The 57,152-nt window shown below is 72.1% G+C and carries 49 protein-coding genes (1 of these 49 only partly in view); 26 read left to right on the plus strand and 23 right to left on the minus strand.

Translation table 11 applies throughout. The features are described from left to right. Positions 1-310, plus strand: the final stretch of a protein-coding gene (locus ACFZB3_RS00935) for a YhjD/YihY/BrkB family envelope integrity protein (RefSeq protein ID WP_391367617.1). 839 nt of this gene lie to the left of the window's left edge; 310 of the gene's 1,149 nt are visible here — the last part of the coding sequence; its start codon lies off the left edge, out of view; the stop codon is at positions 308-310. A gap of 73 nt (positions 311-383) precedes the next feature. Then, positions 384-1,058, plus strand: a complete 675-nt coding sequence (locus ACFZB3_RS00940; RefSeq protein ID WP_391367620.1) for a helix-turn-helix domain-containing protein — start codon at positions 384-386, stop codon at positions 1,056-1,058. Here ACFZB3_RS00940 and ACFZB3_RS00945 read toward each other — a convergent pair. Beyond that, entirely contained in the window at positions 1,044-1,442 is a 399-nt protein-coding gene (locus ACFZB3_RS00945) for a VOC family protein (RefSeq protein ID WP_391367623.1), read from the minus strand. The two genes, ACFZB3_RS00940 and ACFZB3_RS00945, sit on opposite strands and share 15 nt — an antisense overlap. Before the next feature lie 170 nt (positions 1,443-1,612). Here ACFZB3_RS00945 and ACFZB3_RS00950 point away from each other — a divergent pair, with 170 nt between their 5' ends. From ACFZB3_RS00950 to ACFZB3_RS00965, 4 genes are all read left to right on the plus strand, one after another. Then, complete coding sequence (locus tag ACFZB3_RS00950) at positions 1,613-2,152, plus strand: membrane lipoprotein (protein WP_391367626.1); 540 nt, start codon at positions 1,613-1,615, stop codon at positions 2,150-2,152. Between the two features lie 31 nt (positions 2,153-2,183). Beyond that, the gene (locus ACFZB3_RS00955) at positions 2,184-2,834 is read left to right on the plus strand and encodes a ThuA domain-containing protein (protein ID WP_391367629.1); all 651 of its coding nucleotides are present in this window, start codon (positions 2,184-2,186) and stop codon (positions 2,832-2,834) included. A gap of 156 nt (positions 2,835-2,990) precedes the next feature. Then, positions 2,991-3,857 carry an isocitrate lyase/phosphoenolpyruvate mutase family protein gene (locus tag ACFZB3_RS00960; RefSeq protein WP_391367631.1) on the plus strand — a complete coding sequence of 289 codons (867 nt, stop codon included), beginning with the start codon at positions 2,991-2,993 and terminating at the stop codon, positions 3,855-3,857. Next, entirely contained in the window at positions 3,854-4,111 is a 258-nt protein-coding gene (locus tag ACFZB3_RS00965; RefSeq protein ID WP_391367634.1) for a hypothetical protein, read from the plus strand. The genes ACFZB3_RS00960 and ACFZB3_RS00965 overlap by 4 nt, the downstream gene beginning before the upstream one ends. Positions 4,112-4,226: 115 nt before the next feature. Here the strand turns inward: ACFZB3_RS00965 and ACFZB3_RS00970 are convergent, their stop codons facing one another. The 6 genes from ACFZB3_RS00970 to ACFZB3_RS00995 all read right to left on the minus strand — a co-directional run bounded on the left by ACFZB3_RS00970 (position 4,227) and on the right by ACFZB3_RS00995 (position 10,490). Then, the gene (locus tag ACFZB3_RS00970) at positions 4,227-4,433 is read right to left on the minus strand and encodes a hypothetical protein (RefSeq protein WP_391367636.1); all 207 of its coding nucleotides are present in this window, start codon (positions 4,431-4,433) and stop codon (positions 4,227-4,229) included. A 30-nt stretch (positions 4,434-4,463) separates the two neighbouring features. Next, on the minus strand, positions 4,464-5,528 hold the full coding sequence (locus tag ACFZB3_RS00975; protein WP_391367638.1) for a substrate-binding domain-containing protein: 1,065 nt from the start codon (positions 5,526-5,528) through the stop codon (positions 4,464-4,466). 209 nt (positions 5,529-5,737) lie between these two features. Then, the gene (locus tag ACFZB3_RS00980; protein ID WP_391367641.1) at positions 5,738-7,363 is read right to left on the minus strand and encodes a family 43 glycosylhydrolase; all 1,626 of its coding nucleotides are present in this window, start codon (positions 7,361-7,363) and stop codon (positions 5,738-5,740) included. Next, a complete protein-coding gene (locus ACFZB3_RS00985; protein ID WP_391367644.1) occupies positions 7,360-8,265 on the minus strand; it encodes an ABC transporter permease subunit in 906 nt (301 codons plus the stop codon). The genes ACFZB3_RS00980 and ACFZB3_RS00985 overlap by 4 nt, the downstream gene beginning before the upstream one ends. Next, the gene (locus ACFZB3_RS00990; protein WP_391367647.1) at positions 8,265-9,149 is read right to left on the minus strand and encodes an ABC transporter permease subunit; all 885 of its coding nucleotides are present in this window, start codon (positions 9,147-9,149) and stop codon (positions 8,265-8,267) included. Before ACFZB3_RS00990 ends, ACFZB3_RS00985 begins: the two co-directional genes overlap by 1 nt. 12 nt (positions 9,150-9,161) lie before the next feature. Continuing rightward, positions 9,162-10,490 carry an extracellular solute-binding protein gene (locus ACFZB3_RS00995; protein ID WP_391367650.1) on the minus strand — a complete coding sequence of 443 codons (1,329 nt, stop codon included), beginning with the start codon at positions 10,488-10,490 and terminating at the stop codon, positions 9,162-9,164. A 331-nt stretch (positions 10,491-10,821) separates the two neighbouring features. Between ACFZB3_RS00995 and ACFZB3_RS01000 the strand changes: the two genes are divergently transcribed. The 7 genes from ACFZB3_RS01000 to ACFZB3_RS01030 all read left to right on the plus strand — a co-directional run bounded on the left by ACFZB3_RS01000 (position 10,822) and on the right by ACFZB3_RS01030 (position 21,995). After that, positions 10,822-12,165: an extracellular solute-binding protein gene (locus ACFZB3_RS01000; RefSeq protein WP_391367653.1), complete on the plus strand. Its 1,344-nt coding sequence runs from the start codon at positions 10,822-10,824 to the stop codon at positions 12,163-12,165. Further along, a complete protein-coding gene (locus tag ACFZB3_RS01005) occupies positions 12,162-13,154 on the plus strand; it encodes an ABC transporter permease subunit (protein ID WP_391367656.1) in 993 nt (330 codons plus the stop codon). Before ACFZB3_RS01000 ends, ACFZB3_RS01005 begins: the two co-directional genes overlap by 4 nt. Further along, positions 13,151-14,002 (plus strand): ABC transporter permease subunit, encoded by an 852-nt coding sequence (locus tag ACFZB3_RS01010; protein ID WP_391367659.1) that lies wholly within the window; start codon positions 13,151-13,153, stop codon positions 14,000-14,002. Before ACFZB3_RS01005 ends, ACFZB3_RS01010 begins: the two co-directional genes overlap by 4 nt. 52 nt (positions 14,003-14,054) lie before the next feature. Next, entirely contained in the window at positions 14,055-15,590 is a 1,536-nt protein-coding gene (locus ACFZB3_RS01015; RefSeq protein ID WP_391367662.1) for a glycosyl hydrolase family 28 protein, read from the plus strand. A 224-nt stretch (positions 15,591-15,814) separates the two neighbouring features. Next, the gene (locus ACFZB3_RS01020) at positions 15,815-19,057 is read left to right on the plus strand and encodes an alginate lyase family protein (protein ID WP_391367664.1); all 3,243 of its coding nucleotides are present in this window, start codon (positions 15,815-15,817) and stop codon (positions 19,055-19,057) included. Between the two features lie 29 nt (positions 19,058-19,086). Continuing rightward, the gene (locus tag ACFZB3_RS01025) at positions 19,087-20,325 is read left to right on the plus strand and encodes an alginate lyase family protein (protein WP_391367667.1); all 1,239 of its coding nucleotides are present in this window, start codon (positions 19,087-19,089) and stop codon (positions 20,323-20,325) included. A gap of 110 nt (positions 20,326-20,435) precedes the next feature. Next, positions 20,436-21,995 (plus strand): carboxylesterase family protein, encoded by a 1,560-nt coding sequence (locus ACFZB3_RS01030; protein ID WP_391367670.1) that lies wholly within the window; start codon positions 20,436-20,438, stop codon positions 21,993-21,995. Here ACFZB3_RS01030 and ACFZB3_RS01035 read toward each other — a convergent pair. The 4 genes from ACFZB3_RS01035 to ACFZB3_RS01050 form a co-directional block, all read right to left on the minus strand. Next, entirely contained in the window at positions 21,969-23,027 is a 1,059-nt protein-coding gene (locus ACFZB3_RS01035; protein WP_391367673.1) for a substrate-binding domain-containing protein, read from the minus strand. The two genes, ACFZB3_RS01030 and ACFZB3_RS01035, sit on opposite strands and share 27 nt — an antisense overlap. 130 nt (positions 23,028-23,157) lie before the next feature. Continuing rightward, on the minus strand, positions 23,158-24,075 hold the full coding sequence (gene mmuM, locus ACFZB3_RS01040) for a homocysteine S-methyltransferase (protein ID WP_391367675.1): 918 nt from the start codon (positions 24,073-24,075) through the stop codon (positions 23,158-23,160). After that, the gene (locus tag ACFZB3_RS01045) at positions 24,072-26,696 is read right to left on the minus strand and encodes a SpoIIE family protein phosphatase (protein ID WP_391367678.1); all 2,625 of its coding nucleotides are present in this window, start codon (positions 26,694-26,696) and stop codon (positions 24,072-24,074) included. The genes mmuM and ACFZB3_RS01045 overlap by 4 nt, the downstream gene beginning before the upstream one ends. Before the next feature lie 47 nt (positions 26,697-26,743). Beyond that, on the minus strand, positions 26,744-27,472 hold the full coding sequence (locus tag ACFZB3_RS01050; RefSeq protein ID WP_391367681.1) for a nitroreductase family protein: 729 nt from the start codon (positions 27,470-27,472) through the stop codon (positions 26,744-26,746). 154 nt (positions 27,473-27,626) lie between these two features. Here ACFZB3_RS01050 and ACFZB3_RS01055 point away from each other — a divergent pair, with 154 nt between their 5' ends. The 3 genes from ACFZB3_RS01055 to ACFZB3_RS01065 all read left to right on the plus strand — a co-directional run bounded on the left by ACFZB3_RS01055 (position 27,627) and on the right by ACFZB3_RS01065 (position 30,885). Further along, positions 27,627-28,358 (plus strand): NAD(P)H-binding protein, encoded by a 732-nt coding sequence (locus tag ACFZB3_RS01055; RefSeq protein WP_391367684.1) that lies wholly within the window; start codon positions 27,627-27,629, stop codon positions 28,356-28,358. Between the two features lie 60 nt (positions 28,359-28,418). Beyond that, positions 28,419-29,315 carry an RNA polymerase sigma-70 factor gene (locus ACFZB3_RS01060; protein WP_391367687.1) on the plus strand — a complete coding sequence of 299 codons (897 nt, stop codon included), beginning with the start codon at positions 28,419-28,421 and terminating at the stop codon, positions 29,313-29,315. A gap of 457 nt (positions 29,316-29,772) precedes the next feature. After that, positions 29,773-30,885, plus strand: coding sequence for a lysylphosphatidylglycerol synthase domain-containing protein (locus ACFZB3_RS01065; RefSeq protein WP_391367690.1), 1,113 nt, complete (start codon positions 29,773-29,775; stop codon positions 30,883-30,885). Here the strand turns inward: ACFZB3_RS01065 and ACFZB3_RS01070 are convergent. Next, positions 30,784-31,386 (minus strand): TetR family transcriptional regulator, encoded by a 603-nt coding sequence (locus ACFZB3_RS01070; RefSeq protein WP_391367693.1) that lies wholly within the window; start codon positions 31,384-31,386, stop codon positions 30,784-30,786. The genes ACFZB3_RS01065 and ACFZB3_RS01070 overlap by 102 nt on opposite strands. Before the next feature lie 182 nt (positions 31,387-31,568). Here ACFZB3_RS01070 and ACFZB3_RS01075 point away from each other — a divergent pair, with 182 nt between their 5' ends. Further along, positions 31,569-32,753: an ABC transporter permease gene (locus ACFZB3_RS01075; RefSeq protein WP_391367695.1), complete on the plus strand. Its 1,185-nt coding sequence runs from the start codon at positions 31,569-31,571 to the stop codon at positions 32,751-32,753. Between the two features lie 196 nt (positions 32,754-32,949). Here the strand turns inward: ACFZB3_RS01075 and ACFZB3_RS01080 are convergent, their stop codons facing one another. Beyond that, positions 32,950-35,055 (minus strand): autotransporter, encoded by a 2,106-nt coding sequence (locus tag ACFZB3_RS01080; protein ID WP_391367698.1) that lies wholly within the window; start codon positions 35,053-35,055, stop codon positions 32,950-32,952. A gap of 186 nt (positions 35,056-35,241) precedes the next feature. Here ACFZB3_RS01080 and ACFZB3_RS01085 point away from each other — a divergent pair, with 186 nt between their 5' ends. Then, positions 35,242-36,651, plus strand: a complete 1,410-nt coding sequence (locus tag ACFZB3_RS01085; protein ID WP_391367700.1) for an RICIN domain-containing protein — start codon at positions 35,242-35,244, stop codon at positions 36,649-36,651. Between the two features lie 9 nt (positions 36,652-36,660). Here the strand turns inward: ACFZB3_RS01085 and ACFZB3_RS01090 are convergent, their stop codons facing one another. Beyond that, entirely contained in the window at positions 36,661-38,340 is a 1,680-nt protein-coding gene (locus tag ACFZB3_RS01090) for a rhamnogalacturonan lyase B N-terminal domain-containing protein (protein ID WP_391367702.1), read from the minus strand. Between the two features lie 188 nt (positions 38,341-38,528). Here ACFZB3_RS01090 and ACFZB3_RS01095 point away from each other — a divergent pair, with 188 nt between their 5' ends. The 3 genes from ACFZB3_RS01095 to ACFZB3_RS01105 all read left to right on the plus strand — a co-directional run bounded on the left by ACFZB3_RS01095 (position 38,529) and on the right by ACFZB3_RS01105 (position 41,714). Next, positions 38,529-39,584, plus strand: a complete 1,056-nt coding sequence (locus ACFZB3_RS01095) for a GDSL-type esterase/lipase family protein (protein WP_391367705.1) — start codon at positions 38,529-38,531, stop codon at positions 39,582-39,584. Positions 39,585-39,666: 82 nt separating this feature from the next. Further along, complete coding sequence (locus ACFZB3_RS01100) at positions 39,667-41,364, plus strand: DUF2264 domain-containing protein (protein ID WP_391367708.1); 1,698 nt, start codon at positions 39,667-39,669, stop codon at positions 41,362-41,364. A 128-nt stretch (positions 41,365-41,492) separates the two neighbouring features. After that, on the plus strand, positions 41,493-41,714 hold the full coding sequence (locus ACFZB3_RS01105) for a hypothetical protein (RefSeq protein WP_391367711.1): 222 nt from the start codon (positions 41,493-41,495) through the stop codon (positions 41,712-41,714). Positions 41,715-41,819: 105 nt separating this feature from the next. On the opposite strand, the gene ACFZB3_RS01110 is transcribed toward ACFZB3_RS01105, so the two are convergent. From ACFZB3_RS01110 to ACFZB3_RS01125, 4 genes are all read right to left on the minus strand, one after another. Further along, a complete protein-coding gene (locus ACFZB3_RS01110; RefSeq protein ID WP_391367714.1) occupies positions 41,820-43,202 on the minus strand; it encodes a hypothetical protein in 1,383 nt (460 codons plus the stop codon). A 54-nt stretch (positions 43,203-43,256) separates the two neighbouring features. Continuing rightward, positions 43,257-44,225, minus strand: coding sequence for an alpha/beta hydrolase fold domain-containing protein (locus ACFZB3_RS01115; RefSeq protein WP_391367716.1), 969 nt, complete (start codon positions 44,223-44,225; stop codon positions 43,257-43,259). 234 nt (positions 44,226-44,459) lie between these two features. Next, on the minus strand, positions 44,460-45,140 hold the full coding sequence (locus ACFZB3_RS01120) for an alpha/beta fold hydrolase (RefSeq protein WP_391367719.1): 681 nt from the start codon (positions 45,138-45,140) through the stop codon (positions 44,460-44,462). Further along, positions 45,133-45,723 (minus strand): WHG domain-containing protein, encoded by a 591-nt coding sequence (locus ACFZB3_RS01125; RefSeq protein WP_391367722.1) that lies wholly within the window; start codon positions 45,721-45,723, stop codon positions 45,133-45,135. Before ACFZB3_RS01125 ends, ACFZB3_RS01120 begins: the two co-directional genes overlap by 8 nt. 126 nt (positions 45,724-45,849) lie before the next feature. Here ACFZB3_RS01125 and ACFZB3_RS01130 point away from each other — a divergent pair, with 126 nt between their 5' ends. Further along, positions 45,850-47,109, plus strand: coding sequence for an MFS transporter (locus tag ACFZB3_RS01130; protein WP_391367725.1), 1,260 nt, complete (start codon positions 45,850-45,852; stop codon positions 47,107-47,109). A 15-nt stretch (positions 47,110-47,124) separates the two neighbouring features. Here the strand turns inward: ACFZB3_RS01130 and ACFZB3_RS01135 are convergent, their stop codons facing one another. The 5 genes from ACFZB3_RS01135 to ACFZB3_RS01155 form a co-directional block, all read right to left on the minus strand. Further along, complete coding sequence (locus ACFZB3_RS01135; protein ID WP_391367728.1) at positions 47,125-47,925, minus strand: ABC-2 family transporter protein; 801 nt, start codon at positions 47,923-47,925, stop codon at positions 47,125-47,127. 5 nt (positions 47,926-47,930) lie between these two features. Beyond that, positions 47,931-48,737, minus strand: coding sequence for an ABC-2 family transporter protein (locus tag ACFZB3_RS01140; RefSeq protein WP_391367730.1), 807 nt, complete (start codon positions 48,735-48,737; stop codon positions 47,931-47,933). Continuing rightward, positions 48,737-49,744: an ATP-binding cassette domain-containing protein gene (locus tag ACFZB3_RS01145; protein WP_391367733.1), complete on the minus strand. Its 1,008-nt coding sequence runs from the start codon at positions 49,742-49,744 to the stop codon at positions 48,737-48,739. The genes ACFZB3_RS01140 and ACFZB3_RS01145 overlap by 1 nt, the downstream gene beginning before the upstream one ends. A 181-nt stretch (positions 49,745-49,925) precedes the next feature. Further along, positions 49,926-51,161, minus strand: a complete 1,236-nt coding sequence (locus tag ACFZB3_RS01150; RefSeq protein ID WP_391367735.1) for an ROK family protein — start codon at positions 51,159-51,161, stop codon at positions 49,926-49,928. A 68-nt stretch (positions 51,162-51,229) separates the two neighbouring features. Continuing rightward, positions 51,230-52,483 carry an FAD-binding protein gene (locus tag ACFZB3_RS01155; RefSeq protein ID WP_391367738.1) on the minus strand — a complete coding sequence of 418 codons (1,254 nt, stop codon included), beginning with the start codon at positions 52,481-52,483 and terminating at the stop codon, positions 51,230-51,232. 181 nt (positions 52,484-52,664) lie between these two features. On the opposite strand from ACFZB3_RS01155, the gene ACFZB3_RS01160 reads away from it, so the two are divergent. From ACFZB3_RS01160 to ACFZB3_RS01175, 4 genes are all read left to right on the plus strand, one after another. Next, positions 52,665-53,672 (plus strand): NAD(P)-dependent oxidoreductase, encoded by a 1,008-nt coding sequence (locus ACFZB3_RS01160; RefSeq protein WP_391367742.1) that lies wholly within the window; start codon positions 52,665-52,667, stop codon positions 53,670-53,672. Between the two features lie 71 nt (positions 53,673-53,743). Further along, complete coding sequence (locus ACFZB3_RS01165; RefSeq protein WP_391367745.1) at positions 53,744-54,811, plus strand: substrate-binding domain-containing protein; 1,068 nt, start codon at positions 53,744-53,746, stop codon at positions 54,809-54,811. A 103-nt stretch (positions 54,812-54,914) separates the two neighbouring features. Further along, positions 54,915-55,589 carry a pyridoxamine 5'-phosphate oxidase family protein gene (locus ACFZB3_RS01170; protein ID WP_391367753.1) on the plus strand — a complete coding sequence of 225 codons (675 nt, stop codon included), beginning with the start codon at positions 54,915-54,917 and terminating at the stop codon, positions 55,587-55,589. A gap of 58 nt (positions 55,590-55,647) precedes the next feature. After that, a complete protein-coding gene (locus ACFZB3_RS01175) occupies positions 55,648-56,967 on the plus strand; it encodes a radical SAM protein (RefSeq protein WP_391367755.1) in 1,320 nt (439 codons plus the stop codon). The last annotated feature ends 185 nt before the right edge of the window (positions 56,968-57,152 follow it).

The following is a 57,152-nucleotide window of genomic DNA, read 5'->3' on the forward strand; positions in this document are numbered from 1 at the left end:
CGGCGTGTCCGCCTTCGCCGTGCTGGTCGGGGCCGCCGTGAACGCCGCCATCGACCGGGTCTGGCCGGCCGCCGCGACGGCCGCGGCGCGCGCCGCCAACGAGCGGCTGCGGGAGGCCCAGGTCGCCGAGTACGTGGCCCGCGCGGCCGCGGCGGCCCGGGAGGCGGGTCCGGACGACCCCGACGACCCGGACATGCCGTCGGAGTTCCCGGAGCGCTGGTCCCGGTTCCTGCCGCCGGAGGACGTCACGTCACGGTTGCGGACGCATGTGAAGAGCAGCCATCCGCCGCCGCGCAAGCCGGAGGCCTGAGGGCGACGCCGGGTTCGATGCGGGGGACCGCGGTCCCGCACCCTTGAGGGGGCGCGCGTCTACGCTGGCGTGTGTGTACACGGAACGGGCGTCCCGGCTCTCGGGTGCCGTCGTCTGGGTGAACAGGCCGGACGTCGGCGGCACCGGGCGCGTGCTGCCCGACGGGTGCATGGACCTGCTCTGGAACGAGGGGCGGCTGCTGGTCGCCGGGCCCGATACACGTGCTCACGCCACCGAGGGGGCCCAGGGGGTGTGGGTCGGCCTCCGTTTCTACCCCGGGTCCGCGCCCGCCCTCCTCGGCGTGCCCGCCTACGAACTGCTGGATCAACGGGTCGAGCTGGGCGACCTGTGGCCGGCCGCGGACGTGCGGCGGCTGCGGGACCGGCTCGCAGGTGCGGGCGATCCGGCCGCCGCGCTGGAGGAGATCGCTCTGGAGCGCGCCGTCCCGCCCGACCCCTCCCTGCGGCGGCTCGTCGAAGCCCTGGACGCCGGGCGGCCCGTGGCGGCCGTCGCCGACGAACTCGGCCTCGGTGCGCGCAGTTTGCATCGCCGTAGCCGTGCCGCCTTCGGCTACGGGCCCAAGACGCTGGCCCGGGTACTGCGGATGCAACGGGCGCTCGGGCTCGCCCGGGCCGGGGTTCCGCTCGCGGAGACGGCGGTCCGGGCGGGGTACGCGGACCAGCCTCATCTCTCCCGCGACGTACGGGAGCTGGCGGGGCTGCCGTTGGGCGCGCTACTCGGCGGGTAGCGGGGCGAACAGGTCGACGCCGTTGCCGTCGGGGTCGTGCACCGTGGCGTACCGCTGGCCCCAGAACGCGTCCCAGGGCTTGAGCTCGCCGTGGTACCCGGCGCCGACCAGGTCGTCGTAGAGCGCGTCGACCTCGGCGGGCGAGTCGCAGCGGAAGGCGAGCCCCACCCGGCCGCCGCCGGCCGGCGGGCGCCAGGCCGGGTGGAAGGAGCGGATCGTCGCCTCGGTGTCCAGGGCCAGGGTGAGCCCGCCGGGCAACTCGGCCTCGACGTGCGGCTGTTCCTCGGCGCCGGGCGGGAACTCCAGGCCGAGGCGACGGTAGAAGGCGAGGGACGCGGCCAGATCGGAGGAGACGAGACCGAGAACGGCGAATCGTGGAGTCATGCCGTCACCGTAGGCGGCGGCCGGCGGCCGGTCTTGAAGGAATCGGACACGCGGTTCGGCGGAAGGCCTCCGGCCCGTGCGCGGAGCCGACGCCGGAGGGAGCGCCGCCGGGCGGGACACCGGAGAAAAACCGGTCCCGCTGTGGAACGCCTGTGCGGCACGATGGGCGCATGATCCGTGCCGTGCGCGTCCTGCCGACCCTGCTCCTCGCCGTCGCCCTGCTCACCGGGTGCGGTACCGAGAAGGCGGGCCCGGGAGACTCCGGCGCCCCGGCCGACCCGGCCGAACTGGCCTCCAAGGCGGCGGCGTTGGGAATCGCCCCGGAGATGGTCTACGTCACCGACGCCGCGGGCTTCACCCTCGCCCAGCAGTCCGTCGGCGTCCAGGGCGACGACGGCTTCTCCGCCTCGTACGCGGACGACTCCGGTGCCGTCATCCACCTCTACACCGACCACCTGCGCTACGCCGGGCAGCACAAGTACGAGGTGTCGGAGAAGGGCTGCGTGGTGTGGCTGGAGGGCGAGGGCGGGGTCTCCGGCGCGGTGCTGGGCAAGGCGCTGCGCGCCGTCCACCGTCCCACCGCCGCCGAGCTCGACACCCTGCTGCCCACCCCCGACCCGGCCTTCACCGACGACCAGCCCGTGCAGCGCGGCGACCTGCCGAGCGACGGCGGGGCTCCCGACAACAGCGTGCCGACGCCGGGCCTTTGAGCCGGACCCGACCGTGGGCGATCATGCGGGCATGGCCCCTCGACTGCTCGTCCACACCCGCACCACCGGCTACCGCCACGCCTCCATCCCCGACGCCCTCGCCGCGGTACGGGAGTTCGCGGGCGCGGACGTCGACGCCACCGAGGACCCGGCCGCCCTCGAACAGCCCCTGGACGGGTACGCGGCCGTCGTCTTCCTCTCCACCAGCGGCGAGATCCTGACCCCGGCCGGGCGGGCGCGGCTCGCCGCCTACGTGGCGGCCGGCGGCGGTTTCGCCGGTGTGCACGCGGCGGCCTGCACCGAGTACGACTGGCCGTCCTACGGCGAACTCCTCGGCGCCCGCTTCGACCGCCATCCGGAGTACCAGCCCGGCCGCGCGCTCGTCGAGGACCACGACCACCCCGCGACCCGGCACCTGCCCGCCGTCTGGGACTTCACCGACGAGTGGTACGACTTCCGCGACAACCCGCGCGGCCGGGTGCGGGTCCTGCTGCGCGCCGACGAGACGTCGTACGAAGGCGGTGGGATGGGGGACGACCATCCGCTGGCCTGGTGCCGCGAGCATGGGGCCGGACGGGTGTTCTACACCGCCCTCGGCCACGCGCCGGAGGCCTACCGGGATTCCGGCTTCCTGGCCCACCTGTACGGGGGTCTCGCCTGGGCCGCACGGCTGGTCCAGTGACGTTTCTCCGGTGAACCGGATCCGCCATTGGGGTGAGTAAAGGTCGCGCACGGAGATAGTCACGTGCGTATCTAGAGATGCTCTTGTCTTGGCAAAGGGCTGCAGGGACGCGGAGGCCGGTCGTGCCGCCGCGCCATCCACAGGAGGAGCCGGACCTTGACTTACGGGAAGAAGCTGCGCGAGCAGATCGCCGGGCCGGGGACCACCCCGCTGATCGGCGTGTACGACATGTACTCGGCGTCGATCGCGGCCAAACACTACGACGGGATGTTCGTATCGGGCTTCGGCTTCGCCGCCTCGTACTACGGCCTGCCCGACATCGGATTCATCGCCTGGCCCGACATGGTGGCCTTCGTCCAGCGGCTGCGGGGCGCGTTCCCGCACCACCATCTCCTCGTCGACATCGACGACGGCTACGTCGACCCCGAGGTCGCCTGCCACGTCGTGGAGGGCCTGGAGCGGATCGGCGCCTCCGGGGTGATCCTGGAGGACCAGAAGCGGCCCCGCCGCTGCGGCCACGCCGACGGCAAGCAGGTGCTGCCCCTGGAGGAGTACCTGGACAAGCTGGAGAAGGTCCTGGAGACCCGCCAGGACCTGGTCGTCGTGGCCCGTACGGACGCCACCGACGAGCACGACATCCTGCACCGCGCGGAGCGGCTCGCCGCGACCGACGCCGACGTGATCCTGGTCGACGGGGTGCGCAGCGAGGAGTGGATCCGCCGGATCCGCAAGGTCGTCGGCGACAAGCCGCTGCTCTTCAACCAGATCGCCGGCGGCAAGTCGCCCCGCCTCTCGCTGACCGAACTGGACGAACTCGGCGTCGACGTCGCGATCTACTCCACGCCCTGCCTGTTCGCCGCACACGAGGCGATGGACTCGGCGCTGAGCGAGCTGAGGTCCGCGGACGGCCGGCTGCCGTCGGTCGACGCGACCAGCGGCGTCGGCGTCAAGGCGTCCACCACCCTGCTGGAGCGCAACATCGCCCGGGAGCGGCTCGACGAGCCCGAGGGCGTGGGCGTGTGACGAACACGGGGGTGCGGCTGCGGGCGGCCGCGGTGGTCGCCGCAGCCCTGCTGGGAGGGGCCGCGGCACCGGCCTGGGCGGGCGGGAGCCTGATCACCGTGCTCGACAACTCCAACGCGGACTCCATCCTGGAGGTGGACCGCACGGCCAACATCCAGGCCGGGAGAGGGACGGCCGGCAGCGACCACGACGGCAGCGCCGTGGACGCGATCCAGGCGCTGCTCGGCGAGCCGCGCCAGAGCGACGACGACTGAGTCACCGGCCGGAGCGGACCGGCCGGTGGGGAACTGCGTGACCGCTGTGGGCGGGTCGCGCAGTTCCTCCCCCAGCCTTCGGCCGGGGGTACCCCCAACGCCCCTGCGGGGCGCCTCAGTCCTCGTTCAGGTCCGGCTGGCCGTTCTCGTCCAGTTCCACGTCCTCCTTCGGGTCGTGCTCGTCGGTCGGCGCGGCGGCCACCACGGCGTGGTGCTGGGCCGGGGTGACCGTCAGGGTCGTGGCCCGGGCGGTGCCCAGGGCCGTGGTCATGGCGGCTGCGGCCAGAGCGCAGGCCGCGGCGGTGCGCAGGGTGAGTTTCATGCCCTGGAAACGATCTTGGGAAGGATGCGGTCACCGTCGTACGGCCGAACGGGCCGCCGGCGCCGCCGTACTCGCCCGCTCCACCAGCCTGGTGGACAGCTCGGTCCGGGTGCCCTCCGGACGGTCCCCGTGCATCAGCCGTACCAGCAGCCGCAGCGCCGTTGCCGCCATCTCCGACAGGGGCTGCCGGACCGTGGTCAGCGGCGGGGTCCCCCAGCGCGCCTCGGGCAGATCGTCGAAACCGACCACGCTGACGTCCGCGGGCACCCGCAGCCCGCGTTCGGCCAGCGCCGCGTACACCCCGAGCGCCATCCGGTCCGAGCAGACGAACACGGCGGTCGGCGGCTCCGGCAGGTCCAGCAGTTCGTGCATCCGCTGCCGGGCCGTGGCCGCGTCGAAGCCCGCGTGCCGGACGTAGTCGGCGTGCGGGCGCAGCCCCGCCGAGGCGAGTGCCGAGCGGTAGCCGGACACCCGGGCGCCGCTGCACATCCGGCGCCGGTTGCCGGCGATCACCGCGATCCGCTCATGGCCGAGGGCGAGCAGGTGCTCGGTCGCGGTGACCCCGCCCTGCCAGTTCGCCGCCCCCACCGAGACCACGCCCGCCGGGGGCTCGTGGACCGGGTCGATCAGTACGTACGGGATGCGGTGGTGGTCCAGCCAGGCGTACTGCGCCTCGGTCAGCTCGGCCAGGTTGAACAGCACCCCGGAGGAACCGCGCGCCGTGAGCTTGTCCAGCCACCCGCGCTCCGGGCGGCCGGCCCGCGTCCGGGCCGGCCCCGCCGACACGACGACCTCCAGACCCGCCTCGTACGCCGCCTCCTCCACCCCGTGCAGCACCGCACCCGACCACGAACTGTCCAGCGCCTGCACGACCAGGTCGATCAGGGTGGGGGCCTTCGTCGCGTCGAACCGCGGTCTGCGGACGTAGCCGAGCCGTTCGAGGGCCTCGGTGACCCGGCGGCGGGTCTCGGGGGCCACGTCGTCGCGGCCGTTCACCACCTTCGACGCGGTCGGCACGGAGACGCCCGCCTCGCGGGCCACCACCGCCAGCGTCGGACCGGCCGCCGCCACACTCGTACCTCCGGCACGGACCATGGGGAACCCGCCTCTCCGGCCCGCCCTTGGGCCAACGAAAGTAACGAAAGTTGCGACCGACGCTGCTTCCGTGGTCTGCGTGCAAGCCGTGCAGTAAGCGCTTCCTACGATAGGTGCGCGTCAACACGGCGTGAAGGCCTGGGAATTCGCGTGATCCGTGACGGCGGGACTTTCGAAACTTCGAACAGGGCGGGCCGGAGTCGTGCGGGTCAGGCGGGCGTGCAGGTGACCCGGAAATCGGTGAAGTCGGCGGTGAAGGAGGCGTCGACGAGGTCCACGGCGTGGATCGCGGCCATGGCCCCGGTGAAGCGCAGGCGGGTGCCGTGGTCGTCGGAGAGGCGGGTGAAGTCGAGGGGCGGGCCGACGGGGTGGCGGGTGCCGCCGGTGAGGTGCCAGAACCGGGCCTCGGCGCGGTGCACGGTGACGCCGAGGGTGAGGGGGGCGGACGCGTCGACGTCCCGTACGGCTTCACGGCGGGTCTCGTGCTCGTCCCGGCTGGTCAGGGCGAGCACGGTGCGGCCCGTGCCGTGACACTGCTGGCCCTGCTGCGACTCGCCTTCGGGCTCCGCCCAGGTGAGGTCCAGGGCGTAGTAGGCCGAGGAGTTGTACCAGAGCAGCAGGCCGGCGGACTGGGTGAAGGCGGACGGGGATGCCTGGAGGGTTACCCGGGCTTCGGCGTGGTGTTCGGTGATGCGGTGGGCCAGGAGGTGGTGGGACCAGAGGGAGTCGGGGCCGTGGTGGCCGCGGAGGCGGAGCCAGCCGGGGCGGGTGGTGGGGTCTGTCCAGGAGGGGGCGGCTGGGGAGCGGAGGCTGTAGGGGGGTGAGTTGTCCGGTGCGTTGTCGGCTGCGGGCCGGTGGGGGCTTGTCGTGCAGTTCCCCGAGCCTCCGAGAGCAGGGTGTTCCCGGGCGGGTACCTTGATGGTGACCGCGGGACGGGTGCCCCCGTGCCGGAGTCTCGGCCAGCCCTCTCCGTCCCACGTCACCGCCTGGATCGCCGTCTCGCGGCCGAGGGGGCACTTGGGCCCCTCCGGCGTCTTCAGCGGGCGTGCCGTGAGGTGGCTCAGGAACCACTCGCCCTCCGGTGTTTCCACCAACTCCGCGTGTCCCGCCTTCTGCAGCGGCCAGTCGGGGGCGTCCCTCGACGTCAGCAGGGGGCGCTCGTCGAGTTCGTAAGGGCCGGTGAGGGTGCGGCTGCGGGCCACCCGCACCCCGTGTGCGAAGCCCGTGCCGCCCTCCGCCAGGACCAGGACGTACCAGCCGTCCCGCTTCAGCAGCTTCGGGCCCTCGATCAACCGGTCGTGCTGGAGGAGGAGGTGCGTGGTGCCCACGGGGGCGAGCGTCTCCCGGTCCAGTTGCGTGGCGACGATGCCCGCGAAGCGCCTGCCGCCCGGGCGGTGGTCGTTCTGGAGGTTGAGGAGCCAGATCCGGCCGCCCTCGTGGAAGAGCGCGGGGTCGAAGCCGTGGCTCGGGACGCGGCGTGGCCGGGCCCAGGGGCCGGACACGTCCGGGGCCGTACTGACGTACGTGTCCAGGTCGAAGTACGGGGTGCCCACCGAGCGGACGACGGAGTACGTCACCCAGAAGCGCTCCCCGTCCCAGCTCAGCGAAGGGGCCCAGATGCCGCCCGAGTCGGGGACGCCGGCCAGGGAGTCGCCGGGGACCGCGCCCTCGACATGGCCCGTGTACTCCCAGTGAGCCAGGTCGCGGGAGCGGTGGATCGGGATCGTCGGGAACCATTCGAAGGAGCTGTTGGCGAGGTAGTACCAGTCGCCGGCGCGGACCAGGGACGGGTCGGGGGCGAAGCCGCGGAGCACCGGGTTGTGCAGCTCGGTCACTTGAGGGCTCCCAGGGTGACGCCCGTCCGCCAGTAGCGGCGCATCGCGATCATCATGACGGCCATCGGGACGATGGAGAGCAGGGCGCCGGTGAGGACCAGGCCGGTCAGGTCGACACCCGATTCCAGGCGTTTGCCGGACCAGTTGTACAGGCCCAGGTTCAGGGTCCAGTTCTCTTCGCCGCGGAGCACCGTGAGGGGGAGGAAGAAGGCGTTCCAGGTGTTGACGAAGGCCAGGAGGAAGACCGTGGCGCCGCCGGTCGTCATCATCCGCAGGACGATCGAGAAGAAGATGCGCACCTCGCCGGCGCCGTCGATGCGGGCGGCTTCGAGGAGTTCGTACGGGACCGTGGCCTCGGTGTAGACCTTCGCCAGGTAGACGCTGAACGGGTTGATCAGGCAGGGGACCAGCATCGCCCACGGGGTGTCCACCAGGCCGATCTTCGAGAAGAGGAGGTAGAGCGGCAGGGTCAGCAGGGCGATCGGCACCAGGAAGGAACCGACCACGCAGGCGAACACCAGGCCGCGGCCCGGGAACTGGAAGCGGGCGAGGCCGTAGCCGGTGGCGAGGGCGATGAGCGTGCCGCCGAGGGAGCCGACTCCGGCGTAGAGGAAGGAGTTGGCGGTCCAGCGCAGGAAGATGCCGTTCTCGTAGGTGAAGAGCTGGTGCAGGTTGGCCCAGAGGTGCCAGCCGGAGAACCAGAGGCCGTTGCTCTGGTAGAGCGCGGTGCGGTCCTTCGTCGCGGCGACGACCAGCCACCAGACCGGGAACAGGCTGTACGCGCTCGCCAGGGCCAGGCCGGCCAGGAGGAAGCGCTGGCCGCCTCGCGAACGGGCCGCGGGATCGGGCTTGTTGATGCGGCGGACGGGACGGGTCCTGGTGCGCTCCTCGGTGAGTGCCATCAGTCGGCCTCCTTCGCGGTCAGCCGGTAGAAGAGGAAGGAGGCGACGCCCAGGATCAGGGCCAGCAGGACCGAAAGGGCGGCCGCGTAGTGGTAGTTGCCCGCGTTGAACGCCTGGTTGTAGATCACCATGATCGGGGTGAAGCTGTCGCTCACCGTCTGCGGTGTGACGTTCCGGAACAGGGCCGGCTCGTTGAAGATCTGGAGCATCTGGATGACCGACAGCATGCCGGTGAGGACCAGCGCGCCCCGGACGTAGGGGACTTTGATGCTCAGGGCGATGCGGCGCTCCGAGGCGCCGTCCAGCCGGGCCGCCTCGAAGAGTTCGCGCGGGACGCCCTGCAGCGCCGAGTAGATGATCACCATGTTGTAGCCGATGCCGTGCCAGGTCAGCAGGTTGCCGATGGACGGCCACACCATCGACGGCGCGAAGAAGTTCCAGTCCAGGCCGAACGCCTTGCCCAGAGGGGTGAGGGGGCCGACGTCCGGGCTGTAGAGGTTGATCCAGACGAGCGCGGCGACCACGCCCGGGATCATGTACGGGACCAGGAGCAGGATGCGGAAACGGCTTGCCGCCCGGGACGCCAGGGTGTCCAGGAAGAGCGCGAGGAGCAGGCTGACCAGCAGCATCACGGGGATCTGCACGCAGGCGAACAGCAGCACGCGCAGGACCGAGTCGAGGAACGCCGGGTCCGTCAGGCCCTGGTGGTAGTTGGCCAGGCCGGAGAACTCGTCGGTGGTGCCGCCGAGGCCGAGGCCGGAGGACTGCGACCGGTAGAGCGACTCGTAGACGGCGTACCCGATCGGGACCAGGTAGAGGAAGACGAAGCCGAGCTGGAAGGGCACCGTGAAGGCGGCGCCCTTCCAGCGCTGGGAGCGGACCATCCGGGCGCCGCCTCAGCCCTTGACGCTGATGCCGCGGGACTTGAGGTCGGCGACCGTCCACTGCTGCATGTGGGCGAGGAGGTCGGTGACCTTCTGCTGCTTGCTGACCACCTTCGCCCAGCCGCTCTGCAGCTCGGTGAACATGGCGGTCCAGTCGGGGCCGAAGGTCCAGTCGGTGGTGACCGTGTTCAGGCTGTCGGTGACGACCTTCTTCGCCGGGTCGTAGTTCGTGCCCAGGAGTTTCTGGGAGACCGCCTCGTCGACGTAGGCGCTGCTGTCGGCGAGGGCCGGCATCACGCCGTTGCCGGTGGTCGGGCTGGCCATCGTCTTCACCGCGCCGGAGTCGGTGGACATCCACAGCGCGGCCTCGGCGGCCTGCTGCTGGTGGGCGCACTGCTTGGTGACGAGGGTGACGCTGCCGGTGAGGTTGGTGCCGGCCGGGGTCTTCGCGGCCTCGCCGGTGAACGTCGGCCAGGGGGCCAGAGCCCACTTGCCGAAGGACTTGGTGAAGTTCTGCACCATGCCGGCCATCTGCCAGGTGGAGATCTGCCGGGTCGCGGTGCCGCCGTCGTCGTAGTTGCGCTGTACGGCCGCGTAGTCGGCGAAGGACAGCGTGGAGTCGAGGCCGTTGTCGATGATCTGCTGGATCACGTCGGCGGCCTTCAGGGTGCCCGCGTCCTGGAAGTCCACTTTCCAGGAGTCGCCGTCGATGGCGTACCAGTGGGCGCCGGCCTGCATGGCGAGCACTTCGAGGGTGCTGGGGTCCTCACCGGCGAAGTTGGTGATCTTGACGCCGTGCTTCTTGAGGACCTTGCCCGCCGCGATGAACTCGTCCCAGGTGGCAGGGGCCTTGAGGCCGTACTTCCGGAAGACGTCCGTGCGGTAGATGGTGAAGTTCGGCGCGGAGCTGGTCGGGACGCCGTACAGCCGGCCCTGGACCTGCGCGGCCGACCAGGAGCCGGAGTTGAACTTGTCCTCGGCCGACCCGACGTACTTCGTGATGTCGGCGAGGGCGCCCTGGGCGACCCAACTGGTCACGTACTCGGCGGTGTTCTGCACCAGGCACGGCGCGTTGCCGGCCTTCACCGCGTTGGTGAGCTGCTTCTGCATGGTCAGCTGGTCGGTGACCTTCGTGTACTTCAGCCGGACGTCCTTGTGGGCGGCGTTGAACGCCTTCACCACGGCCTCCTGGCCGTTCGCCCAGCCCCAGAAGGGCAGCGTGACCGGGCCGGAGGCCGAGTCGGAGCCGCCGGAGCCGGAGTCCGATCCGCCGCAGGCGGAGAGCAGACCTGTCAGCGCGAGGCCCGCGATCGCGGCGCGGACCAACCTGGTGGAGTTCATTGACCGTGTTCCTTCGGAGGTGGGCGCTCTCGGGGAGGAGGGCGGCGGCTCGGCAGTGCCTTAGAAACCGGTTTCCACGGGACAGTAGGACGGCGTTGCCGCTCCCAGCAAGGGGTATGAGTCGGATTCTTTCGATGTGCGGTCGGTCGAACGGCCCGTGAGCAGCAACCGGTACGCAAGGACAACCGGTTGCCGCTGAAGGGTTTTCGAAAGTTCGTCGCGCCTATTGACGACGCTGTCGTACGGGTTGAAGCTCCCCTCACCGCCCATAGCAACCGGTTGCCTAACCGGGCCGACGCCCCGTCACCCCCTTCCAGAGAGCGAGCAGTCCATGCAGACGCATGCCCGTGCCCCGGTCGGCCGGCGCCGTTTCCTCGCGCTCGGCGGCACCGCCGCCGCCACGGCCGCCCTCGGGGGCTGTGCTCTTCCGGTGTCCGGCAGTGTCGGCGGCGCGGGCGAGACCGTCACCGTGATGGTCAAGGCCGAGGACCTCGGCACGGACCTCGTCCGGCAGGCGCGGAAGGATCTCGGCATCCGCATCAACACCGTCCGGTACGACATCACCAAGCTGATCGCGATGATGACCAGCGGCAGCCCGCCCGACCTGGTGCGCGGCGTCGGCGCCGTCGACGCGCCGTATCTCGCGGCCCGCGGGGTGGCCGAGGAACTGGACCCGTACTTCGCCCGCAGCGCCGTCCTGCGGGCCGACGACCTCGACCCGGTCAACGACCTGTGGCGCTACGACGGCCGCACCCAGGGCAAGGGCCCGCGGTACGGCATGGCCAAGGACTTCTCCCAGGACTCCATGTACTGGTACGACACCGCCCTCTTCGACAGCGCGGGCGTCGCCCACCCCCCGGAGACCGAGCCGGTCACCTTCGACGAGTGGCTGGACAAGGCGAAGCGGCTCACCCGCACCAGCAAGGGCCAGACCACCGTCTTCGGCGGCAGCTACAACGGCCTCGGCGCCTCCGTCCTGCTGGCCGGGCTCACCGCCTCGGCCGGCGGCAGCCTCTTCAGCGCCGACTTCTCCCGGGTCGACTTCACCGCTCCCGAGGCCCGCACGGCGCTGGACTGGTACATCGGACTGTGCCGGGCCAAGGTCGGCCCCAGCCTGATCCAGCCCGACCCGAACGGCTGGGACGGCCCCACCTACCAGGCCCGCCGGATGGCCATGTCCAACTCGGGCTACTGGCTGGGCGGCCTGATCAACACCGACAGGAAGCTCGCCGCCGTCTCCCGGCTGGCACCGGCACCGGTCTTCGCGGGCGGCCCGCGGATCAGCTCCTGCCAGGGCGGCACCGGCCTGTGGATGCCGAAGAAGGCCCGCAACAAGGACGCGGCCTGGCGGGTCTTCGAGTGGTTCTTCGGCGAGGCCCCGGCGAAGGCACGCGCGTCCGGCGGCTGGGGGATACCCACCCTCAGATCGCTGCGCCCGCTGATGCCACGCCAGGAGAGCTACCAGAAGGAGGTGCTGAGGGTGCAGGAGGCCGAGCTGGATCACTTCTCGGTGATCTCGTTCACGCCGTACGCCCGGACGGACGCCCTCGACGCCCTCTTCAACCAGGCCGCCCCGGCCGCGATGCGCGGCGAGATGTCCGTCGACACCCTCGCCCGGCGCCTGAACTCGGCCATGAACGAGCAGCTCAAGCGCGGGAAGGAGCAGGTGGGATGAGCGTCGGGCAGATGTCCGCCGCGCGCGGTGCGGCCCGCACGGAGGCGGGCCGGGTACGGTCGCGGGAACGCCGCCGCTCCTCCGTGACCGCCCGCCGGCACCGGGCCTTCTACCTCTTCACCGCCCCCTGGATCGCCGGCTTCCTGCTGCTGACCGTCGCGCCCATGGCCTACGCCCTGTGGCTGAGCCTGACCACCTTCGACGGGCTCTCGCCCCGCTGGCGCTTCGTCGGACTCGCCAACTACCGCGAGCTGCTCGGAGACGCGGTCACCTGGCAGGCCCTCGGCCGCACCGGACTGTTCGCCGTCACCTCGGTCCCGCTCTCGATCCTCGCCGGACTCGCCCTCGCGGCCCTCGTCAACCGGCCCCTGAAGGCACGGGGGTTGTTCCGCACGCTGCTGTACCTGCCGGCCGTGGTGCCCCCGGTGGGAGCGGCCCTCGCCTTCAAGTGGCTCTTCGACCAGAACTCCGGTGCCGCGAACGGGGTGCTGACCGGTCTCGGCTTCGACGCCCTGAACTGGCTCGCCGACCCGTACGCCCGCTACGTCCTGCTGATGACCGTGCTGTGGGCCGCCGGAAACGTCATGATCATCTCGCTGGCGGGGCTCCAGGACATCCCCCGGGAACTCCTCGAAGCCGCCCGCATCGACGGGGCGAGCGCCTGGCGCAGCTTCCGCAGCGTCACCGTACCGCTGCTCTCCCCGGTCCTGCTCTTCCAGACCGTGACCGGGGTGATCGCCTCCGTGCAGACCATCATGCCGCTGCTGCTCACCCCCGACGGCACCACCGCGGGCGTCACCGCCATCCCGCAGTCCACCTACCTCTACATGATGCACGTCTTCGCGGAGTACTTCGCCCTCGGCCGCTACGGCTACGCGTCGGCGCTGCTGTGGGTGCTCTTCGTGCTGATCCTGCTGGTGACCGCGGCCGTCTTCAGGGCCACGTCCGGCGTGGTGTTCTACAACGTCGACCCGGAGGCGAAGAAGTGACCGCCACCCTCCCCACCCCGCAGCCCCGGACCCACGGCCGCCGCCTCGTCCTCTACACCGTCCTCGTGGTCGTCACCGGCCTGTTCCTCGGCCCCTTCGGCTGGCTGGTCCTCACCGCCCTCAAGACCCCCGCCGAACTCGCCGCGTCCCCGGTCCACTGGCTGCCCGCCCACCTCCGGTGGCACAACTTCGCCGACGCCTACCGGCTGATCGACTTCCTCGGCTACGCCCGCAACTCCCTGATCATCGCGACCGTCTACGCCACCCTGGTCACCCTCAGCTCCGCCTGGGTCGGCTTCGGCTTCGCCCGGCTGACCGCACCCGGCAGGAAGACGCTGTTCGGCATCCTGCTCGGCTCGATGATGCTGCCCCAGATGATCACCCTGCTGCCGACCTACCTGATCTTCGCCAGGCTGGGCATGGTCGACACCTACTGGCCCTGGGTGCTGTGGGGCCTGGCCGCCGCGCCCTACCTGGTCTTCCTCTTCCGGCAGTTCTTCGCCGGACTGCCCCGCGAGCTGGAGGAGGCCGCGATCGTCGACGGCTGCGGGTACGCCGGGATCTTCTGGCGGATCTTCCTGCCGCAGTCCTGGCCGGTCCTCACCGCGAGCTTCGTGATCGCCTTCACCTGGACCTGGGGCGACTACATCGCACCCCAGCTCCTGCTCTCCACCGACCGCACCACCCTCGCGGTCGCCGTCATGACCACCTACGTCACCGAGGCCGGACAGCCGGTGACCCATCTCCAGGCCGCCGCCTCCGTGATGTACGTCGTCCCCATCCTGCTGGTCTTCCTCGTCGCCCAGCGCGGCTTCGTCGCCGGCATGTCGACGTCCGGCCTCAAGTAACCAGTTTTGTCGCTCTGTTGACCCAGCCGACTCTGTCGCAAGGAGACAAGAGATGAACACGCCCTTCTCCCGACGCGCCGCCCTGCGGGCCGCCGGAGCCACCGCGCTCGCCGCCGGACTCTCCGGCGGCCCGACCGCCGGCTCCGCCCACGCCGACGCCGGGACCGCCGAGTCCGCGCCGAAGCTGGTCACCTACCCCCGCCCGTCCGCCGTACCGGGCAACACCAGTTTCCAGGTCCGGGTGCGCACCGCCCCCGACGGCGACTGGCAGACCCTGGACGTCTACCGGCCCCAGTTCGAGGAGATCAACCCGGCCACCGGCTCCGGCAAGGTCTACAACTCCTCCCTGGTGTACTTCGACTTCCGGTGCTCCGTCGAGGTCGAGGTGACCTACCTCAAGGGCGGCACCACCAAGGCCCGGGTGAGACCGGACTCCTACGGCATCACGCCCGAACTCCTCGGCGACACCCTGCGGTTCACCCTGGACGAGCCGAAGGACCTCGTCGTCCAGATCAACGACGAGATCTTCGACTGCCTGCACGTCGTCACCAACGGGATCGAGCACCGCCAACCGGCCGCGGACGACCCCGACGTCATCTACTTCGGCCCCGGCGTGCAGACCGTCACCGGCGGTGTCCTCACCGTCCCCAGCGGCAAGACCGTCTACCTCGCCGGCGGCGCCGTCCTCAAGGCCACCGTCTACTTCAAGGACGTGGAGAAGGCCGCCCTCAGGGGCCACGGCATGATCTGGGCCAGCTCCGGTCAGGGCGTGCTCTGCGAGGGCAGCAGGAACATCCGGGTCGAGGACGTCATCATCATGAACCCCGGCAACTACATCGCCACCCTCGGCGAGGCGAAGAACGTCCGTATCAGGAAGGTCCGCGGCTTCAGCTCCAGGGGCAACGGCGACGGCATCGACATCTTCTGCTCCAGCGACGTCCTCGTCGACGGCTGCTTCCTGCGCAACTCCGACGACTGCATCGCCATCTACGCCCACCGCTGGGACTACTACGGCGACACCCGGAACATCACCGTGCAGAACTGCTCCCTGTGGGCGGACGTCGCCCACCCGGTCAACATCGGCACGCACGGCAACAGCGACGCCCCGGAGACGATCGAGAACCTGGTCATCCGCAACATCGACATCCTCGACCACCGCGAACCCCAGATGAACTACCAGGGCTGCATCGCCCTCAACCCCGGCGACTCCAACCTGATCAGGAACGTCCGCATCGAGGACGTACGGATCGAGGACTTCCGCTGGGGCCAGGTCATCTACATGAAGGTCATGTACAACACGAAGTACAACACCTCGGTCGGCCGCGGCATCGACGGCGTCTACGTCAAGAACCTCAGCTACACGGGCACGCACGCCAACCCGTCCCTCTTCCTCGGCTACGACGCCGACCACGCCATCACCGACGTCACCTTCGAGAACCTGGTGATCAACGGGGTCGTCATCGCCGACTCCATGAAGAAGCCGAGCTGGTACTACACCACGGACGAGATCCAGTGGTTCTACAACGAGCACGTGACGAACCTGAAGTTCCTGACCACCGCCGAGGCCGAAGCGGCTGCCGCGTCATGACATCACGCTCCGCTGGGAGGGCCGGGAGGGGTTGTCGGTCGGCTGCGGGTCCGTTCGGGCCGGTCGCGCCCCGCGGCGGAGCCGCTGACGCATACAGCCCCGCGCCCCTTCGGGGCGCTGTCGCCGCCGATTCACAGACGAGTGCGCCGGGTCCGCTCGGCCGCCGGGGCTTCCTCGGCGGCACCGCGGCCCTGCTGCTGGCGACGGGCGCGAGCGGACTGCTCGTGCCCGGCCGGGCGGCGGCCCAGGGCGACACCGCCGCCGGTTTCACCCACCCCGGACTGCTGCACTCCGCCGCCGACCTCGCCCGGATGAAGGCCGCGGTCGCCGCCAGGCAGTCACCGGTCTACGACGGCTACCTGGCGCTCGCGGCCCACGCCCGCTCCTCGGCCGCCTACACCGTGCAGAACACGGGCCAGATCACCACCTGGGGCCGCGGCCCCGCCAACTACCAGAACCAGGCGGTCGCCGACTCGGCCGCCGCCTACCAGAACGCCCTCGTCTGGTCCGTCACCGGAGACACCGCGCACGCCGACAAGGCCCGCGACATCCTCAACGCCTGGTCCGCCTCCCTCGCCGCCGTCACCGGAGCCGACGGCCCGCTCGGCGCCGGACTCCAGGCCTTCAAGTTCGCCAACGCGGCCGAACTCCTGCGCCACACCGGCTACGACGGCTGGAGCGACGCCGACATCGCGCGCTGCGAGGAGTCCTTCCTGCGCGTCTGGTATCCCGCCCTGTCCTGCTACACGCTCTACGCCAACGGCAACTGGGACCTGGCATCCCTCCAGTCCCTGCTGGCCATCGGCGTGTTCTGCGACGAGCCCGCCCTCTTCCAGGACGCACTGCGCTTCGCCGCGGCCGGCGCCGGCAACGGCAGCGTCCCGCACCGCGTCGTCACCGACGCGGGCCAGGGCCAGGAGAGCGGCCGGGACCAGGGCCACGAACAGCTCGCGGTCGGCCTGCTCGCCGACGCCGCACAGGTCGCCTGGAACCAGGGCGTCGACCTGTGGGGCTTCGACGGCAACCGCATCCTCGCCAACGTCGAGTACGCCGCCCGCTACAACCTCGGCGGCGACGTCCCCTTCGTCCCCGATCTCGACCGCACCGGCAAGTACCTCAAGCTCGCCGTCTCGGCCACCTCGCGCGGCACCCTGCCGCCGATCTACGAGATGGCGTACGCCCACTACGCGGGCGTGCGCGGCCTCGACGCCCCGTACACGAGGAACGCCGTCTTCCGCGGCGCCGGCGGCGCCCGGGTCGTCGAGGGCAGCAACGACGACCTGCCGAGCTGGGGCACCTTCGCCTACGCCGGCGCGACGGCGACCGCGCCGAGCGTGCCGACGGCGCCGGCCGGCGTCACGGCGGCGGGGGAGGACCGGTCGGTCACCGTGACCTGGCTGCCGTCGGCGGGAGCCGACTCCTACACGGTGCTGCGGGCGGGCGCCGTCGACGGCCGGTACGAGGAGATCGCGTCCGGGGTCGCACAACCGGCGTACGCCGACCGGCGCGTGCAGGCCGGACGGACCTACTACTACACGGTCTCGGCCGTCAACTCCCTCGGAGAGAGCGGGAGTTCCACGTGGGCGGCGGCCTCCGCGGGGCTCCCCGGACCCTGGGCGTCCCAGGACGTCGGGCAGGTGAAGGTGCCCGGCTCCGCGGTCTTCGACGGCGAGCGCTTCGTCCTGGAGGCGAGCGGCACCGACGACACCTACCGCCTCGTCCACCTGCCCCTGCGCGGCGACGGCACGGTCACCGCGCGGATCGTGTGGCCGCTCAGCTCGCAGTACTCGAAGATCGGCGTGACGGTCCGGGCCTCGCCCGACGCGGCCGCGGCCCACGCCTCCATGCTGGTCCAGGGGCTGCCGCTGCACACCTGGAGCGGGGTGTGGACGGTACGGCCGGCCGCCGGTGCGGCGGTCTCCGCGACCGGCAGCACCCCGGTGCCGCCCTCCCAGCAGCAGGCGATCACGGTGAACGCGGCCTTCCCGCTCTCCGGCCTCGGCGCGCTGCCCGAATCGGCGACACCCCTGGAGGCGCCCTGCGTCGAGGGCGCGGGCGACGGCTACCGGCTGCGGGCGCCCTACTGGGTGCGGGTGGCCCGGAAGGGCTCGCGGTGCACGGGCGCCATCTCACCGGACGGCGTCCACTGGACCGAAGTCGGTTCCACCGACGTCGAGTTGGGGCGGATCGCGTATGCGGGTCTCGCGCTCACCTCCTGTCTCGGTGTCGACGAGGACTACGCCGGGACCGGTACCGGCGCCTTCGACAACGTCAGCGTGACCTCGCCGTCCGGCACGGTGTGGTGCGTGCCGCGCCCCGCCCGCGCCGTCACCGGCCTGCGGGCCGGCACCGGCGCCGACGCCGTCGAGCTGGCCTGGAGCGACCCGGACCCGTCCGCCCGCTACACGGTGCTGCGCGCGCCCCGAGCCGACGGACCGTACCGGACCCTCGCCACCGGCGTCGGCCCGGTCGGCTTCGGCACCCGCGTCCGGTACGCCGACGCGACCGGGGTGCCGGGAACCACGTACCACTACACGGTCGCCAAGACCAACGCCGGTGGCCGTGGCCCGCGTTCGGCCCCCGCCCAGGCGGTCATGCCCACTCCGTCGGTGCCCCGGCTCACCTCCGCCGGCACCGCGTTCGCCAACCAGGGCGTCGGCTTCCGGCATCTGCTGCGGGCCGCGCACGAGCCCGTGCTGTTCACGGCGGACGGACTGCCCGGCGGACTGCGGATCGACCGGCGCACCGGTCTGGTCTCCGGAACCCCCACCGCGACGGGCGAGTTCACGGTCACGACCACCGCGGCCAACGCCTCCGGGACCACGACCGGCACCCTCGCGCTCACGGTCGGCACCGCGCCGCCCGCTCCGTGGACGTACGGGGACCTCGGCGACACCGTGCTCGACGACCGCGCCTTCGGGACGCTGGGCGTGGTCGCGATCACCACGCCGGGCAGCACGTCGTACGACGACGGCACCTTCACGGTGCGGGGCGCCGGCGTCGACCTGAACGTCAACGGTCAGGGAATGACCGGCCAGTTCGTACGGCGGCCGGTCGGCGGCGACTGCGAGATCGTCGCCCGGCTCGTCTCCCGCACCGGCGCGGGCGCCGACCGGGTGGGGCTGCTGATGGCGAAGTCGCCGTCGCCGTTCGACCAGGCCGCCGGAGTCGTCGTCACCGGCGGCAGCACCGCACAGCTCATGCTCCGCAGGACCGTCGCCGGAGCCTCCGCCTTCACGGGCGGCGCGGCCGTCACCCTCCCCGCCCTGCTGCGGCTGAAGCGCGCCGGGACCGCCTTCGCCGCCGCCCTGTCCACCGATGACGGCGTCACCTGGACCCCCGTGGCCGACGGGGAGATCCCCGCCTTCGGCGACGCCCCCTACTACGTGGGCCTGGTGGTGTGCTCCCGCACCCCACTCGCCCTCGGCACCGCGCAGTTCGAAGAGGTGAGTGTCGCACTCACCTGAGCTCCCCCCACCGAAGGAGAACCATCGCGATGAGCCGCCGCGAACAACAACCCCCTGAAACCGGCGGGTTGAACCGCCGTGATGTCCTGAAGTCCGCCGCCGCGCTCGCCGTCGCCGCGTCGGTCGCCGCCCCCAGGGTGGCCGCCGCGGCCCCCTCGGCCTTCACCCACCCCGGCATGCTGCACAACGCCGGTGACATCAACCGCGCCAGGGTGCGGGTCGCCGCCGGCACCGACCCCTGGCTGTCCGGCTGGAACAGGCTGACCGCCAACTCCCACTCCCAGTCGACCTGGACCGACCGGGCGACCGCCACCATCATTCGCGGCGGCGACGGGCAGAACTACAGCCTGCTCTACGGCGACATCGCCGCCGCCTACCAGAACGCCCTGCGCTGGCAGGTCGGCGGCACCGAGGCCAACGCCGCGTGTGCCGCGGACATCCTCAACGCCTGGTCGACGACGCTGACCACGGTCACCGGAAACGCCGACCGGTTCCTCGCGGCCGGCCTCTACGGCTGGCAGTTCGCCAACGCCTGCGAGCTGATGCGCGACTACGACGGCTTCGACCTCGCCGCGGCCCAGGAGATGCTGGCCGACGTCTTCTACCCGCTCAACAACAGCTTCCTGACCAACCACAACGACGCCTGCATCACCAACTACTGGGCCAACTGGGACCTGTGCAACATGGCCTCCGTCCTGGCCATCGGCATCCTCAACGAGGACAGCGCCAAGTACGACCAGGCCGTCGCCTACTTCAAGTCCGGCGCCGGCAACGGCTCGATCGAGCACGCCGTGCCCTACCTGTACACCGACTCCGACGGCTACGCCCTGGGCCAGTGGCAGGAGTCCGGGCGCGACCAGGGCCACACCGTCCTGGGCATGGGCCAGATGGGCGCGGTCTGCGAGATGGCCTGGAACCAGGGCGACGACCTCTACTCCTACGACGACCGGAGGTTCATGAAGGCCGCCCAGTACGTCGCCAAGTACAACATCGGCGACGACGTCCCCTTCACCACCTACACCTGGGGCACCGGCCAGAGCTGCGCCCAGTCGTCCCAGACCGTCGTCTCCGACAGCTCCCGGGGCCAGGTCCGCCCGGTCTGGGCCATGCTCCACTTCCACTACAACCGGCGCCTGTACCTCGACGACAAGTACATCTCCGCCATGTACTACGACCTGGTCGCCCCCGAGGGCGGGGGAGGCGACTACGGCTCCGACAGCGGCGGCTACGACCAGCTCGGCTTCGGCACCCTGATGTACGCCAAGTAGCCGCGGGTATCCGCCCGACCGCCGTGTGTGCCGGAATACTGGAAGCGGCTGTGGTGCTCTTTTCCTACCGGCGTTTCCGGTGCACGCGGCGGGAGGAGCTGGTGGGGCGGATGACGGCAGACCGGACGGATCCGCAGGACCCCGTGGCCGGCACCCCGTACGGGGCGGTCCGCGGCAGGTGGGAGCGCGGGGTCGCGGTGTTCCGCGGCATCCCCTACGCCGCCCCGCCCTTCGGGGAACACCGGTTCCGTCCGCCGGTACCGCCCGAGCCCTGGGACGGCGTCCGGGACGCGGGCGCGTTCGGGCCGACGGCGCCCAAACCGCCGTACTCGCAGGCGTTCGCGGAGTACCTGTCCGACCCGGTGATCCCCGGCGACGACTGCCTCAACCTCAACGTGTGGACCCCGGAGCCGGGGCCCGGAGCCCGGCTGCCGGTGCTGGTCTGGCTGCACGGCGGCGCCCTGACCAGGGGATCCTCTGCCGTACGGGTGTACGACGGGCATGCGTTCGCCCGTGACGGGGTCGTCTTCGTCTCGGTGAACTACCGGCTGGGCGTGGAGGGCTACGGCCTGTTCCCCGACACCCCGCCCAACCCCGGTCTGCGCGACCAACTCGCCGCCCTGCGCTGGGTCCACGACACCGTCGCGGCCTTCGGCGGCGACCCCGCCCGCATCACCCTCTGCGGCCAGTCCGCCGGCGCCATCAGCGCCGGCGCCCTGCTCGCCGCACCCCAGACCCAGGGCCTGATCCGCCGGGCCGTCCTGCAGAGCGGCCCGCCGGAGGCCTCGGAACGCGACAAGGTACGGCGCATGGTCCGCCGGATGGCCAACCGGCTCAGGATCCCCGCGACCGCCCAGGCCTTCGCCGAGGCCGACCGCGAACTGCTGCTGCGCACCCAGGCCGAGGTGGGCCGGCTCAGCAGCCCCGTCCTCGGCGGCCCCGCCTTCGGGATCGTCGTCGACGGCGACCTCGTCCCGCGCGACCCGCTCCAGGCCCTCCTCGACGGCGAGGCGGCGAACGGCGTCGACCTCCTGATGGGCTGGACCCGCGACGAGTACCGGCTGTGGCTGGTCCCCGGCGGCCTCATCGACCACGTCGAGCGGCTCGGACCGGTCGCCTTCGCCGGCGCCATGGCCCGCTGCCACGTGGGCCACGAGGTGCCGCGCGGCTACCGCACCCTGCATCCCGGGGCGGGCCCGGCCGAGACCGTCGGCCAGATGGTCACCGACCACCTGCTCCGCCTCCCGCTGCACCGGCTGGCCGAGTCCCGCCCCGGCTCCGCCTACCTCTACGAGTTCGCCTGGCCCTCCAACCGCCCCGGCCTCGGCGCCTGCCACGCCCTGGAACTGGGCTTCGTCTTCGACACCGGGGAGGACCCCGACTCGGTCCGGCTGGCCGGCGAGGGTGCCCCGCAGGACCTGGCCGACGCGATGCACGGCGCCTGGGTCCGCTTCGCCACCACCGGCGACCCCGGCTGGCAGCCCTGGGACGACACCCACCCGGTCCGCGTCCTCGGCGACGGCGAGCCCCGCACCGTGTCCGGCCCCCGGGACGACGAGTTCGCCCTCTGGAACCCGGGCGCGCCGCCGCCGCACCCCGAACGGACGGCCGAACTGGCCCTGGCGGTACGCAGGCTGCGCCGTTCAGTGGCCGCCGTACGCCGCCACTGAGTCCCGTACCACCACGTGCGTGCCGAGCAGCAGGTGCTCCTCGGCCGACTCCCCGCCGTGCCCGAGCGCGGTCCGCACGGCGAGCCGCCCCAGCTCCTCGTAGGGGACGTGCACGGTGGTCAGGGCCGGGTGCAGGTCGCGGGCGAACGGGATGTCGTCGTACCCGGCCAGCGACACGTCCCCCGGCACCGCCAGGCCCGCCTCGTGCAGCGCGGTCAGCGCCCCCGCCGCCACCATGTCGGTGGCCGCGGCCACCGCGCTGAACTCCAGCCCCCGCGCGAGCGCCTGCCGCATCAGCCGGTGCCCGGAGTCCCGGGTGAAGTCACCGTGCAGGAGAAGAGCGGGGTCGGGTTCGAGCCCCCGGGCCCGATGCGCGGACAGGTAGCCGCGTTCCCTCCCCATCGCCGTCGTGTGGTCCGGCTTCCCGCCCAGGAACAGCACCCGCCGATGGCCCTGCGCGAGGACATGGGCGACCAGGGCATGAGCACCGCCCTCGTTGTCGTACTCGATGACCGTGACCGGCGCGCCGGGCCCGAGCGGCGGCCGCCCGCAGAGCACCAGCCGCGACCCGGCCGAGGCGAGCGAGTCGGCGACCCGGCGGGTCCGCTCCCGGTACTCGGGCGTGTCCGCCGCCCCGCCCACCAGGATCACGGCGGCGGCCCGCTGGGCCCGCATCATCTCGACGAACTCCAGCTCCCGCCGCACGTCACCGTCGGTGCTGCAGACCAGTGACAGGTGCCCGAGCCGCGCCGCCTCCCGCTCCACGCCGTACGCCATGTGCGCGAAGGACGGCCCGGTGATCTCCTCCAGCACGAAGGCGAGCGTGGGCGTACCGGCCCCCGCGACCGCCTTGGCACGGGCGTCGGCGACGTAGTCCATCTCCCGGACGGCACGCAGGACGCGACTGCGGGTGGCGGCACTCACGGGATAGTCGCCGCCGAGCACGCGAGAGACGGTGGAGGCCGACACCCCGGCACGCGCGGCGACATCGCGAATGGTGCTCCGCCCCGCCTCTTCGCTCTTCCTGGTCAATCCCACCCCCGCCAACCGGTTCCCGACGGGACAGTAGCGCCCCGAAAGGGGCGCGGGGAACTGCGCGATCAGCCCCCACCGGGCCCGCAGTCGCCCCCCACCCGCACCACCCACGGCGAACAGGCGCCCCTCAGACCACCCGGGCGATCCCGGCAATCGCCTCCGGCCCCACCCGGCAGCACCCCCCGATCAACCGGGCCCCCGCCGCCCGCCACCCCTCCACCTGCTCCGCGGCGAACGTCGACCGCCCCGTCCACGCCCGCGCCTCCGCATCCCACACCTCACCGCTGTTGGGATAGACGACCACCGGTTTCCCGGTCACCCGCGCCGCCACCTCCACCGCCCGGTCCACGTCCTCCGGGGCACAGCAGTTCACCCCCACCGCGATCACCTCGTCCGCGTCGGCGGCCAGGGCGAACGCCTCCTCCAGCGGCTGCCCGGCCCGCGTCCGTCCGCCCGCCACGCTGTACGACAGCCAGGCCGGCACCCCGAGCCCGCGCACCGCCCGCAGCAGCGCCGCCGCCTCGTCGGCGTCCGGCACGGTCTCCAGGGCCAGCACGTCCGGCCCCGCCGCGGCGAGCACCTCCAGCCGCGGCCGGTGGAACCGCTCCAGCTCCCCGACGCTCAGCCCGTACCGCCCCCGGTACTCGGAGCCGTCGGCCAGCATCGCCCCGTACGGCCCGACCGAGGCGGCCACCCACAACGGCCGTACGATCCCCTCCGTCCGGGCCCGCCGTACCGCGTCGTGCCCCAGCCGCACGCTCAGCGCCAGCAGCCGCGCGGCCTCCTCGTGAGGGATCCCGCGCTTGCCGAAGCCCTCGAAGGTGGCCTGGTAGCTGGCGGTGATCGCGACGTCGGCGCCCGCCCCGAAGTACGCGAGATGCGCGTCGCCGACCGCGTCGGGCCGGTCCGCCAGCAGCCGCGCCGACCACAGCTCGTCGCTCAGGTCGTGCCCGGCGGACGCCAGCTGGTTGGACATGCCGCCGTCGAGCACGACCGTCCCGGCGGCGAGGGCGTCGGCGAGGCTGGGGGAGTTGTCGCTGGTCATGCCCCGACGCTAGCCGACCCGGCACCGGAGGACCGGCCGTGTCCACTGTGTGATCGGGCCGACCGGCACATGCCCGGCGGAACAGGATCACCCGGCTTGCGGAGCCCGATGCGCGTGGCGTCCCGGGCGATACCGCTTCTCCGGTGCGGGCAGCCCGCCGCGGGCCCGGCTGCGTGCGACGGGGCGAGGTCCTGTTCGGCCCAGACGACCTTGCCGCCGGACACCGGCCGGGAGTCCCATCTGCGCGACAACCGGTCGACCAGGAACAGGCCGCGGCCGTTCTCCTCGCCGGCGTGCGCGTGGTGCTGGTGCGGGAAGCAGTCGTTGGTGTCGAACACCTCGCAGGTCAGGACCTGGTGCTGGATCAGCCGCAGACCGATCGGGCCGGTGCTGTGGCGGACGGCGTTGGTGACCAGTTCACTGACGATCAGCTCCGTGTCGTCCTCGAGACCGTCCAGGCCCCACTCGGCCAGCTGACCGGCCGCCAGGTGACGGGCGCTGCGGACGGCGGTCCGGTCGCTCGGCAGCGTCCACGAGGCGACCTTGGAGGGGCTGAGCGAGAGGGTGCGGACGAGGAGCAGGGTGACGTCGTCGGACGGTGCCTGGCCCGGCACGGTGTCCATCGCGCGGGTGCAGAGGTCCTCCAGAGGGCTCCCCGGCTCGGTCAGGGCGGCGCCCAGGCGGTCCATGCCCGCGTCGATGTCGTGGTCGCGGGTCTCGACCAGGCCGTCGGTGTACAGGGCGAGGAGACTGCCCTCGGGCAGTTCCAGCTCCACGGCCTCGAAGGAGGTCCCCAGGCCGACGCCGAGCGGGGTTCCGGTGGGCAGGTCGGGGAAGGTGACCCGGCCCTGCGGGTCGACGATCGCGGGCGGGGGGTGCCCGGCCCCGGCCATGGTGCACTTCCGGGTGACCGGGTCGTAGACCGCGTACAGGCAGGTAGCGCCCGTCACGGCGGTCATCTGGCCCGGGAGGTCGGGGATTCCCTCGCACAGCCGCTCGATCGTGCCGTCCAGGCGGGCCAGCAGTTCGTCCGGGGGCAGTTCCAGCTCGGCGAGCATGTGGACGGCGGTGCGGAGCCGCCCCATGGCCGCGGTGGCGTTGATGCCGTGGCCGACCACGTCGCCGACGACGAGGCCGACCCGGGCGCCGGACAGCGGGATCACGTCGAACCAGTCCCCGCCGACCCCGATGTCCGGGTCCGCGGGCAGATAGCGCGAGGCCGCCTCGACCGCCGTGCCGCCCCGCAGGCGCTGCGGGAGCAGGTTGCGCTGGAGGGCGAGGGCCGCGGCGTGCTCGCGGGCGTACATGCGGGCGTTGTCCAGGGACAGCGCGGCGCGGCTGACGAGTTCCTCGGCCAGCAGCAGGTCGTCCTCCTGGAACGGCACCGGGTCCTCGGTGCGGACGAACAGCGCCACTCCCAGCAGGATGCGCTGTGCGCGGATGGGCACGAGCATCAGCGAGTGCATGCCGTTCTCGTGGATCACCCGGGCCCGTACCGGGTCCCGGTCGACCCAGGTGCCCGGAGAGGTGTCCAGGACCGACTCCAGATGGGACCTTCCGGTGCGCAGGATCTCGGTGAAGGGCGCGGCGGGCGGTGCGGGGACCGGCTCACCGCGATCCCACGGGGACTCCGGGACGCCCTGGCGGATCGAGGCCATGCCGGCCCGCCGGAAGACGGGCAGGCGTTCGCCGACCGGGCCGATGTGGACCGGGGGGCCTTCGCCGGTCGGGACCGAGTGCTCCAGGTCGACGACGGCGAAGTCGGCGAACAGGGGTACCGCGAGGTCGGCCAGCTCCTGACTGGTCCGCATCACGTCCCGGGTGCTGCCCAGCCGCGTACTGGCCTCGCTGAGGATCGCGAGGCGCTCCTGCGCCCGCCGGCTCTCGGTGACGTCGACACTGATGGCGCACACCCCCAGCGCCCGGCCCTCGGCGTCCTGGAGGCAGAAGAACGAAGCCGCGAGGACGTGTTCCCGGCGCGGGTTCGAGGGCAGCCGCCTGCGGAACTCGTGGACGCTGCTGACGCCGGTGCGGAGGGTCCGCCGCAGCACCGCCTCGAACGCCTCGGACCCGACACCGGGCAGCGCGTCGGTGGACCGGCGTCCGAGCCGCTGGTCGCGGGAGACGCCGTCGTGGCTCGCCATCGTGTCGTTCACCCAGGTGCAGCGCAGCTGCGGGTCGCGGACGACGATGCCGATCGGTGCGCGGGTGAGGAGCGACTCCCGCACCGATCCGTTCGTCACCTCCTGGGAGAGCTCGCGGATGTCGGTCACGGACACCAGCCACCGGACCGTTGAGTCCTGCCCCCACAGCATCGAGATCCGCAGGCTGACGGTGAGCGAGCGGCCGTCCCGGTGGCGTATCGCGGTGGTTCCCGACCAGCCCTGCCGGGCGCGGCACCGCTCGACGAACGCCGAAGTCGTCGGCGTCTCCTCGAAGGACGGCAGCACGAGTGCGGCGGACCGCCCCACCGCCTCACGTGCGGGGTATCCGACGAGCCGCTCGGCGGCCTGCGTCCATCCGAGCACCGTCCCCTGCTCGTCGAGCATCGCGATCGCCGAGTCGGCTATCGGGTGCGGTTCCGTCTGACTGTCCGCTGTCGCCTTGTCAGTGCTGCGCATCGAACTCGTGTCCTTAGGTCAATGGGGGAGGACTGCGACTGTTAGGGCTATAGACCGGACGGAGCCGCCTCGTGTGACAGCGCCGCGGCGCCCGGAGTCCGTCCGTCCGGCCGGCTCCCGACGAAGGTGACCGTCTCGTCGAGCGGCGCCCGGCCGGTACGGGCGTAGGGCACCGTGCCGTCCTCGAACCCGATCGACATGCCGCAGTAGAGGATCAGCCCGTCCGGGGGCGAAAGGATCTCCGCGACGGTCCTGCGGTACACCGACCACGCCATCTGCGTGCAGCTGTGCAGCCCTTCGGCGCGGAGCAGCAGCATGACCGTCTGCAGGTACATCCCGACGTCGGCCCATTGGGGCGGGCCCAGGCCGCGGTCGATGTAGCAGAACAGGGCGGCGGGCGCGCCGAAGCAGTCCCAGTTCGCGGCGGCCGCCCGCTGGCGCGCCTCCCCGTCCTCGCGTGCGATGCCGAGTGCGCCGTAGCGCTGCTCGGCGAAGGCGGTCCGGCGCTCGCGGTAGGGGGACCCGAGCGCGGACGGGTACATCTCGTACTCCCGCTCGTCCCAGGGTTCGCCCGCCGCCACGCGCTCACCGGCGCGCTTCTTGAGCTCGGCCAGCGGGTCGCCGGTCAGCACGTACGCGTGCCACGGCTGGAGGTTGGATCCCGACGGTGCCCAGGCGGCGGCGGACAGTACGCGCTCCAGCACCTCCGTAGGGACGGGCCGGTCGGTGAATCCGCGCACCGCCCGTCGGCTCCTGACCGCCTCGTAGACGTCCAAGGCCCTCGACCTTCCTGTATGTGTGCATTCCGGCTGATTGACCATGCGGGTCGGGGGGATGTGACAGGGTGCCGCCGCGCCGACTCCTTGCGAGGGCAGGCACGGCGCATAAAGCTGAGTAAGGAACATAGCCATCGAAAGATGGGTGAAATGCATGAAATGCTCTGTCATCGGCGGAACGGGGCTGATCGGGTCACGGGTCGTGGCGTACCTCGACGCGGCCGGCCACCAGGCTGTCCCGCACTCCCCGGCCACCGGCGTGGACCTCGTGACCGGCCGGGGCGTCGAGGAAGCCGTGACCGGCGTCGACGTGGTCGTCAACCTGACGGACTCCCCGGCCTACGGCGAGACCTCGCCCGCGTTCTTCCGGTCGTCCATGGACCACCTCCTCGCCGCGAGCGCGAAGGCGGGCGTCGGGCATCTGGTCGTCCTCTCCGTCGTCGGCGTGGACCAGGTGCCCGAAGTGGACTACTACCGCGCCAAGGTGCTCCAGGAGGACATCCTCAAGGCCGGCCCGGTTCCGTACTCGATCGTCCGCGCCACGCAGTTCATGGAGTTCGTGGACGCGATCCTGTCCTGGACCGCCGACGGCGACACCGTCCGGCTGCCGCGTACGCCGCTCCAGCCGATCGCCGCCGCGGACGTCTCCCGGGTCGTCGCCGAAGTGGCCGTCGGTGCCCCGCTCAACGGCACCCTCGACATCGCCGGACCCGACGTCTACCCCCTCGACGAGCTCGGCCGGCTGACCCTCGCGGCCAGGAGCGACGGGCGCTCCGTAGTCACCGACGACTCCGCCGGCCTGTACGCCCTGGTCCACGGTGACGTCCTCACCGCGGGGGCCGACGCCCGCATCGCCCCCACCCACTACACGGACTGGCTCTCCTGAACCGGCCTCGCGACGTCCCGGTCGCCGCCGGAACCTGCCGACCAGCAAGGGATCCGCACCATGCCGTCGAATGACAACCCGCCGGACGGCGCCGAGGACCTCCGGGAGGCCGAGGCGGCCTTCCGGGACGCCCACGGCTACCTGTTCGGGATCGCCTACCGGATGCTCGGCAGCGTCGGCGAGGCGGAGGACGTCCTCCAGGAGGCCTGGATCCGCTGGCAGACCTACGACCGGTCCCGGGTGGAGAACCCGCGGGGGTTTCTCACGACGACGGTGACCAGGCTCGCGATCAACGTGCTGCAGTCGGCGAGGGTCCGCCGGCAGGCGTATGTCGGGCCGTGGCTTCCGGAGCCGGTCGACACCAGCGCCGATCCGGCGCTGGGCGCCGAGAACGCGGAGGCGCTGGAGGTCGCGGTGCTGATGCTGATGGAGAAGCTCACCCCCACGGAACGGGCGGCGTACGTGCTCCGGGAGGCGTTCGGCTACCCGTACGAGCAGATCGCGGAGATCATCGGCCAGACCAACGCCAACGCCCGCCAGTTGGTGAGCCGCGCCCGGAAGCACCTGGCCGCGGAGAAACGGGCCGGTGTCGCGGCCGAGGACCACCGGAGGTTCCTGACGGCGTTCGTGGCGGCCGCCCAGGAGGGGGAGGTGGCCGTGCTGGAGAAGCTGTTCACGGAGGACGTCGTCTCGTACTCGGACGGCGGCGGTGTCGTGCGGGCGTCCAAGTTCCCGGTCGTGGGCCGTTCCCGCGTGGCGAAGTTCTACCACGCGTTCGCCGCCCGCTTCTGGCCCGGCGTCACGGTGGGACCGGCCGAGGTCAACGGCAGGCCCGCGGTGAGCCTGGCCCGCGACGGCACGGTGTTCGCCGTCCTCACGGTGAGCGTCACGCCGGACGGCATCGACCGGGTGCTCGTCATGATGAACCCGTCGAAAATCGGCGCCATGGCCGGCTGAGCGGGGGCGCCGGCCGGAAGGGGGGCCGGGAAGGGCCCCGCCCTGCTGCGGTGTCCGCTACAGCCTCCCGCAGGGGCGGGGCCGCCCGCCCCGTCTCCCGGCCGGGCGGGCCGCAGGCGGCCGTCCCTTGTCGCCTGCCTCCCGAAAATAAAACGAACGGTTATTTTTTACAAGCCGCGGCGCTCAGGAAAATGAACGTTCATCTTGACCTCGTCCGGCCGGAACCCGCAGGATGGAGGCCTAAAAAGAACGATCGTTCCGGGAGTGGGTGGGTGGTGGCGACATGAGCGCGACGCGGACCGGCGGCCCTGCGGTGCCCTCGCGTCGGGGGCGGAGGAGTGCCCAAGGGGCGGCCGAGGGGTCTGCGGCGGCCGAGTCCGCACCGGGCGGCGACGTGGCGGTCGTGTCGCAAGGCGGCAGTGGCGGTGGGGGTGTGGGCGACGGCGACGGTGACGGTGTGGGTGGGGGCGACGGGCACGGATCCCGGTCCCTCCCCTGGTCCTTCGCCCCGTCACGTGCCGCGCTCGTCACGGGTGCCGTCGTGCTGCTGCTCGGTGCCGAGCTGGCGTTCGTCGCGCCCTACGCGCGGCGGGCGGCGGGTCGGCTGTCGCACGCCCGGCCTGCCTGGTTTCTGCTGGCCGTCGTCGCGGAGGCGGTGTCGATGGTGGCCTTCGCCCGGCTGCAGCGCCTCGCGCTGGGCACGGGCGGGCTGCGGGTGGGGCTGCGTGCCGCGGCCTCCGCCGTGTTCGCCGGGAACGCCCTCAGCGCGACACTGCCCGGCGGCAGCCTGGTGTCGGTCGCCTACCGGACCCGGCGCATGCGTACCTGGGGAGCCGGCGTGCCTCTGATCGGCTTCACCCACGCCGTCACCGGCCTGCTGGGCGCGGTCACCCTCGTCATGCTCGCGGGGGCCGGCGCGATGCTGGCCGGGGACGGTGCCGGGCTTGCCGGGGCGGCCGTCCAGGTCTCGGTGGCCGCTGCCGGCACCCTCGCCGTGCTCGCGCTGGTCCGGCATGCCGGTGTGCTGCGCCGGCCGGTCGGTGCCCTGCTGCGGGTGTGGCGGAGGCTGCGGCGCGGCAGGGGCGGGCAGGCGTCGGCCGACGGCCTGCTGGGGGAGCTGGCCGCCATGCGGCCGCCGGCCCGCTTCTGGGTCCTGGCGGTCGGTGCCGCCCTGGTCAACTGGGTCGGCGACCTGGTGTGCGTGCTCGCCGTGTGCCATGCGGTGGGCTCGGCCCCGGCGCTGGACGAGGTGCTGCTCGCCTACGTCGCCGCGATGACGGCGGTGTCGGCGCTGCCGCTGCTGCCGGCGGGGCTCGGCCCTCTCGACGCGGCTCTGGTCCTGGCCCTGCACCGCGGCGGGATGCCGATGGCGGCCGCCACGGCCGCCGATCTCCTCTACCGGACCCTCAACCCGGGGCTGATCGGTGTCACCGGGTGGTCGGTCCTGCTGGTCCGCCGGCGGCGCCGGTCAGGAGTCGGCCGGGGCCGGCCACAGGGCCCGTACCCCTTCGACCACGCCCGCCACCAGCGTGGGGTCGAGCATGGCCAGCTGGAGGATGTAGCCGGGTAGCAGGCAGACCAGCGCGCCCGCGATCGACTCGGCGGTCACCTCGCCGGGCAGGGCGCCGCTCTCCTGGTGCTCACGCACGACCTCGGCGAGGTCGGACCGCATCTGGGTCAGCAGGGTGCTGAACTGCCCGGCCAGCGCGGGGTTCCGCAGGGCCTCCGACCAGGCCAGCACGGCCAGCCTGGCGGTGTCGTCCTCCGCGGACCGGGCCGACACCAGGTCGAGGACCTCGGCGATGACCGCCCCCACGGAACCGCTGGGCCGGTTCGTGGCGACGCTGTGGACCAGCGCCAGGACCTCGCGCATGTTCTCCTCGGCGATGGCGAGGATCATGTCGTCCTTGCTCGCGAAGTGCCGGTAGACCGAGCCGGCCGAGAGTCCGGACTCCGCGAACAGGTCCTGCATCGACGTCGAGTGGAAACCGTCGCGCAGGAAGCACCGGCGGGCGGCGTCCAGAATCTGGGCACGGCGAGCGTCCATGTACTCCTGGGACACCTTCGGCATGGGGCATTCTCCAAAGGAAAACGAATGTTCATCTTGACTCGACGGCGACGAGCCTAGCAGACTGGCTCCCTGAAGAATGATCATTCATTTTTGGAGGCGGGATCGTGAAGTCCCCGTTGGCGGGAATCCAGTCGTGGCGTCGTGTGGCCATCATGGCAGTGGCGCTGCCACTGGTGATTTCCGTGGCAGTGCTGGCCTACGCATGGCCCGCGGCGCGTATCGCCCCGCGTGACCTGCCGGTCGGGATCGTGGGCACGAGTGCGGCGAGCCAGGGCGCGGTCGAGGGGCTGGCGCACAGCAAGCCGGGCGCCTTCGACTTCCGTCTCTACCCCGACGAGTCGTCGGCGCGGTCCGCGATCAGGGAGCGGGACGTCTACGGCGCTTTCGCCGTCACCCCCGGCAGCCTCACCGTGCTGGAGTCCACCGCCGCAAGCCCGACCGTCGCCCAGCTCCTGGACAACACGGGCCGGCTGCTGGCAGCCAAGGCGTCCAAGGCGGCCGCGGACCGCGCCGCCTCGGCCGCCCATGGCACGCCCGCGCACTCCAAGGGCGCCAAGGGCGCCAAGGGCGCCAAGGCAACCAAGGGAGCCGAGGCCGGTGCGAAGAAGCCGGCGCAGATCCGGGTCACGGCCGTGGACGTCGTCCGCATCTCGCCGGACGACCCCCGGGGCGTGGTCTTCAGCTCGGCGCTGCTGCCGCTGACGATCTGCAGCATCATCCTCGCCCTGGCCACGATGGCGCTGCGGCTGCGGCCCGTCGCCCGTCTCACGGTGCTGATCGTGATGAGCGGCGCGGCGGCCCTCGGGGTCTACGTGGTCGCCCAGGGCTTCCTCGGCGCGCTGCCGCACGGTCATCTGGCCACCTGGGCCTCCCTGGCACTCACCGTTCTGGCCATCAGCGCCACCACCGCCGGGGCGGTCACCCTGGTGGGCTCGGCGGGGCTCGGGCCGAGCGCGGCTCTCATGGTCTTCGTCGGCAATCCGTTCTCCGGCAGCACGTCCGCACCGGAGCTGCTGCCCAAGGCGGTCGACGACATCGGCCAGTGGCTGCCGCCGGGCGCCGGCGCGAGCCTCGTGCGCGGCACGGCCTACTTCGACGGCAACGGCGGCGCGGGCCCCATCGCCGTCCTCGCCCTCTGGAGCCTGCTGGGCCTGGCAGCCGTCCTGTTCGGCCACCGCGCCGCCCCGCTCGTGAAGGGCCCCGGCACCGGCCGGAACGCGACGTCGGACGCCCAGGATCCGGCGCCCGACGCCACGGAACTCCACGTGCCGCCGCCCTCCGAGGAGCCCGCGCACCCGTCCTCGCCGGTGACGATCGTGCGGCACACACACTCGCACTCACACGCCCGGCACGCCGCGGGCGCGTGACCCTGCCTGCGCGGAGAAGGCGGCACTGTCGATCCTCCGGAATCGGAACCGGGCCTTCGGGAGCCGCAACTCGGCCTTCGGGAACCCGAACCGGACCTTCCGGAGCCGGAGCCGGACTTTCCGGAGCCGGACCTGGGACTTCCGGAGCCGGACCTGGGCTTTCCGGAGCCGCCGGCCGGGCGGTGCCGACAGCCGGTCAGGTCGCGCGGCGTCTGCCCCCGCGGTGGCTCTTGCGCTGTGTGCGCCGGGTCGCCGGGACCATCAGGCCGCCGAGGAGGCCGAGGGCGAGGGCGTAGGGCCACCAGCCGAAGGGGTGCGTCGAGTCGGCGGCGGTACGGGTGGTCACCGTCGGGGGAGCGGAGGGCGCGGTGCCGGTGGTGTCGGCCTTGGTCGAGGCCCGTGCCGGCTCGGCGTTCAGGACCACGTCGTTGCCGTCGCCGCCCCGGTAGGTGAGCCGGTAGACGGTGTCGGCCAGCTTGACCGCGGCGCCCTCGGCGAGGCCGTCGAAGGCGCCGGTGGTCGGGGCCCTGCCGATGTGGTCGACGACGGTGATGCGGCGGGCCGCCGGGTCGGTGCCCGCGGCGGACATGTCGAGGGCACCGGCCAGGGCGACGCGGCCCGTCACCTTCAACGGCCCCTTCCGCAGCACCAGTTCGCCCCGCCGGTGCTGGATGTAGTCCCCCTTCACCGTCAGCCCGCTCGCGACCAGGCTGTCGTTGGTGACGGAGCCCAGCACCGTGCCCGTCCCGGAGAGCGCGGTCAGCACCCGCAGGCCCGCCGGGCCCGGGTCCAGACGGGCTCCGGCCGAGGTGAGCCGGATCGCCTCGCTGTGCGCGAGGCTCGCCCCGGAGCGCAGGGCGAGGGTGCCCTGGCCGACGGTGGTCGTCCCCGTGTACGTCACCGCGCCGCCGGTGAGCGTGGTGGTGGCCGCACCCGACTGCACGAGGGACCCGGAGCCGCCGATGTACGCCAGGCGGACCGGCGTCGAGGTGTTGCGGACGATCAGGGTGCCGTCGTTCTCGACGCGCCGGCGCGCGGTGCCCGTCAGGAGCGAGCCGTCGCCGCCCTTCGTGCCCGAACCCAGCCGCAGCACCGCGCCGTTCTCGATCGTCGTCGAGCCGTCGTAGTCCTGGGCGGCCGCGAAGGTCACGTCGTTCCCGCGGGTGCCCGCGATCACCACGTCGCCGGCGCCGGGCGCGGCCAGCGTGTCGTGGTAACGGCCGCCGCCGATCGGGGCGCCCAGGGTCACCGGGCCGTCGTAGTCGAAGGTGAGCCGGGAGCGGCGGCCGCTCGCCTCGTGCAGGTTGACGTAGACGGTGTCCTTCGTCCCCGGCAGGAAGATGCGGTGGGTCGTCCCGTCGCCCCAGTGCACGTCGGCGCCCTCGATGTTGGTGCCGCGCTTGTTCAACTGGTGCGGTATCGGCGTCCAGTTGAGGGACGGGTCGCTCAGGGACGGGTCGGTGTCGCCGCCCCGGTCGCTGTAGCTGTACTGGCCGGTGAGGACCACCTTGCCGCCGGGCCGGGAGTGGACGTTGACGTCGCTGCCGTACTCCCGCTGGTAGAAGTCCTGGCGCAGGGTGACGGTCTGGTACAGCGGGGTGTCGATGATCCAGGAGCCCTGGTTGAGGATCGCGCGGGCGTCGGGGAGGGACACGGGGTACTCAGGGCGGCCGACGGCCATCCCTGTGCCGTTGTCGATGACGCCGGAGAAGGGCTGGGTGCCCGCCAGGTCCAGCGTGCCCCATGTGTTCCGGGGCTGGGTCACCAGGCCCGAGCCGCTGATGGTGCCGAGGTTGAAGGTCCGGGTGAGGGACAGGCGCAGGGTGCCGTCGACGCGGATGTTGAGCTGGTTCAGCCGGTAGCCGGGGGTGTCGTACGGGAAGTGGCCGACCAGGCCGGTGGCGCCGCCCGTGCCGTACTGCAGGGTCGTACCGCGCTCGACGGTGATCGCGGGCGGGTCGGGGCGGGTGACCGTCGTGTACGGGTGGTTGCCGCCCCGGGTGCGTACGACCTGCCGTTGCCGTGCCTTCGGCAGGGTGAAGTCGCTGTCCCTGGTGAGGATCAGCGTGCCGCCGCCGCGCACCGTGAGGGTGCCCTCGCCGCGCAGGACGCCGTCGTACGTGGTCGTTCCGGCGGGCACGGTGACGACCGTGTCGCCGCCGAGGGTGACGTCCCGGTCGGCGAGCACGTCGGCGGTGACGTCCCGGGCGCCGGCGCCGGCGGCGGAGGCCGGGGGAGCGGAGGCGAGGAGGGCGGCGAGGGCGGCGACGGCCGCCGCGGTGGTGTGGAGATGGGTGCGCACGTGATCGGAGACGGCTCCGGACGTCCCTGGATAACAGAAAATCCGGCTCTGCCGACGGATCACTCGGAAATCGCTTTCCCCCTTGTCTTGTCAGACCCGTTGACCTTCTCGTAACACGCCCTTACCTTTTCGGCGATCTCAGAATCCCTCAGAACTCACCAGGAACGCCCAAGGAGCGTGAGTGAGATGAGACGTGCGTACGCGATCCTGCTGTCCCTCTGCCTGGCGGTGATCGGCGCCCTGGCCGCCGCGGGACCGGCCGCGGCTGCCGCCCAGACCGTCACCAACGGGACCCAGTTCACCGACACCTCGGGGAACATCGTCCACGCCCACGGCGGCGGGGTCATCAAGGTCGGCAGCTACTACTACTGGTTCGGCGAGGACCGCAACTCCGACAACACCTTCAAGTCGGTGGACGCCTACCGCTCCACCGACCTCAAGACCTGGGAGTTCCGCAACCACGTCCTCACCCAGTCCTCCGCCACCGAACTCGGCACCGCCTACATCGAGCGCCCGAAGGTCATCTACAACGCGTCCACCGGCAAGTTCGTGATGTGGATGCACAAGGAGAACGGCGTCGACTACAGCCAGGCCCGCGCCGCGGTCGCCGTCTCCGACAGCGTCGACGGCACCTACACCTACCAGGGCAGCTTCCAGCCGCTCGGCCAGTACATGTCCCGCGACCTCACCACCTTCGTCGACACCGACGGCACCGCCTACATGGTCTCGGCCGCCAACGAGAACGCCGACCTGCAGATCTACAGGCTCACCGCCGACTACACCGCCATCGACAGCCTGGTCGCCAACCCCTGGGCAGGCGCCAGCCGCGAGGCCCCGGCCCTCTTCAAGCGCAACGGCGTCTACTTCATGCTGACGTCCGCCGCCACCGGCTGGAGCCCCAACCAGCAGAAGTACGCCACCGCCAGTTCGCTCGCCGGCCCCTGGACCTCCTGGACCAACGTCGGCGACTCCACGGCGTACGGCTCCCAGACCGCCTACGTCCTCCCGGTCAGCGGCACTTCGGGCACCTCGTACCTCTACATGGGCGACCGCTGGGGCAACTCCTTCGGCGGTACGGTCAACGACTCCCGGTACGTCTGGCTGCCGCTGACCTTCCCGACCGACACCTCGATGTCGATGTCCTGGTACCCGGAGGTGTCGGTCGACACGGCCGCCGGCACGGTCACCGGTACCAGCGCCACCTACAACACTCTGATCGCCCGGCACAGCGCCAAGTGCGCCGACGTCCCGAACCAGTCACTCTGGGAGGGCATCGCGATCAGCCAGTACACCTGCAACGGCGGCACCAACCAGAAGTGGTGGTTCAAGGACCTGGGCACCGGCTACTACGAACTGATGGGCCGCGGCAGCTCGCTCTGCCTCCAGGAGAACTCGGCCGACGTCACCCAGGAGGACTGCACCGGCGCCACCACCCAGCAGTGGTCGGTCGTCACCTCCGGGTCGTACGTGAACATCAAGGCGCGTACGTCGGGTGAGTGCCTGGACGTGAGCGGCGCGTCCACCGCCAACTCGGCCGCGATCATCACGTACACGTGCAACGGCGGCACGAACCAGCAGTGGACGCGCGGGACATGACGGATCGGCTCAGGCCAGCAGATCGATCGCGTCGATCGAGGTGCCGGCACTGAGGAAGGACGTCGTCCCCGAGCCGCTCGCCACGTAGATCTTCAGCGTGTTGTAGGCGCTGGTGTCCGTCAGCCAGGCGGACGCCGGCACGCTGTAGGTGAACGTGTGGTTGTTGCCCCGGTAGGAGCCCACGGTCAGTGACCGGGTGCTCGGCTGGGTGGGCGGGGAGGGGACGGCGGAGGTCCAGGTGTCGTTGACGACGACCTGCGGCCGGCCGTTCGCGTAGGCCGTCGTCACGCCGATCCGCAGGGTGTGCGCGGCGGCGGCCTGGGCGGCCGTCAGCCTGAAGTAGACGACGAGCCCGCTGTTGACGTCCTTCCACAGGTAGCAGGGGAAGGCCGAGGTCTCGGTGCCGCTGCCGATCACCACGTTCCCGGTCCAGGACGCGGCCCGCACGTCGGAGGGGTGCGCGTACGTCATCAGGTCGGCGTTCTTGAACCCGGTCGGTGTGCCGTCCCAGTTGTTGATCCGCCAGATCGCGGAGGCGTTGCCGGGGTCGTTGGAGGACGGGATCGCGATGGTGTTGAGGGTGGTGGTCGCGCCGGCGGAGACGGTCACCGAGCCGGTGTAGACCTCCAGTTCGCCCTTGAAGACGGTGAGGGTGTACGTCCCGGGCAGCACGCCCGCGATCGAGAAGTAGCCGTCCGAGGAGCGCGCCGAACCCCAGTACTGGGCCGCCGAGTTGGCGAGCCCGACCGTGTACGCGTACGCGGTGTCCCGTCCCGTGATGCCGACGCCGGCCACCCGCCCGCGCCCGCCCGCCGCGACGTACCCGGAGATGCCGAGCGAGTCCGCCCAGGATGTGGTGAGGGTGCCGGGGTACAGGGACGAGGAGGGGGCGCCGCCGTCCGTGAGGGCGATGACGTACGGGCCCTGGAGGCCGTAGCGCTCCGACTCGGTCTGGTTCTCGCCGTAGTAGAGGATCTCGTACAGGCCGCCGCCGTCGGCGCTCTGGTGGCGCAGCAGCGAGCGGTAGAACGGGCCGCCGGAGGCCTTCTCGTGGTTGCTGCGCACGATCCAGAGGCCGACGCTGCCGGTCGTCCAGCCGATGTAGCTGTAGTCCATCACCCGCAGCTTCGAGTAGTGCTTGGCGCGGGTCTGGCCGTCGGACTTCTCGAAGACGTCCGCGGACTCGATGACGGTGGGTGCGTAGGTGTAGGAGTCCGGCTCGTCGTTGAGGAACAGGCCGGCCTTGACGCGCACGATGTACCGGGTGGCGGTGACGGACGAGTCGGCCTTGTTGGTCCACAGGTAGACGTTGTTCTCGCCGCTGCGGGCCGCGTAGTAGTGCTTCAGCGTGCCGTACGCGACGGAGACCAGGATCGTGGTGCCGGACTGGGCGATGGTCACCGTGGAGGTGCCGAGGCCCGACTCGACGTGCGAGTTCTTGCCGCCGTAGCCCTGGTACTCGGTGCCCTTGTAGACCAGCGAGGTCAGGTCGCCGTTGGTCTTGCTGACCTTGAAGACGAGACTGGCTCCGGTGTCCACGACGTAGTTGGAGCCGTCGTCCGACCAGCCGAAGCCCGCGGCCGAGGCGGTGGTGGCGAGCGGTCCGGCGAGGGCGGCGGTGCCGGCGGCGGCCGCGCTGCCTAGGACGAAGGTGCGGCGTCCGAGCGGACTCCCGGTGGATCCGGACATGGGGGTGCCTCCTTCGGTGGGGCGGGGGTGCGGGTGACTGTGAGAGTGGCAGTTGAATCGATTTCGCGAAAGGGCTTTCGTCGTCGCGGAGTTGGCAGTTTGCGGAAATGGGTCCAGGGTCTAGAAAGCGCTTGTCGATTGACGGTACGGTCCGCGCCAGGCCAGTCGCCACGACGGAGGAGTCCCCGGTGAGACGTTTCAACGGTGTTCGTGTCCCCGCGCTCGCGGCGGCCGTCCTCGCCGCCTGCCTGACGGCCGCCCCCGCCGCCCGGGCCCACGACCGGCAGCCGCCCCTCGGCATCGGCAACTGCACCGCGACCGCCTGCCACTTCGACGTCCCGCCGGGCGACTACGACGTGACGGTCCGGCTCGGCGGCGCGGCCGCGTCCGCCACGAGCATCGCAGGGGAGACCCGCCGCTCGCTCCTCCCCGAGACGGCCGTGGCCGCGGGGAGCCGGGCGACCCGCAGCTTCACCGTGAACGTCCGCACCCCCGAGGGCGAGCCGACGGGCCCGGACGGAACTCCCGGGCTGGACCTCACCATCGGCGGCCCGGCGCCCGCACTCGCCGGTGTCCGGGTCACCCCGGCCCGGCACGCCCGGCAGATCTTCCTGGTCGGCGACTCCACCGTCTGCGACCAGCCCGCCGACCCCTACTCCGGCTGGGGCCAGCAGCTCCCGCAGTACCTGCGCAGGGGCGTCGCCGTCGCCAACTACGCCGACTCCGGCGAAAGTACGGTGACCTATCTCCAGAACCCCCAACTCTGGGATAACGTCCAGCAGTTGATCCATCCAGGTGACCTGGTCCTGATCCAGCTGGCGCACAACGACAAGACGACGGACGAGGCCACCTACCGCGCGAACCTGGAGACACTGGTGGCGGGCGTACGGGAGAAGGGCGGGCGGCCGGTGCTGGTCACACCCATCGTGCGCCGGTGGTTCAATGCCGACGGCACGCTGAACAACGACATCGCGCTTCTGGTCAACGGGCTCGGCGTCAATCATCCTGAGGTGATCCGCTCGGTCGCCGCCGCCGAGGACGTTCCGCTGATCGACCTCACGGCGAAGACCAAGGCGCTGGTGGAGTCCCTCGGCGTGGAGGGCTCCAAGGCGCTGTACCTGTACAACGAGAAGAAGGACAACACGCACACCTCCGCGTACGGAGCCACCGTCTACGCGGGCCTGGTGCGCGACGAACTGCTCGCCCAGCACCTGGTGCCCCCGCGCACCGTGCGGGCGGGGTGAGCGCCTGGGGCGTCCCGACCGGAACCGGGGCGCCCCAGGTCAAAAGTGGTACGAGGTCAGGTTCGAGCGAGAAAGAGCACCAATGCAGCTGCCTCCCGAGGACCACGCCCTCAGCCCGCGCACCGGCTACACCCGCGCCCACTGGGAGGCCGCGGCCGACGCGCTGCTCGCCGCCGTCGAGCCGTACGCCACCCCGGACCGCGCCCTCTACCACCTCCCCGGCGACCACCCGAGCTGGTCGGGCCGTCTCTCCGACGGACTGGAGGGCTACGCCCGCACCCTGCTCCTCGCCGCCTTCCGCCGTGACGAGACCGCGCTCCAGCGGTACGCGGACGGACTCGCGGCCGGCGTGTCGGGCAGCTGGCCGCGCATCGAGGACCGCGGCCAGCCCCTGGTCGAGGCCGCCTCGGTCGCCCTCGCCCTGCGCCTGACCCGCCCCCTGCTCTGGGACCGGCTCGACGACGCCGTACGACAGCGCGCCGCGGCCTGGCTCGGCGACGCGCTGACCGCCGAACCCTGGCCCTGCAACTGGGAGTTGTTCCCGGTGACCGTCGGCGGCTTCCTGGCCGAGATCGGCCACGAGCCGGAGGCCGCGCGGCAGGCGGTCGACCGCGGTCTGGCCCGCATCGAGGACTGGTACGAAGGCGACGGCTGGTACACGGACGGCGACGGCCGCAAGTACGACTACTACAACGGCTGGGCGATGCACCTCTACCCGGTGCTGCACGCCTGGCTCGCCGGCGACGAGAAGCTGCTCGACCTGTACGGCGGCCGCCTGGAACGCCATCTCGACGACTACTCCCGCCTGTTCGGCGGCGACGGCGCCCCGATGCACCAGGGCCGCTCCCTCACCTACCGCTTCGCGACCACCGCCCCGCTGTGGCTGGGCGCCCTCACCGGCCGTACGCCCCTGTCCCCCGGGGAGACCCGGCGACTGGCCTCCGGAGCGCTGAAGTACTTCCTGGACCGGGGCGCGGTGGACGCCCGCGGACTCCTGACCCTCGGCTGGCACGGGCCCGACACGGCGGTGCTGCAGGGCTATTCGGGCCCCGCCTCCCCGTACTGGGCGAGCAAGGGCTTCCTCGGCCTGCTGCTCCCGCCGGACCACGCCGTGTGGACGGCGGCGGAGCAGCCGGGCCCGGCGGAGCGTGCCGACGCGGTCACCCCGGTCGTCCCCGCCAACTGGCTGCTCCAGTCGACGCGTTCGGACGGGGTCGTCCGCCTGCACAACCACGGCAGCGAGGACGTCCGCTACGACCCCTACTACACCCGGCTCGGCTACTCGACCGTGACGGAGCCCTCGGCGTCGTACGACAACAGCGTGTTCGTCGGCGGCGATCCGGGCCGCACGCGGATCGAGCCGCTGGGCGTGGGGGAGGGCTGGGCGGCCTCGCGGCACTCGGCCGGCCCGGGCGCCCGGGTGACGAGCGCCGTGCTCGTGCACGGGGCCGTGGAGGTGCGGGCCTTCCTGGTGGCGGGGGCACGGCCCGGGACGCCGGTGCGGGTGACCGGGTGGCCGGCACCCGAGGGACTCCGGGCCGAGCTGCTGCCCGCCGTGGGCCTCGACGGCGAGCTGACCGGGGTCACCGGGGAGGGCCCGACCCTGTTCGTCGCGCTGAGCCGGCTCACCGGGGCGGCGGACGCCGAGCCGTTGGGGGAGACGGTGACGGTACGCGCCGACGGACAGCGGGAGTTGACCGTTCTGTGGCACGGGGGCTCCGGGGTGCGGGCCCGGTGGCAGGGGGACGGAGTGGACGTGGAGCACATCGGGCCGGGCTGAGCCGCTTCGGGCATGATGCGGATCACGGGGTGGAGAGAAGAACTGGCCGAACTGCTGGGGCGGGCCGGGCTGGAGCCGGTGGCGGACCCGTGCGTCGAGGAGGTGGTGCCGCCGGCCTGGACCACCCGATGCCCCGGTCGGTGTACGGGTCCGGGGACGTCAGGCGCGAGGCGCTGGAGAGCTGCCGGATGGCGCGCGAACTCGCCGAGCACCTGGCACGGCACGGGGACGCGGACGAGCGTCGCTGCCTCGCCCGCAACCCCGGACTCGATCCCCGCCTCGTCGTCCTGCTCGCGGCCGACCCCGACGCCGGGCTGCCCTCCGTCCGAGCCTGCCGGTACGGCTCCTGACGCAGCTGGTGCGAGGCGACGGCGCCGAGACGGCCGCCCGCAACCCGGCGCTGCCCGTCGAGGCCATGCGCCGGATGGCGGAGTCGGTCGGCAGGGCCGCACGCGTCACGGCGTGAGACGGGCGATCCGCAGCGTCGTCGTGGTCGGCGACGCCCCGCTGAGCGGGCTGCCGTAGGCCGGGGTGACAGGCGCGTAGGCCCAGGTGAGGGAGCCGTCCTTGAGGACCGCGATGTCACCGGTGAACCGCGCGCTCACCACCTTGTCGGCGCTGACGAACGTGCCGTTCCAGTCGACCAGTCGCAGGTGCGTGCCCGTGAAGGTGCCGGTGCAGGTGCCGGCCGAGCACTTGGCGTTCTTCAGGGACTCCCAGGAGAGCAGGAGCTTGTCCTTGCCGTAGGGCGCGAGGTGCACGTTCACGTTCTCGACGGTCCTGGCGCTGGTGAGGTAGACCGCCTTGCCGGGGCCGGAGTTGCGGTTCTTCAGGAACGCGACGGCGACCTGGTGGGTGGCGGTCCTCGGGGTGACCGTCCAGCCGCGGCCGCTGCTGTCGGCCGGGTTCTTCTTCGCGGAGGCCGCGCCCCGGGAGGCGAACGCGGTCGCGTACCTGCCGGTGGACGACTTCACCAGATCGCCGGTGCGGCCGGGGAAGGTACCACCGCAGTACCCCGCCCAGCACTGCTCCCGCTGCACGACCGGGGCCACGTCCGGGGCGCCGATGCCGGTGGAGACGAACAGGCCCGAGCGCCAGTCGTCGAAGCAGAGGGAGGTGAAGGCGCCGGAGGCCTCGGCGTGCAGGGCGATCCCCTCGTTGTGGCTGCACCCCCAGCTCCAGCCGCCGCTCAGCTTCTTGCCCCCGGCACTGACGTAGGACAGCTTGTCGCCGAAGTGCCCGTCGGCGAAGCCGCCCGCGCCGTGCACCACGAAGTAGGCGCCGTACTTGGAGCCGTTCCAGGTGAGCTGTCCGTCGAGGGTGGGGGAGGTGTCGTGGGAGGCGGTGCCGGTGAGCCTGGTGGTCCAGGTCCGCCTGCCGCCCGTGTAGCGGACGATCGCGGCCGCGGTCTCCTTCCACTTGTTGGTGTCGGCGACCCGGGTGAGCAGCGCGAACCCGTTGGTGTGGGCGACCAGGCCGCCCACCTCCTGCGCGCCCTTGACGACCGTGTCGGCGCCGGACCGCCTGCCGGCCGCGGTGAGCGGGGTGACGTGCACCCCGTCGGCGGCGGGCCAGGCGACCCGCAGCGTGCCGTCGGGGGCGACCGCGGTGGCGGTGCGGTTCCACTCCCGGGTGTTGTTGTAACCCGCCGAGAGATAGGGGTACTTGGCGCCGAGGCTCACCACCGTGGAGGTGACCTTCGGCTCCGGGGCCGTCGCCGCGCCGGCGGTGGCGTACCAGGCGCCGGCCAGCAGTCCACCGACGGCGAGGAGTCCGATCGCGGGCTTGCGGTAGGCGTGGACCCGGCGGTGGGTCGAGGTGCGTGGTGCGGAAGTCATGCCCTGTGGTCGCCGCCGGGTCCCGGAAGGTTGCCGTGCCGGTGGACGTCTCCGCTACGGCTGTTCGGTGCCGAGGGCGGTGCGCAGGAACGCCGTGGCCTGGTCGATCGCGCCACGGGTGGCCTCGGACTGGCTGAGCGAGTTGAGCAGCATGAAGTCGTGGACCGTGCCGTCGTAGCGCACCGTGGTCACCGGGATGCCGGCCGCCCGGAGCTTGGCGGCGTACGCCTCGCCCTCGTCGCGCAGCACGTCGGCCTCGTCGACGATCAGCAAGGCGGGCGGCAGGCCGGTGAGCTGCTCGGTGGTGGCCTGGTTGGGCGAGGCGGTGATCTCCGCGCGCTGGTCCGGGTCGGTCGTGTAGGCGTCCCAGAACCACTCCATCAGCTTGCGGCTCAGGTAGTAGCCGGTCGCGAACTGGTCGTAGGAACCGGTGTCCATGGCCGCGTCCGTGACCGGGTAGTACATCGACTGCTGTACGAACGTGACGTCACCGCGCTCCTTGGCCATGAGGGCGAGTGCGGCCGTCATGTTCCCGCCGACCGATTCCCCGGCCACCGCCATGCGCTGTGCGTCCAGCCCCTTGGACGCTCCCTCGCGGACGATCCACTGGGCGGCGGCGTAGCCCTGCTCGATGGCCACCGGGTAGCGGGCTTCGGGCGACGGTGTGTACTCCACGAAGGCCACGGCCGCCTGTGCGCCGACCGCCAGCTCCCGCACCAGGCGGTCGTGGGTGCCGGCGTTGCCGAGTACCCAGCCGCCGCCGTGCATGTACAGGACGACGGGCAGCATTCCGGTGGCGCCCTGCGGTTTGACGATACGTACCCGTACGTCGCCCACGGCGGCCGGCACGGTGATCCACTCCTCGTCGACCGGCAGTTTGTCGATCGGCGCGGCCTGGAGGTCGTCGAGGACCTTGCGCGCGGCGGTGGGATCCAGCTCGTACAGGAACGGGTGGTGCGAGGTTGCTTCGGCGAGTGCCCGTGCTTCGGGTTCGAGGACGATCGAGGAGGTCTGAGCAGCCATGGGAATGCTCCCTGGGGAAATCCGAGAACGGCATGGTCGGGACGTCCGGGAAGGGCATGGCGCCGAGCGCACAAGGCCGACGGGCGTCGCGACGCGCCGGCGCCGTGCGGTGGCCGGCCGAGCTCGCGCCCTGCGTCAGACCCTTGGCGAAGACCTACTGTCCACCATAATCACGCCCCCTGCGCCGCTGCATTCCAGGTGTGCGGCCGGTCGCTCTGCGTCATCCCCGCCGCGTCACCCGGTCCCGAGCAGTGTCTCCCGCACCCGGTCGGCGAACCCGGCCGGGTCTTCGAGGACGCCGAGGTGCCCGCCGGGGAACTCGGTGAAGGCCGCGCCGGTGTGCCCGGCGACGGACTCCGCGGCGCGGTGCAGGAGTTGGCCCTTCGACTCGGCTCCGGCCGCGATCGTCAGGCGGGGCAGCGCGGCCGGCGGGCGGTAGGCGGTGAAGGGGCGGAGGATATGGGCGAGGAAGACGGCCATCGGGGTCCCGGGGGCCGGCCGCGCGGCGTCGAGCTGCTCGATCAGCCCGGTGCGCAGCCGCTCCCCGTCCGGCAGCAGCGTGACGCACGGGGGCTCGTGCGCGACGACGTGCCGCAGCCGGCCGGGGTGTCGGGCCAGCAGGTCGAGGGCGGCGACGCTGCCGGAGCTGGTCCCGAAGACGTACGCCGAGTCGCCCGGCGTCAGTACCTCCGCCAGGACCCGGTGCGCGCCCTCGCTCCAGTCCCGCACGGTCTGGTCGGCGACCGGGTCGCCCGGGCGGCCGTGGGCGAGGCCCAGCGGGTCGTGGGTCACGACCGTGAAGTGCGGGGCCAGATGTTCCGTGAAGGGGCCCAGACCCATGGGGTGCCCGGCGCCGCCGGGGAGCACGAGCAGCACGGGGCCGTCGCCGGTGACGTCGTAGTGCAGGTCAGACATGGTGGTCGGTCTCCTCGCGGGGCCAGTTCTCCAGTGCGATGTGCAGGGCGTCGATCGCCCGCTCCCAGGAGGCGCGGACCTCGCGCGGGGCGTTGAAGCCGCCCGTGGCCTCCAGGGCGCAGTAGCCGTGGAAGGTGGCGCGCAACAGGCGTACGGCGTCGGTGAGATCGGGTTCGTTGAGGCCGTAGCCGCGCAGCATGCCGTAGGTGATCTCCACGGTGCGGCGCATGGCCGGGTTGCCGGGGGCGACGAGCGCGGGGTCGATACGGATCTGGGTGGCCGCGTAACGCCCGGGGTGGGCGAGCGCGTACGCGCGGTAGGCGTCGGCGTACGCGGCCAGCGCGTCCCGCCCGGACCGCCCGGCCACGGCGACGGCGATCCGGTCGATCATCTCGCCGCCCGCGAGCAGGGCGAGCCGGTGGCGCAGGTCCTGGAGGCTGCGGACGTGCGCGTAGAGGCTCGCGTCCCGCACGCCGAAGCGGCGGGCCAGCGCGGACAGCGAGACCTGCTCGAAGCCGGCCTCGTCGGCCAGCTCGGCCGCAGCGGCAACCAGCCGGTCGGCGGTGATTCCGGCACGGGCCATGTACTGCCTCCCCTGGGGTTCCTAGCTGGAATCCTAGGGCTTCTAGGTTTTGGCCGTCACGCGATTTATCGCGGCGCGCCCGGCCGGGGTACCGGCATAGGGTGCCGGGAGACGGAAGGGGGAGCCGTGGCGAACGGGGCGCGGCGCGTGACACGGGCGGCGCGGCAGCGGACGGCGGACGGTCGACCGCTGTGGAGACAGCGGGACTTCGGATTCTTCTGGCTCGCCCAGACCCTCTCCGTCCTCGGCGACTCCTTCAGCCTGATCGCGCTGCCCCTGCTGGTCCTCCAGGCGACCGGCTCGGTGGCCCGGATGGGCCTGCTCACCGGTGCCGGCGGGGCCGCGATGGTGCTGGCGGCGGTCTTCGCCGGCGTGGTCGTGGACCGGGTCGACCGCCGCAGGCTCCTCGTCGCCTGCGACCTGGTCCGCATGGTCCTCTACGGCCTGGTCCCGCTCGTCTGGCTCGCCGGACCGCAGCTCTGGCTCCTGTACGTGGTCCTGCCCCTGTGCGAGGCCGTCGGCATGCTCTTCGCCGTCGGGTACGTCACCGTCGTCCGCGGACTCGTCGGACCCGGCCGGCTCACCGAGGCCAACGGCCGGCTGAACGCCACCGCGGCCGCGGCCGGCGTGCTGGGACCGCTCGGCGCGGGCCTGGTGGCCGCCCGGACCGGGCCCGCCGACGCGGTGGCCGTGGACGCGGTCAGCTACGCGGTCTCGGCGGGCTGCCTCCTCTTCGTGCGGGTCCGGGAGCGCGCAGCGGACGACCGGCCGGTCAAGGACACGGGGCTGTGGCGGGACCTGCGCACCGGGCTCTCGTACCTGTTCCGCCACCCCGTCCTGCGCTCGCTCGCCGCTCTCCTCGCCGTGTTCAGCTTCCTCAGCCTCGGCGTCACCGACCTGGTCATCTACCACCTCAAGCACGACCTCGGCCACGACGACGGCACGGTGGGGACGGTGATGGCCGTCGGCGCGGTCGGCACGATCACCGGGGCGCTGCTGGTCGCCCGGGTCCGGCGGCGGCTGGGTTTCGGGCCCACCTGGATCGTCTCCACCGCGGTGTGCGGACTGGCCTTCGCCGGGCTCGGCCGGGCGCACACGGTTCCTGCCGTGGCCGCCCTGAGCGCGCTCTACCTGGCCTGTCTGGGCATGGCGGGCACCTGCTCCATGTCACTGCGTCAGGAGATCACCCCCGAACCCCTGCTGGGCCGGGTCACCTCCGCCTACTGGACCCTCCAGTACGCGGTCGCCCCGGTCGGCGCCGCCGTCCTCACCTGGGCCGCCGAACAGTACGGCACCGCCCGGGTGGCCGGCGTGGCGGGAGTCTGCTGCACCCTCGTCGCCGTCGCCGGCCTGTGCACCCCGGTCCGGGGCGCGCGGCACGGCTGACACCCGGGCGGCACGTCAGCCGTTCACCCCCGTGTAGTGCCCCAGCGCCCACCGCCACAGCCACCTTGCGGCCAGGTAGGCGAGCAGCCCCAGGAGGGGGGAGGCGGCCGCCAGCCAGTAGGGGGCGCCGGTGGAGTGGCCGTGGCCGGTGAGGACGGCCGCCGGGAAGTAGGCGACGAAGGCGAGCGGGAGGCCGTAGGTGAGGAAGCCGCCGACCGCCCGCGGAAGGACGTTCAGGGGGTAGCTGCCGAAGGTGCCGAGCAGCTCCTCCAGCCAGCGGCCCCAGTAGTCGGCGGCCGGGAAGCGCAGCGAGGCCGACGCGACGACGGTGAAGAGGGCGGCCTCCAGGAGCATGCCGCCGAGGACCGCCGCGACCAGGTAGGCGATCCGGCCCGGCGTCCAGTCCAGGTGGCTGCGGCCGATCGCGCCCGCCATCAGGCCCACCGCCACCGTGAGGTCGCCGATGGCGTTGGTCGGGAAGTGCTCCAGCTGGACCTGGCGGTAGACCGGCATCGGGCGGAGCAGATACGCGTCGATCTTCCCCTCCTGGATGTGCCGGCCGAGACCGTGCACCCGGCCGAGGAGCAGCACGAACAGGCCGTGGGCGAGCATCCGGGTCGCCGGGATGAGCAGGACGTCCGAACTGTCCCACCCGCCCATCCCGGCGAACCGGGTCAGCAGCACGGTCGCGAACACGATCACCGACACCTGCCAGACCGCACCGATCGCGATCATCATCAGGAACTCGGTGCGGTACTCCAGCTGGGCACGGAAGTTGAGCTGCGTGACGCGCCAGACGATGCGTACGGCGTTCATGGTCCTCAGCCTCCCTGGGCGACGACTCGACGGGCGGCGCGCCGCCACAGAAACCGGGTGAGGAAGCGCAGCGCCACCAGCCAGGCCGCCTGGACGCCGAGCTGGAAGCCCGCCTCGGAGAGCGGGATGCGGCCCACGTACAGCGACAGCGGCACGTTGAGCGTGGCCTGGAACGGCAGGAAGGAGCTGAGGGTCAGGAACCAGTGCGGGAAGTACCACAGCGGGGCGTACACCCCGGACATCAGGTTCTGCGCGAAGACCAGGATCAGCAGGGCGGCCGTGTTGCGCAGCGTCCAGAAGCACAACTGGTCGATGAGCAGCATGACGTAGTGCAGGACCCACTGGCCGAGCAGCAGGCTGAGCGCGAACACCCCCGCCACGGCCGCCGACTCGGGCGGCACCACGACACCCGCCGCCAGGCAGACCGCGTAGCCCGCCAACGCCCAGGCGAGTCCGTAGAGCTGCTCGCCCAGGGCGCGCAGCGCGTAGTAGCGGTGCGGGGACAGCGGGCGCAGGTACCAGTAGACGACCGTGCCGTAGTACATGTGCTGCGCGACCGAGTCCCGGCCCGCGTACTGGTCCAGCTCCCGCAGCCGGGAGGCGAGCACGGCCAGCACGGCGAAGGTGACCGCCTGGTCGCGGGAGAGCCCGGCGGTCGTACCGGTCTGGGCGTACAGGCCGTGCCACAGGGACGCGACCAGCACCACCTGCACGGTCAGCCGCAGCAGGGCCGCGGTGATGCGGGGCGGGGTGTACAGCTCGCCGAGCGGGGTGACCCGGGCGGCGCGCCAGGCGTAGGTCAGCGTCGTCATCAGGCCGCCTCGGCCTTCGCCCTGGCCTCGGCGTAGGCCGCGCGCATCACGTCCTCCAAGTCCGCCTCGTCCACGGCCACACCGGTCACCTCGTACCGCTCGATGACCTGCTTCAGCGCCTGGTGGACGGTGGGCGCGGCCGGACCGTCCGGGCCGAACACGACCTGGGGCCCGTCGTGGCTCACCAGCGCGATGCCCGGCAGCGGGCCGACCGGGGTGTGCGGGTCGGCGAGCGTCGCCCGCACCTGCCAGGTCGAGCCGAAGTCCCGGCGGACCTCGTCCAGGGTGCCGTCGAGGACCAGCCGCCCGTGGTTGACCAGCACCACCCGCTCGGCGAGCCGCTCGACCTCGGTCATGTCGTGCGTGGTCAGCAGCACGGTACGGCCGCGCTCGGCCACCTGGTACCGCAGGAACTCGCGGACCTGCTCCTTCACCACCACGTCCATGCCGATGGTCGGCTCGTCCAGGAAGACCACCGGCGGATCGTGCAGCAGTGCGGCGGCCAGGTCACAGCGGACGCGCTGGCCGAGCGAGAGGTGCCGCACCCGGGTGTCCCAGAAGGCGGAGAGTTCGAGAAGGTCGTCGAACTCCCGCAGCCGCGCGGCGTGTTCGGCCTTCGGCACCTCGTAGATGTCCCGCAGGATCGCGAACGACTCCCGCACCGGCAGGTCCCACCACAGCTGGGTCCGCTGCCCGAACACCGCGCCGATGTTCCGGGCGTTGCGCTCCCGCTCCAGATACGGCACCACGCCCGCGACCCGGGCCTCGCCGGAGGTCGGGGTGAGGATCCCGGTGAGCATCTTGATGGTGGTCGACTTGCCCGCGCCGTTGGGGCCGAGCAGGGCGAGGAGTTCGCCCGCGGCGACGTCGAAGGTGATGTCCGAGACCGCGTGCTTCTCGACCCGCTCGGGGTTGACCAGGGACCGCAGGGCGCCCGCGAAACCCGGGCGCCGGACGGTGGTGTGGAAGGTGCGGGACAGACCGCGGACCTCGATGGTTCCGGCCACGCTGGGTACTCCCTCGTTCCGTGCACGACGTACGGCCGGTCGGCTTGTGAGGCCGACCGGCCGCGGATACGCCACGACGGTCGCAGAACGCCGAATAGCCCGGCAATGGATTAATCGACCCGCGATTTGGACTATTCGATCACCGGGGTCCGGCTAGCGGGGTTCCGGTGCCACGATCCGATCAGCGGGCCGCGGGCACGGTACGGCCCGGGCGTCCGCCGTTGCGCAGGCCCACCGACCGCAGGGCGCCCTCCAGCGCGAACGTCGCCGCGCCCAGGCAGACCGGGTCGGTGGGGATGGGGGAGAGGACGATCTCGGTGGCGGCGAACGGCCGCCCGAGCGCGTGCCGCCGGACGGCCTCCCGCACCTCCGTCAGCAGCGGCTCGCCGAGCCGGCGGGCCACCCAGCTGCTGAGCACGACCAGCTCGGGGTTGAGCAGGTTGACCAGGTTGGCGATACCGGCACCGATGTAACGGGCCGTGTCCCGCACGACCTCGACCGCGACCGGATCACCCTCCGCCAGGCCCCGGGCCAGCGCGCCCACGGTGGCCGTCTGGTCGTCCGGGTGCAGCAGCGGGCTCTGCGGGCTCAGCTCCTGGAGGTTCAGCATGATCCCGGGCGCGCCCACGTACGTCTCGACGCAGCCGTGGTTGCCGCAGTGGCACGGCCGGCCGTCCAGGACGAGCGTGGTGTGCCCCCATTCCCCGGCGCTGTTGCTGACCCCCCGGTGCAGCCCGCCGCCGAGCGCGAGCCCGGCGCCGACCCCGGTCCCGAGGTTCACCACCACGGTGTCCCCGCGCCCCCGCGCCGCCCCGAACCACTGCTCGGCCACCGCACACGCGCGCAGCGGGTTGTCCAGGTGGATGGGGTAGGCGATGTGCTCGGCGAGCAGGCCGAGCAACGGCACGTCGTGCCAGTCCCAGTTGGGCGCGTACTCGGCGACGCCGGTGGCCCGGTCCACCTGCCCCGGCACGCTCACCCCGACGCCCAGCACCCGCGCCCCCTCGATCCCGGCCTGCGCCACCACCGCGCCGACCGCCGCGGCCACCTGGCCCACCACCTGCTCCGGCCGGTTCTCGCCGGGGCGCATGTCCTCCTCGGCACGGGCCAGCACGTTCAGCGCGAGGTCGAACAGCTCGACGTGGACGTACGTCTCCGCGATGTCGACGCCGATCAGCGCGCCCCCCGAGGGGTTGACCGCGACGAGTCCCCGGGGGCGGCCGCCCGCGGAGTCCTCGAAACCGACCTCCGTGATCATCCGCAGCTCCAGGAGCTCCCCGACGAGGGTGGCGACCGTGGCCAGGCTCAGCCCGGTGACGGCCGCCAGCTCCTGCCGGGAGGTGGGAGACTCGGCGATGATGTGCCGCAGCACCTCGTAGCGGTTCGCGGTGCGGATGTCACGTGATGTGTGCTTCACGCGGCGCAACGCTATGGCCTGGGAAGCGCTTTCGACAAGGCATTACGCTAAGGGTTTGATTAAGTACCTCAGGCAGCCAGGACATCCGCCACGAAGGGGTTCGAGAACTTCCCGTCGGGGTCCAGGTCCCGGGCCAGGGCGCGGAAGTCGCCGAGGCGCGGGTACCGGCGGCGCACCTCCGCCGCCGGAACGGCGAAGACCTTCCCCCAGTGCGGCCGCGGGTCGAACGGCTCCAGCGCCTCCTCCAGCCGGCGCACCACGGGCAGTACGGCCGTCAGGTCGTCCACCCAGGTGAAGTGCAGGGCGACCGAGTCACGGCCGTGGGCCGGGCTGAGCCACTGCGGATCGGCGGCGATGGTGCGTACCTCGCAGGTCTGCAGGACGGGGGAGACCGTCCGCCGGACGGCGTCGACGGCATGCAGTGCGTCCACGGCCGCCGTCCTCGGCAGCAGGTACTCCGACTGGAGCTCGTCCCCGCTGCTCGGGGTGAACTCCGCCCGGAAGTGCGGCAGCCGCTCGTGCCAGGGGCCCGGCACCCCGAACTGCTCGGTGCAGTTGCCCGCCGGCATCCCCGGTACCGGGTGCATCGCCTCGGTCGCGGGCGCGGCCCATTCGAAGTCCACGGCGGGCCGGTCGGTGCGCCGCTTCACCCACACCTGCCGGAAGCCCGGCTCCCGCCAGTCGGTGAACAGGCTGACGCTGTAGGCGGCGCCGGACACCGCCGGGAAGTCCAGGCCGTCCAGGGGGAGTTCGGTGTATACAGTCTGCGCCATGTCATATGCCGCCTCCAGGTCGAGGGTGAGCGCGGTGACGGCCCCCAGCGCCCCCAGCGAGGTGACCGCCCCGTCGAAGCCCGCGTCCCCCCGTGCGATCGTCCTCGCCGACCCGTCGGCGAGGACCAGCTCCACCTCCCGCACCGGCGCCGCGAGCGACCCGTTGGCCACCCCCGAGCCGTGGGTGCCGGTGGCGACCGAGCCGGCCACCGAGATGTGCGGCAGCGAGGCCATGTTGGGCAGCGCGAGGCCGTGGGCATGGACCGCGCGGGCCAGCTCGGCGTACCGCACCCCGCCCGCGACCCGGACCGTACGGGCCGCCGTGTCCACCTCGATCACCGGCGGCAGCCCGGCGATGGAGACCAGCACGCCCTCCGGGCCCGGGTCGGCGATGCGGTTGAAGGAGTGCCCGCTGCCCAGCACCCGTACCCGCGCACTGCCGGCCACCAGCGACCGGAGCGCGTCGACCGAGTGCGGGCGGTGGAACTCCTTGGCGGTGTAGGTGATGTTGCGCGCCCAGTTGGTGACCGTCTGCGCCGGATCCGTCATCTCTGCCGTCCCATTCCTGTCGTTCGCCGGAGAGCCCCGGACGTTCTCCGAGGAGTGTCCGTCCCCTCCGAGGAGTGTCCGTCCCCCCGGGGAGTGCCTGTCCATTGACCCTCTCATTCGCCGGGACCTACGGTAGAGACCGGTTGCTATCCGCGCGTCACCGAGCCGGAAGGTCACTTCCTTGCCCGAGCGTCCCCAGGCATTGTTCGCCATGACCGCCCAGAACGTGCCGCACATCTTTCCGCCGGAGGTGCTCGCGCGACTGTGCGAGTACGTAGAAATCGATCCCACTCTGGTGGCGCACGACTTCACCGACCTCCGGGTACGGGAGACGCTCGCCCGCACCGAGGTCCTGGTCACCGGCTGGGGCTGCCCGGTCCTGGACGCGGCCGCCCTGGACGCGGCGCCGAGACTCCGGGCGGTGCTGCACGCGGCCGGCTCGGTCAAGGGCTTCACCACGCCCGAGGTGTGGCGGCGCGGCATCCTGGTCTCCTCGGCCGCCGCCGCCAACGCGCTGCCGGTCGCCGAGTACACCCTCGCGATGATCCTGCTCGCCGGGAAGGACGTCTTCGCCTTCCGCGACCTGCTGCGCACCCGCCGCGCCTTCCCGTACGGCGACCTCGTCCCCGGCATCGGCAACTTCCACCGCCGGGTCGGCATCGTCGGCGCCTCCCGCATCGGCCGCCGGCTCCTGGAGCTGCTGCGCCCCTACGACCTGTCGGTCGCCCTCGCCGACCCCTACGTGGACGAGGCGGAGGCGGCCCGGCTCGGTGTTCCCCTGCTGACCCTCGACGAACTGCTGCGCACCTCGGACGTCGTCACCGTGCACGCCCCCCAGACCCCGGAGACCCGGCATCTCCTCGGCGCCCGCGAACTCGCCCTGATGCCGGCCGGATCGGTACTGATCAACACCGCGCGCGGCTCCCTCGTCGACCACGACGCCCTGATCGAGGAACTGCGCACCGGCCGCCTCACCGCGATCCTCGACGTGACCGACCCGGAGCCGCTGCCCGCCGACTCCCCCCTCTTCGACCTCCCGGGCGCCTTCCTCACCCCGCACCTGGCCGGCTCGCAGGGCAACGAGGTGGCGCGGCTCGGCCTCACCGTCGTCGAGGAGGCCGGCCGGCTGCTGACCGGTGACGGCCTCCTGCACGCCGTCGACCACTCGGCCCTGGAGCGGGCCGCGTGACGGGCCGTCCGCCGGGCGCCTCCGGCCGTCTCGTAGGGTGACCTGAACACATGACGAAGGGGAGCCGAGCGGTGGCGAAGCGGACGCAGCCGGCGCCGAACGGGGACGCCTCGACGGTACGGGACGTGGCCGCGCGGGCCGGGGTCTCCGCGTCGACCGTCTCACGGGTCCTCGGCGGCACCTACCCGGTCGCCGCCGACACCCGGGCCAAGGTCCTGAAAGCCATGCGCGAGCTGGACTACGTGGTCAACGCGCACGCCCGCGCGCTCGGCGGCGCGACCAACAACACGGTCGCCTTCGTCGTCGACGACGTCACCGGACCCTTCTACGCGCACATCGCCCGCGGGGTCGAGGAGCAGGCCTCGGCGGAGGGCCGGCTGTGCATGCTGTGCACCACGCACGGCGACCCGCGCCGCATCCTCGCCGTCGTGGAGACCATGCGGGAGCAGCGCGCCGACGCGGTGATCGTGGTGGGCGGCGCCCTCCAGGACAAGGCCTACCACGACCGGATGACCCACTTCGCGCACGCCCTGGACCGGTCCGGCTCCCGGCTGGTCCTCGTCGGCCGCCCGCCGCTCGGCCCCGGCGTCCCGGCCACGGTCGTCGACTACGACAACGAGGGCGGCGCCTTCGCCCTCACCACCCACCTCCTCTCCGGCGGCCACCGGCGCATCGCCTACCTCGGCCGCGTCCCCGGCCTGTCCACCAGTGCCCAGCGCATCGCCGGCTTCACCCGCGCCCACGAACTCCTCGGTCTCGCCCCCGACCCTGACCTGATCCTCGACGGCGTCTTCTCTCGCTCCTACGGCTACCAGGCGACCCGTGAACTCCTCGCCTCCGGACGGGAGTTCACGGCGGTCTTCGCGGCCACCGACATGATCGCCACGGGCGTGATCCAGGCGGTGCGGGAGTCCGGCCGCCGCATCCCCGACGACCTCGCGGTGGCCGGCTACGACGACATCCCGGTCGCCCGGGACGTCTATCCGACGCTCACCACGGTGCACGTGCCCCAGGAGGAACTGGGCCGCGCCGCGGTCCGCCTCGCCCTGCACCGCGACGAACTGCCGGACGGGCAGCACCTGGTGCTGGGCACGCACGTGGTGCTGCGGGAGTCGACGCGGCGGGCTGCCGGCGGCTGAACGCACGGCGTCGGCTCTGCGGATTTCGTCGTTCGGCGCGCGGTGCATAGTCGTAATCGTCGATGATGTGGTCATAGCGCCGCGATATCGGTAGCGTGCGGGTATGAGTCCCGATCCGCTGTCCCCGCGCCTGCCGGAGACCGACCGCACCCGCCACCGCAGGCTCCGCGAGCAGGGCAGCCTCGACCGGGCCGATCTGGAGGCGATTCTCGACGCCGGGTTCGTCTGCCATCTGGGAGTGGTGGCCGAGGGCCGTCCGCTGGTCGTGCCGACGGTGTACGGGCGGGACGAGCGGCAGCTGTACCTGCACGGCTCGGTCGCCAGCCGCAGCCTGGCGGGCGGGACCCCGGTGTGCGTGACGGTGACGCACGTCGACGGCCTGGTGCTGGCGCGGTCCGTCTTCGAGCACGGCGTCAACTACCGCAGCGCGGTCATCCACGGCACCGCCCGCAAGGTGACCGACCCCGAGGAGAAGCTGACGGGCCTGCGCATCCTCACCGAACACACGGCCCCGGGCCAGTGGTCGTACGCCCGCCGCCCGAACCGGAAGGAGCTGGCCGCCACCACCCTCCTCGCCCTCTCCCTGGAGGAGGCCTCCGTCAAGATCCGCACCGGCGCGCCGGAGGACGGCGACGGACCGGACGCGGAGCTGGGGCTGTGGGCCGGGACGCTGCCCCTGACCTCCGCCTGGGGCACCCCGGTCACGGACCCCGTGCTGCCGCCGGACACCCCCGTACCGGGACACATCGCGCGCCGAAGGGGGACCCGGCACGGCTGACGTGGGGGCGGGGGCATACCGTGAGGAGCTGAACGCCTGAGCCGGGAGGAGACACGGGATGGGCAGCCGTACCGCGCTGGTCGAGGATCTGATGGAGAGGTTCCCGCACGTACCGAGGGAAGCCGTCTTCAAGGAGGACCTGCTCCGGGGCGGTGTGGCCTTCGACCCGTCCGCGCTGAGCGACAACGAGAGCGGCGAGGTCAAGCCGAAGTCGTACTTCATCTTCTCCTTCGACCACGGCACCCTGCCCGAACTGGGCGAGGCCGCGCTGCGCCGGCCGCCGGAGGAGATCATCCTCACCGGCGGCCCGTACGACCTGCGCCGGACCGTGGTGTCCGTGCGGGTGAACCCCACCTCGCCCTACCGCGTCGCCGCCGACGACGAGGGCGTGCTGGGGCTCTACCTCGACGGGAAGCGGATCGCCGACGTCGGGGTGCCGCCGATGCCGGAGTACTACCGGCACAAGCTCTCCAACGGGAAGTCCGTGATGGAGGTCGCCCCCACCATCCAGTGGGGTTACCTCATCTACCTCACCGTCTTCCGGGTCTGCCAGTACTTCGGCGCCAAGGAGGAGTGCCAGTACTGCGACATCAACCACAACTGGCGCCAGCACAAGGCGGCCGGACGGCCCTACACCGGCGTGAAGGACGTCGAGGAGGTCCTCGAAGCCCTGGAGATCATCGACCGGTACGACACCGCGAAGGCGTCCACCGCCTACACGCTGACCGGCGGCGCGATCACCAAGACCGTCTCCGGGCGCGACGAGGCCGACTTCTACGGCCACTACGCCAAGGCCATCGAGGAGCGGTTCCCCGGGCGGTGGATCGGCAAGGTGGTCGCCCAGGCGCTGCCGAAGGACGACGTACAGCGGTTCAAGGACTACGGGGTGCAGATCTACCACCCCAACTACGAGGTGTGGGACGAGTACCTCTTCAAGATGTACTGCCCGGGCAAGGAGCGGTACGTCGGCCGGGACGAGTGGCATCGGCGGATCCTGGACTCGGCCGAGATCTTCGGCGCCCGCAACGTGATCCCCAACTTCGTGGCCGGTGTGGAGATGGCCGAGCCCTTCGGCTTCAAGACGGTCGACGAGGCCATCGAGTCCACCACCGAGGGGCTCCGCTTCTTCATGTCCCACGGCATCACGCCCCGCTTCACCACCTGGTGCCCGGAGCCGACCACCCCGCTCGGCAAGGCCAACCCGCAGGGCGCCCCGCTGGAGTACCACATCAGGCTGCTCCAGGCCTACCGTCAGACGATGGAGGACTTCGGCCTGTCCTCCCCGCCCGGCTACGGCGAGCCCGGCCCCGGCCGCGCCGTCTTCTCCGTCAGCTCCTTCATGGACAGCCTGCCGGCCCAGGAGCCGACGAAGGTGTGACGTCCGGCGGGCGCAGGTGACTTTCGGGAACGGTGAGTCGAAACGCGGTCGCTGTCCGTACTAGGGGCCGGAGTTGTGGGTCACGGCGGGCACGAAAGCGTTCTCTCGCCGGTCCGGGAAGCCGGACCGGCGGGTGCGGCGGTTGACGCGATGCCGGTGGCCGACGGTACGGGTGACGGGGAGAA

It is taken from the genome of Streptomyces sp. NPDC008092 (assembly GCF_042957285.1).
Lineage (GTDB): Bacteria > Actinomycetota > Actinomycetes > Streptomycetales > Streptomycetaceae > Streptomyces.

Coding starts and splice junctions, on each gene's coding strand:
- ACFZB3_RS01115 (WP_391367716.1), bottom strand. CDS start 44,225: ATGGCTGCTCAGACCTCCTCGATCGTCCTCGAACCCGAAGCACGGGCA.
- ACFZB3_RS01170 (WP_391367753.1), top strand. CDS start 54,915: ATGAGTCCCGATCCGCTGTCCCCGCGCCTGCCGGAGACCGACCGCACC.
- ACFZB3_RS01105 (WP_391367711.1), top strand. CDS start 41,493: ATGCCCCGGTCGGTGTACGGGTCCGGGGACGTCAGGCGCGAGGCGCTG.
- ACFZB3_RS01140 (WP_391367730.1), bottom strand. CDS start 48,737: ATGACGACGCTGACCTACGCCTGGCGCGCCGCCCGGGTCACCCCGCTC.
- ACFZB3_RS01070 (WP_391367693.1), bottom strand. CDS start 31,386: ATGCCGAAGGTGTCCCAGGAGTACATGGACGCTCGCCGTGCCCAGATT.
- ACFZB3_RS00995 (WP_391367650.1), bottom strand. CDS start 10,490: ATGAACTCCACCAGGTTGGTCCGCGCCGCGATCGCGGGCCTCGCGCTG.
- ACFZB3_RS01090 (WP_391367702.1), bottom strand. CDS start 38,340: ATGTCCGGATCCACCGGGAGTCCGCTCGGACGCCGCACCTTCGTCCTA.
- ACFZB3_RS01120 (WP_391367719.1), bottom strand. CDS start 45,140: ATGTCTGACCTGCACTACGACGTCACCGGCGACGGCCCCGTGCTGCTC.
- ACFZB3_RS01000 (WP_391367653.1), top strand. CDS start 10,822: ATGCAGACGCATGCCCGTGCCCCGGTCGGCCGGCGCCGTTTCCTCGCG.
- ACFZB3_RS00970 (WP_391367636.1), bottom strand. CDS start 4,433: ATGAAACTCACCCTGCGCACCGCCGCGGCCTGCGCTCTGGCCGCAGCC.
- ACFZB3_RS01100 (WP_391367708.1), top strand. CDS start 39,667: ATGCAGCTGCCTCCCGAGGACCACGCCCTCAGCCCGCGCACCGGCTAC.
- ACFZB3_RS01005 (WP_391367656.1), top strand. CDS start 12,162: ATGAGCGTCGGGCAGATGTCCGCCGCGCGCGGTGCGGCCCGCACGGAG.
- ACFZB3_RS01030 (WP_391367670.1), top strand. CDS start 20,436: ATGACGGCAGACCGGACGGATCCGCAGGACCCCGTGGCCGGCACCCCG.
- ACFZB3_RS01025 (WP_391367667.1), top strand. CDS start 19,087: ATGAGCCGCCGCGAACAACAACCCCCTGAAACCGGCGGGTTGAACCGC.
- ACFZB3_RS01060 (WP_391367687.1), top strand. CDS start 28,419: ATGCCGTCGAATGACAACCCGCCGGACGGCGCCGAGGACCTCCGGGAG.
- ACFZB3_RS00975 (WP_391367638.1), bottom strand. CDS start 5,528: ATGGTCCGTGCCGGAGGTACGAGTGTGGCGGCGGCCGGTCCGACGCTG.
- ACFZB3_RS01110 (WP_391367714.1), bottom strand. CDS start 43,202: ATGACTTCCGCACCACGCACCTCGACCCACCGCCGGGTCCACGCCTAC.
- ACFZB3_RS01085 (WP_391367700.1), top strand. CDS start 35,242: ATGAGACGTGCGTACGCGATCCTGCTGTCCCTCTGCCTGGCGGTGATC.
- ACFZB3_RS01045 (WP_391367678.1), bottom strand. CDS start 26,696: ATGCGCAGCACTGACAAGGCGACAGCGGACAGTCAGACGGAACCGCAC.
- ACFZB3_RS01175 (WP_391367755.1), top strand. CDS start 55,648: ATGGGCAGCCGTACCGCGCTGGTCGAGGATCTGATGGAGAGGTTCCCG.
- ACFZB3_RS01125 (WP_391367722.1), bottom strand. CDS start 45,723: ATGGCCCGTGCCGGAATCACCGCCGACCGGCTGGTTGCCGCTGCGGCC.
- ACFZB3_RS01015 (WP_391367662.1), top strand. CDS start 14,055: ATGAACACGCCCTTCTCCCGACGCGCCGCCCTGCGGGCCGCCGGAGCC.
- ACFZB3_RS00955 (WP_391367629.1), top strand. CDS start 2,184: ATGGCCCCTCGACTGCTCGTCCACACCCGCACCACCGGCTACCGCCAC.
- ACFZB3_RS00945 (WP_391367623.1), bottom strand. CDS start 1,442: ATGACTCCACGATTCGCCGTTCTCGGTCTCGTCTCCTCCGATCTGGCC.
- ACFZB3_RS01135 (WP_391367728.1), bottom strand. CDS start 47,925: ATGAACGCCGTACGCATCGTCTGGCGCGTCACGCAGCTCAACTTCCGT.
- ACFZB3_RS00990 (WP_391367647.1), bottom strand. CDS start 9,149: ATGGTCCGCTCCCAGCGCTGGAAGGGCGCCGCCTTCACGGTGCCCTTC.
- ACFZB3_RS00985 (WP_391367644.1), bottom strand. CDS start 8,265: ATGGCACTCACCGAGGAGCGCACCAGGACCCGTCCCGTCCGCCGCATC.
- ACFZB3_RS00950 (WP_391367626.1), top strand. CDS start 1,613: ATGATCCGTGCCGTGCGCGTCCTGCCGACCCTGCTCCTCGCCGTCGCC.
- ACFZB3_RS01055 (WP_391367684.1), top strand. CDS start 27,627: ATGAAATGCTCTGTCATCGGCGGAACGGGGCTGATCGGGTCACGGGTC.
- ACFZB3_RS01155 (WP_391367738.1), bottom strand. CDS start 52,483: ATGACGGATCCGGCGCAGACGGTCACCAACTGGGCGCGCAACATCACC.
- mmuM (WP_391367675.1), bottom strand. CDS start 24,075: ATGACCAGCGACAACTCCCCCAGCCTCGCCGACGCCCTCGCCGCCGGG.